The organism is Nocardia sp. NPDC058176 (assembly GCF_042883805.1).
Lineage (GTDB): Bacteria > Actinomycetota > Actinomycetes > Mycobacteriales > Mycobacteriaceae > Nocardia.
Map to the genome: position 1 here is coordinate 287,748 of NZ_JBHVVA010000004.1, position 57,671 is coordinate 345,418.

Sequence of the window (57,671 nt, forward strand, 5' to 3'; positions counted from 1 at the left end):
TGGCGTTCTGCGCGGTCATCGGCGGACACTTCCTGGCCGCCGATCACGAGGGCCGCACCCGCACCGAGGTGTTCGATCGGGCCACCGACCTGCTGTTCGACACCCGTGATCGCTAGTGCGCTCGTTTACCGCTACACTGGCCGACGGATCCCGCGCGGCGCGCATCCTGTGAACTCCCCCAGGGCCGGAAGGCAGCAAGGGTCAACGGGCTCTGCCGGGTGCGCGGGGTCCCCTTAAATCTCTCAGGGGCCCCGCCGGATCGATCCGCCTACGCACCTTCGCAGCGTGCGAGCCCGCTCCCGGTCCGGATACCCCAACGATTCCGAGCAACCGCCGGGTAACGTTGCTGCTACCCCCACCTTGCTGCTTCGAAAGGCTGCCCAGGATGCCCCGGCAAACGCAGATCGGTTTGATGAGCCACGCGGAACTCGTGTCAGAGCACGAGTCGCAGAACGCGAATTACGCGACGCTCAAGACTGAGAAGCTCACGCTGGATCTCACCCGAGGTAAGCCCTCGCCGGAGCAATTAGATCTGTCGACGCCGCTGCTGTCGCTGCCCGGCGACGGCGACTTCCGCGACGGCTCCGGCACCGACTGCCGCAACTACGGCGGCCTCACCGGTCTGCCCGAGCTACGCGCGATCTTCGGCGAACTGCTCGGCATCCCGGTCGAACAGCTGCTGGCGGGCAACAACGCCAGCCTCGAACTCATGCACGACATCATCGTGTTCTCGATGCTCTACGGCACCCCGGACTCTCCGCGCCGCTGGGCGGTGGACGAGCCGATCAAGTGGTTGTGTCCGGCGCCGGGTTACGACCGGCATTTCGCCATCACCGAGGCGCTCGGCATCGAGATGATCACCATCCCGATGGGCCACGACGGCCCCGACATCCGCGCCATCGCCAAACTGCTCGCCGAAGACCCGCAGATCAAGGGTCTGTGGGCGGTGCCGAACTACTCCAACCCCACCGGCGTCGTCTACTCCGAAGAGATTGTCCGCGAGCTGGTCTCGCTGCCCGCCGCGCCGGACTTCCGGCTGTTCTGGGACAACGCCTACGCGGTGCACCCGCTCACCGACACCGCCGCGCCGGTGCTCGACGTCCTCGGCATGGCCGCGGCGGCGGGCAACCCGAACCGGCCGCTGGTCTTCGCCTCGACGTCCAAGATCACCTTCGCCGGTGCGGGCGTGAGCTTCTTCGGTGCGTCCAAGGCCAACATCGACTGGTACCTCGGGCACGCCGCGAAGAAGAGCATCGGCCCCGACAAGCTCAACCAGCTGCGGCACCTGCGCTTCTTCACCGACGCCGAGGGCGTGCGCGAGCACATGCAGAAGCACCGCAGGCTCCTCGAGCCCAAGTTCGCGCTGGTTCGCCGGATCCTCGAGGACCGTCTCGGCGCCTCGAAGGTGGCCTCGTGGACCGAGCCCAAGGGCGGCTACTTCATCAGCCTCGACGTGCTCGAGGGCACAGCGGCCAGGGTGATCGCGCTGGCCAAGGACGCGGGCATCGCGCTGACGGCGGCCGGTTCGGCCTTCCCGTACAGCACCGATCCCGAGGACAAGAACATCCGCATCGCCCCCAGCTTCCCGCAGCTGCCGGAACTGGAGAAGGCGATGGACGGGCTCGCGACCTGCGTGCTGCTCGCGGCCACGGAGAAACTGCTCGACCAGCGCTGACCGTGCGGCCGGGCGCGCTCACCCGCGCCCGGCACCGGCTCAGCTCTTCTTGTGCACCAGCGCGCCGAACAGGGTGACCGAGATGTGGATGTCGCCACGGTCGGCGCCCGCTTGCAGGTCGGTGAGGAGCTGGTCGCGCTCGGCGGTGGTGATCACCCCGCGCAGGGCGGCCAGCCCGGCGATCCTGGTGACCAGCGCACCGGCCCCCACCGTGCGATCCTGCACCAGCGCGTGCGAGCCGATCTCGTCGACGACCAGACCGGCACCGCTGAGCAGTCCCGCGATCCGGCGGCCCGACAGCGGGTTCGTGGTCGAGGAGATCAGGGTGTCGATCACGGCGCCGACCACCCGCTGATCGCCCGGGTGCACGATCGCCGTCGCCCAGTCGGCATCGACCACCACCGCGCGACCACCGGGCCGCAGCACCCTGGCGATCTCGGCCGCCGCGCGCGCGGGCGCGGTGAGGTGCTGGAACACCCGCTCGCACAGCACCGCGTCGAAGCCCGCGGTGCCGAAGGGCAGACCGTAGGCGTCGCCGGAGACGAACGCCGCCGTCGAGCCGCGCTCGGCGCCGCGCCGTTCGGCCGAGGCGAGCAGGTTCGGATCGGGTTCGACCCCGACGGCGGTACCGGTCGGCCCGACGGCGTCGGCGAAGGCGAACACCTCCGAGCCGGTGCCGGAACCGATGTCGAGCGCGGTCTCGCCGGGGCGCAGCGCGAGCGCGTCGTGACTCCAGGTGCGTAGCGCGCTCATCCCCGGCTGGGTGACTTCCAGGTCGTGCGCGTCGATCAGCTGATCCTGGCCCGCTTGATCGAAGCGGTCGGGTCGTGGGCTGTAGTTGGTCATGCGTACCGCCATCGTCGAGATATCGAGACCGTGTTGGCGCGTTTCGGTGGGCGCCGTAGTCCTCGGGAGCATGGGACACGAGGGTACTAGTGAAATGTGTCACGATGAATGTATGACTCGTACGCTGTGTCTGGCTCAGGACCCCGAGGCCGACGAACTCCTCGGCACCGACGATTTCGCGTTGCTGCTGGGAATGCTGCTCGATCAGCAGTATCCGATGGAGCACGCGTTTCGCGGTCCCCGAAAACTCGCGGAACGAATGGGCGGATTCGACCTGCGCCGGATCGCCGAGGCCGATCCCGCCGAATTCGAGGAACTCGCCGCGACCCCGCCGGCCATCCACCGCTACGGCCGGTCGATGGCGCGTCGCGCGCAGGCACTCGCCCAATACGTGATCGAGCACTACGACGGCGTCCCCGCCGGGATCTGGACCGACGGCGATCCCGACGGCAAGGAGGTTCTGCGCAGGTTGCAGGCGCTGCCGGGGTTCGGCGCGCAGAAGGCCAAGATCTTCCTGGCGCTGCTCGGCAAGCAGCGTGACGTGCGTCCCACCGGCTGGCAGAAGGCCGCGGGCGCCTATGGTGACGAGGGCTCGCGACGCTCGGTCGCCGATGTCGTCGACGCCGAAACACTTGCCGAAGTAAGGGAATTCAAGAAGCAGGCCAAAGCGGCGGCGAAAGCCGCCGGATGAATTCTTAGTTACGATCTTGCTGCTTTAATCCCTCGTCACGCGCGGGGATCTGCTCGAAGCTTGCCTTTCGAACAGCTCCACAAACGATGAGGGATTGGCAGTTTTTATGAAGATGAGGAAGTTCGCCGTGGTAGCGGCGCTCGTGACCGTGGCGACCGGCGTGGCCGCAGGCACTGTGCACGCCGCTCCGGTCGCAGAGGCCGATGCGGTCAACTACACCGCCGAGGTCGTCGACGACGCGAAGGCCGTCATCTCCACCGACGCCGGCTCGCTGGTCGTCGAGGACGGCGTGTTCAAGGTCAAGGCCGCCAACGGCGCGACCGTCGCCGGTACTCCGCTCTCGTTCCGTCTCGATGAGTTCGAGCTCCCCATCGCGGCCGAGATCTCGGGTAACACCGCGACCCTGTCCCCGGTCCTCGATCCCGCCAAGGCCGTCTACAAGCCCGTCGCGCTCCCCTTCGAGAGCCAGGCGCCGTGGAAGACCGAGTACGAGCGTGAGCAGGCCGCCTGGTCCCGCCTGACCTCCACCATCTCCCTGGGTGCCGCCATCGGCACCCTCGTCGGTGGCCTCGGCGGCGCGGCTGTCGGTTGCATCGTCGGCGCCGGTGCGGGCCTGGTCGCGACCGGTGTCCTGCTGGCTCTGTTCGGTGCGGGCCCCCTCGCCGGCTGCGTCGTCGGTGCCACCACCATCGGTGCGCTCGGTGTGATCGCGGGTCAGATCCTGGTGACCGCCCCGGTCGCGATCGGTGCGGCGCTGCAGTACATCATCACCATCAACCAGCCGGCTCCTGTTCCGCCGGCCGCCGCCAAGTAACCGCGGCAGTAACAGCGTGGCGCCCCACCCGGATCACCGGGTGGGGCGCTTCGCGTCGGTCGGTCCAGCCGCATTGCGCTGCTCGACACACCCGACTGACCTGGGCTTATGGTGTGCCCCACGGCACAATCCGCCGATTCGGCTTGGATGGGCCGGGATTCGGTGTTAACTTGATTGTTATGTCCGGCAACCATCCCACCGCTCCGCGGGTCACCTACGTGACCGCCGCGCTGGGTCTGCGGTTGCCGTTGACTCGCGAACTGTGTCGCTCCTGCTGCTGCAGCTGAGCCCTCGGGGCTCGTGCGCTGCCACGCCCCACGTGTAGGCAATCCCGTTGCGACAACGGGATTTCAGCAAGGAACTTCATATGTCTACTCCCATCATCGAACGCCCCGCTTCTCGGGCGGGTGCCGGTCGTGCTCGTGTTTCCCGCCCCGTCGTCGCCCCTGAGCTGCGCCGCAGCGACAATCCGGCGGCCGCCGTGCTGCGCACCGCCGCCTCCGGCCCGGTCTCGCGCGACAATGCCGCGCGGGCAACGGGTTTGAGCATCGCCACGGTGAACCGTCAAGTGGCGTCGCTGCTTTCGGCCGGGCTGCTGCGTGAACGTCCCGACCTCACCGCCGCGGGAGCGGTCGGCCGCCCGCGCGTGCCCTTCGAGATCGACCACGACGCCTATCTCACCATCGGCATCCACATCGGCGCGGCCGCGACCAAGATCGTCGCCGCCGACCTGCGTGGGCGCATCCTCGGCGGTCTCGCCATCGCCACCCCGCAGACCGGCCAGGATTTCGCGGTGACCACCGTGGCGCGCAGCGCCAAGGCGTTCCTGCAGCGCTGGCACCGCCGCACCCCGCTGTGGGCGGGTGTGGCCATCGGTGGCCGCGTCGACCCGCACACCGGCGTGGTCGACCATCCCAAGCTGGAATGGAAGGGCGCGCCGATCGGGCAGGTGCTCGGCGATGTGCTCGAACTGCCGGTCTCGGTCGCGCCGCACGTCGAGGCCATGGCCGCCTCGGAACTGCTGCTGCCGACCTTCGACGCACGCCGTCCCGAGCCCGACACCGAGCTGCCCGCCACCCAGACCGGCAGCAGCCTGTACTTCTACGTCCGTGAGACCGCGGGTATCGCCGTCACCCTCGACGGCCGGGTGCACACCCCGAGCAACGGGCCGGGCTCCATCGCCCACCTGCCCACCGGCTCGGACGTGCAGTGCGGCTGCGGCCGGCGCGGCTGCTTGGAAGTGACCGTCGGGGACCGGGCCCTGCAGGCTCGTGCCGTCGGGCGCGGAATCATCCCGGCGCACAACGGAACCGCGGGCACCACCATCGCCGATCTGTACCGGGCCGCCGAGTCCGGCTCCGAGCCCGCGCGTGAACTGCTGGCCGAGCGGGCGACCATGCTCGGACAGACCGTCGCCCTGGTGCGCGACATGCTCAACCCGGATCGGGTCGTGCTCGGTGGGCAGGCGTTCACCGGCTACCGGCCCGCGCTGGCGCACGTGGCCAGGGCGTTCACGCAGAGTACTCAGTTGCCGCCCACCGATATTCGGATCAGTGGATTCGGTGGGAAGGTGCAGGAGTTCGCCGCTGTCGTGACTTCGCTGAGCGCGCTGTACGCCGATCCGCTGGCCGCTGTGCGCCGCGTCTAGCCACGGAATACCTTCACCGCGAACGGCATCCCTGATCTCAGGGATGCCGTTCGCGTTTCAGCGGGGGTTGAAGGCGCCTTCCAGGGCCGTGATGAAGAAGGGGAACTGGGAGGCGAAGCGATGGAGGTTGCGGTCCCGGTCGTAGCCGGCGAACCAGTACAGGCCCGGTTGGGAGTCGGCCGAGGGGTCCATGTCGCGGAAGGTGCGGATCCAGTTGTCGGCGCGGCCGCTGATGAGCGTGTAGGGCAGCGCCCGGGAGAAGACGGTTTCCTGATCGATCGGGGGGATCTGCTCGCGCGAGACCGTGTCGAGGCCGCGTTGCATGGCGCGGACCCGCCCGGCGATGGTGTCGCCGAAGGGGGTTCGGGTCGGCAGGTAGTTGGGGAGCAGGATCGCCGCGACACCCGCCAGGGCGATGGGCACACCGACCAGGGCGTGCCCGGAGGTCAGCGCCAGCACGACGGTGGTGATGGCGCCGATGGCGATCAAGGCGCCGCCGATCCAGCGGGGCAGCGCGCGTTGCTTGGGGTCGGCGAAGGCGCCGGTGGCGACCGCGTCGGCCTGCATGGCGGCGCGGATGGGGTCGAGTTGCACGCGGCCGGGGGCGCGCAGTTCGCGGACGGCGACGGTGTCGGTGCCCTCGGGCAGCAGCATGTCGTAGACGGCGCGTTCGTAGTCACGCAGCTGATCGTCGGGGGCGTTGACGCGGCTGATCCGCCAGTCGTCCTCGCCGCGCGCGTTCACCGGCGTGATCCACAGGTAGCGCCGCGCCGCGAGATCGACGACGGTGGCGGCGATGTCGACCGGATCGACGTGCTCGTCGATCAGCAGGCCCGCCTCGCCGGGCAGCACGCCGTCGGGGGAGGTGAAGTCCACCCGGCCGCCCTGCCCGACGAGCGGATCGAAGGCGTCGCTGCCCGCGGTCGCCGTGGCGGCGCGCTTTCGCGCGGTCAGCACGTAGGCGACCATGGCCGCCAGCGCGAGCAGCAGCGCGCCGAAGGCCGCGTAGACGGGGCCGGTCAGGGAGAACGCGCCGGCCGAACTGCTGTCGCGGATATCTGCATTGGCGGGCACGGTGCTGGGCGGCATCTGCAGGGTGAGGTCGATCGCGTCGCCCTTGCGCAGGTCGGTCTGGCTCAGATACAGCACGCCATCGGGTTCGACGTGGACATCCGCGCAGGGCCTGGTGTTGCCGGCGGGGCCGAGTTTGCAGTCGACGATGCCCATCTGGAAGCTCGGGCTGATCACCGAGACGTCCAGCGCGGCGATATCGGCGTTGAGCACGCCGAGCCAGTGGAACACCTGGGTGCCGGGCGCGTCGGAGACCGTGTTGTGAATGGAGTAGGTGAACTTCGATTCACCAGGGTTGGCCTCGACGACGAACTGATCGCTGACCGTCGTCGCGGTGCCCGCCCCGGTCGCGGTGACATCGGTGACCTTGAACACCCGCTCGACATCGTCGCCGATCTTCAGGCGCAACGGCAGCGACATCGTGAAGTTGCCGTCGGCGGGCACCCCGACGGTCTCGACGACCTCGAGCACGCCGTCGTCGGTGAGTGTGAGGTCGGCGGTGATCGTCACACCGGCCGGTGCGGGCTCCGTGTGGGCAACCGGGGCGGCCGCGAACAAGCCCACCGAAGCGAGCAGCAGCGCGCCTGCGGCGCCCCCCCGAAAAGTCAGCATGGCTGCTTACTCTAGACAGCTTGCTATTCTGCGTCAGCGGCTGTCGGCGACTCAGGAGACGAGGGGGTACGGGGGAGTGACCCAACCACCGTACGGTTATGGCCCGCGCGGGCCTGGTGGACGACAGGTTCCGCCGCCCCCTGGCTATGGGCCGCCCCCGGGATATCGCCCACCACCGGGATACGGTCCGCCCGGATACCAACAGCCGCAGGGTTATCCACAGGGCTACGGCCAGCGTCAACCGCCGGGATACCGGCCACCGCCGATGCCGTACGGGCCGCCCGGCCGCCCGACCCCGCCACCGCGCAAGAGCGGCGGCGGATTCTTCGCCTCGCTGATCGTGATCATCATCGTCGTGGTGGTCGGCGGTCTGGTGCGCTACGCCGTGAACACGGGTTTCGACGCGGCCATCGGACCGAAACCGTCCACGACCTACACCCCCGATCCGGGCAACGCCCCCGCGGCGACCGCCGACAACCCCCTGGTCACCGCTGCCGACGGCACTCTGGTTCCGGCCTCGTGCGACTACGCGCCGTGGGGCACCCAGGTGGAGCGGGCGCGCGCGTTCTTCGAATCGGCCGCGAGCTGCCTGGAGGCGGCGTGGAAACCGGTGATGGAGAAGAACGGCCTGCCGTTCGAGTCGCCGACGCTCAGCATCACCGCGACCACCGCGGGCATCACCACACCGTGCACCGGGTCGACGAGTAATTTCGCGGCCTTCTACTGCTCGGCGAACAAGACCATCTACATGCCGATCAGCCAGCTGCAGACCGATCAGTTCCGGGACAACTGGGTCATCTACCTGTCGGTGTTCGCGCACGAGTACGGCCACCACATCCAGGCACAGTCGGGCATTCTGCTCAAGGCCAACAGCGAACGCCGTACCGCGGGCGTGCAGTCGGACAAGGGGCTGGAGCTCTCGCGCCGAGTCGAGTTGCAGGCCAACTGCTTCGACGGAATGTTCATCTCCTCGACCAAGGACGGCGGCTCGCTGACCGACTCGCAGGTCACCCTCGCCGTGCGGGACTCCTACGGTCGCGGCGACCGGCCCGGCGACATGCGCGATCACGGCACCTCCGACAACGGCGGGCAGTGGTTCGAGAACGGTCTCGAGCACAACCTCACGTCACGCTGCAACACCTTCACGGCATCCGCGAGCGAAGTGAGCTGATTCGGTTTGTCCCAACCGCCCGGTTACGGCCCCTACGGACCTCCCGGGGTACCGCCGTACGGCCACCCGCAGCAGGGCCGACCGCCCTACGGATATCCCGCGCCGTACGGCAGGCCGATGCCGCCGCCCTATCCCCGGCCGTTGCCGCCGCCGTACGGCTATGCGCCGCAGGGGTATCGGCCGTATCCACCGCCGCGGCGTGGCGGGTCCGGCACGCTCGGCGCGGTGCTGTCGGTACTGGTGGTCTTCGGTGTGGTCGGGTCGCTGCTGGTCGCGGTGGGGATCTCCGATCGGTCTTCGCGTGATGTCGCCAGGACCACCCCGCCCAGCTTCACCTACACCCCGTATTCGACGGCGCCGCCCGCTCCGACGACGACTGCCGCGCCCAGCGTGACCACCGCGCGAACCACCGCCCGTACCACCGCACCGACCACGGTGAAACCCGTTGGCCCGCAACCGGTGCTCGCGCTCGGCCAGCATCCGCTGTTCCACGACAACACCGCGTTCCTGCCCAATATGGACTGCGACCTGCCGCGCTGGTCGACCGACGCCGCCACCGCGAAGGCGTTCTTCGCCGCGGCGCAGGTGTGCCTCGATCAGATGTGGCGCACCAACCTCGCCGCCGCGAACCTGCCGTTCAGCAGTCCGGGACTGGTCGTCGCCGAGACGCCGGGGGAACTGTCCTCACCGTGTGGTGGTGCCAGCAGCGACGCGTTCTACTGCAGCGCGTCGAGCACCATCTACATGTCGACGGCCGGGCTGGTCATCAACAACACCCCGTATCCGCCGATGGAGGCGCTGTCGATCTACGCCCACGAATACGGGCACCACGTGCAGGGCATCACCGGTCTGCTGCAGGCCTCGTCGAATCAGCGCCGTGGGCAGGGCACCATGTCCGACGGCGGGCTGGAGACCTCGCGGCGAATGGAGTTGCAGGCCAGCTGTTTCGGCGGCATGTACATCGGTTCCGCGGAAGCCGGCGGCTCGTGGACCTCGCAGGAGGGTTACGCCGCGGTCCGGCACAACTACGACCGCGGTGACCACAACGACGGCCGCATCCGCGATCACGGCACTCCCGAGCACAACGGCAACTGGTACAACCACGGCTATTCGAAGAATCGCAACTTCGAATGCAACACCTGGCTGGCCCCGGCCGACGAGGTCAGCTAGGCGGGCACCGAACCGGACTTGTCCTTCGCCACCGCGCGGGCGCCGCGCTTGCCGGGAACGGGCAGGTCATCGCTGTCGGCGAGCCACTCCGCGGTGGTGAGCCAGCGGCGCTGGGCATGCGCGTCGGCGACGTCGAAGAAGACCCGGCGGCCGCGGTCGTCGCGGGTGTCGCGGGCCAGGGCCGCCCAGCTCGGTGGCCTGCCGCGCTCGGCGGTGTGCTCGATGACGAAGCCCGCCACCAGTTTGCCGATCATGTTGACCGGCTTCTGTGAGACCCGGTTGCCGTACTTGGTGGTGTGCCAGCGCCGGGCCGGACACAGCGAACCCGGACTCGCGTTCGAGGCGATCCAGCCCGCGCGCTGCGCGCGTTCGATCAGCCACAGATGCTTGACCGCCGAGGGCGCGATCTCGCCGACCCGCTCGGCGATGAGTTCGGTGATCTCGGCGTCGGCGAGGATGTCGCGCCTGGTGGGGCCGATGCCGTGGTCGGTCCAGTGGGCCGCGGCGAGGCGAGCCAGGATGCGGCCGAACTCGTCGATGCTGCGCTGGGCGCGGCGGCCGAGGCGCTCGATCCGCTCGGCTTCGCGGCGCATCTCGTTCTGCGCGGTGAGGGTGCGGATCGCCGCCATCGTCGGCACCTGCCCGCGTTCGAGCAGTTGCAGGATGGCGGCCGCGGTCGCCGGGTCCGCCGCGGCGGCGACGGGTAGCGAATCGCGTTTGATGTCGTAATCCTGGGGGCTGATCGCCCGGCTCAGCAGTCCGACCGCGGCGTTGTCGCCGGCGAAATCGGTATGGGCCAGCCAGGCGGCTGCGATGTCATCACACGACAGCACGGTGAAACGTTCCTCCGGTCGGTGCGGTGGGGGAGCGATCGGTGCGCGAAGGTTGTGCCCCGGTCGGGATGAGGGACCGGCCGGGGTCACCAACCTGATGAAGGTTTGGCCACCGAAGTTGCCGAGATCCACGGTAGCCAGACGCTTGCGCCGCTGTCACGATGATTGACGCTTTCGTTACATCAGGAATGTGATCGTTAATCGGGGAGCAAGTCTGTATTTCCTCGATAACCAGGATTAACTTTCGACCTATGTCCGAAATAACTGCTCCAAGGGCAGTCGATAGCTCACCTGTTGCACCTGAAGAACCCGCTTTGCCCATACTCTCCAGACCGCCGCATTCAATGTGATTCACATCACACAACTGAACGGTCACAGGTTTTCGGCCGCCTCGCACCCGAAGGGCGAGACGGAACGCCGAAGGCGCAGTATCGCCCTTCGGGTGCGAGGCCTCCATGGCCGAAAACCCCGCGGCACCAGCCGCCAAAATTACTGTCGGATGTAGTCGGTAGCCTGTGGGCCGTGGCTCTGTACCGGAAGTATCGACCGGCGACGTTCGCTGAGGTAGTGGGTCAGGAGCACGTCACCGACCCGCTGAGTATCGCGCTGGACACCGGGCGGATCAGTCACGCGTATCTGTTCTCCGGGCCGCGTGGTTGCGGAAAGACTTCCTCCGCACGGATTCTCGCGCGCTCGCTGAACTGCGTGGACGGTCCGACCTCCACGCCGTGCGGCACCTGCGCGTCCTGTGTGGCGCTCGGGCCGGGCGGCTCGGGCAATCTCGACGTCATCGAGCTCGACGCGGCCAGCCACGGCGGCGTCGACGACACGCGTGAGCTGCGTGACCGGGCGTTCTACGCGCCCGCCGAGTCGCGCTATCGCGTGTTCATCGTCGACGAGGCGCACATGGTCACCACGGCCGGTTTCAACGCGCTGCTCAAGATCGTCGAGGAGCCACCGGCGCATCTGATCTTCATCTTCGCCACCACCGAGCCGGACAAGGTGCTGCCGACGATTCGGTCGCGCACCCACCACTACCCGTTCCGGCTGCTGCCACCTGCCACCATGCGCGGGCTGCTCGGCAAGATCTGCGAGCAGGAGAACGTGCCGGTGGAGGAGGCGGTGTATCCGCTGGTCATCCGGGCCGGTGGTGGTTCGCCGCGCGACAGCCTGAGCGTGCTCGACCAGCTGCTGGCCGGTGCCGGACCCGATGGCGTCACCTATCCGCGCGCGGTCGCGCTGCTCGGCGTCACCGATGTGGCGCTGATCGACAACGCCGTCGACGCGCTCGCCACCGACGACGGCGCCGCCCTGTTCGGCACGATCGACCAGGTGATGGAGGCGGGCCACGACCCCCGCCGATTCGCCGTCGACCTGCTCGAACGCCTGCGCGACCTGATCCTGATGCGCGCGGTCCCCGACGCCGCCGACCGCGGCCTGGTCGCCGGCCCCGGCGATGTCCTGGACCGGATGCGCGAGCAGGCCGCCCGCATCGGCCCCGCCACCCTCACCCGCTACGCCGAACTCCTGCACGAGGGCCTCGGCGAGATGCGCGGCGCCACCGCCCCCCGCCTCCTGCTCGAGGTCATCTGCGCCCGCATGCTCCTGCCCTCGATCTCCGACACCGAATCCGCCACCCTGCAGCGCCTCGAACGCCTGGAACGCGGATTCACCGGCGGCGCCGTCCCCCCCGCCCCCGCCCGCCCCGTCTCCGCCTCGAACGACACCCCCGCCGAACCCCCGGCCCCCCGATCCGCCCCGCCGACGAGCGGCGGCCGCCCCCGCGGCGCCGAACTCCTCGCCGCCGCCCTCGCGGAAAAGGAAGCTGCCACGGGCGGAAAGGAAGCACCCGCCCGCGGACCAGCGGCAAGCCCCGCCGCCCCGCCGGCGCCGCCGCGCGAGCCACAGTCGTCCACGGTCGCCCCGATCACCCAGTCGGCGCCGCCACCGCCCGGCGCTGCCCCGGCCCAGTCGACGTCGGCCCGGGCCACCCAGCCGCCAGCATCCGCTCCGGCCACCCAGTCGGCGCCGCCACCGCCCGGCGCTGCCCCGGCCCAGTCGACGTCGGCCCGGGCCACCCAGCCGGCAGCATCCGCTCCGGTCACCCAGCCGACAGCGTCGGCCTCGGCCGCCCAGCCGGCGCCGCCGGCACAGACCGGGCGATCTGCCGCCGCGCCCTCCCCTCAGGTCGCGCCACCCGATCCCGCTGCGCCCGCCGGCGAGCCGTCCGCGCATATCGTGCGACCAGATGACGCCGCGTCTGCCGCTGTCCCTCCGAACACTTCTTCTGGTGCTGAGTTGTCCGCGCACGGTGTGCCATCCGACGCTGTCGCGCCATCTGCGGCTGCGTCGCGGCAAGTCGCTGCCTCGTCGGCTGCGGCCACTCAGTCGGCGCCGCCGGTGGGCGAACCATCCGTGCGGGTCGTGCGACCCGAGACCGCCGGGCCTGCTGATGGTGGGCCGTTCGGTGCTGCTTCGTCGCCCGCGGTCGACCAGCCGGTGCCGTCCGGGCGGGATGCCGGGCCCGCTGTGCGGGTTGCCTCTCCTACCGCGGAATCGACTGCTCGAGCCGTGGTGCCCGAAGCCGCTGCAACGGTGCCGCCGTCGGCTCCGCGGAGCGGGGAGGGTGCGCCCGCGTCCTCGGAAAGCGCTGCTGCTCAGCCCTCTGCGGGCGGTGAGGTCGCTGCGTCGGCAGGTGGACCGGGTGCGTCCGCTGCGGAAACATCAGCGGCGCAGGGTGATTCCCGTCAGCAATTGGCATCGGACCGTCAGTCCGCTGTGCCGGTTGAGGCCACCGCAGCGCAGGTCGGCGCGCCGGCGGATGTGGCGCAGAATCCCGGTGCGTCGCCCGCGCAGTCGCAGGCCGACGCGTCGCAGGATCCGCGTGGGGCGGCTGCCCAGCCGTCGAGCGGAGGGGCGGTCGCGCCTGCTGAGGATCTGCTCGGTGTCGTCGATGCGGCGTGGCCGGAGATCAAGGGGAAGGTGCGGGAGTTCGGGGCTACTCTGCAGGCGCTGTTGTCGGGGGCGGCGGTGTCGCGGGTGGACGGGAACGTCATCGTTTTCGCGCATCAGAGTCCGCCGTTGGCGCAGCGGTTGTCGGATCCGCGCAATATCGACGCGGTGCGGTCGGCGGTGCGGGCGGTGCTCGGGCGCGAGCTGGATGTGCGCTGGGAGACGGGGGCACCGGCGCCCCGGCCCGCGGCGGCGGCCAAGAGCGCGGCACCGGCGCGCGGGCCGGAGGAGAGCAAGCCCGCCGCTCGGCCGCGGTTCTCCCGGCCGAGCCAGGCCAAGGGTGGCCAGGCGCGTCCATCAGGGCAGGGTGCCGGCGACGACGACATTCCGCCGCCGGACTTCCCCGACCTACCCGACGATCCCGGTCCCGAGGAGGGCTACGGAGCCGATTCGGGCCGGTCGGGCGGCGAATCGGGGCGCGGTGGCAAGCCGGGTGGCGGTGTTCCCGCGCCGCCCACGCCGGAGGAGGAGCAGGAGATGCTGGCCGCCGCCGCGGTGCCGGTGGCTCCCGGCGATCGGCAGGACCCGGACGAGGTCGCTCTGGCGTTGCTGCGCGACGAGCTCGGAGCGAAGAGTCTGGATGGTTGACAGCCACCCGTTCGACAACGTTAAGTTAACCGGAGTTCGCACACCACGGTAGTATGAACGGGTGGCCGGGAACACCGGATGGGCATGGTTCTATGCTCCGCTGGTGCTTGCCGGGATTTGTACGGCGTCGAGACGATCGGTCGTGGCGTTCGTGCGGCCACCGCACCCCAAGGAAGGAAACACTCCGATATGACCACAGAGGCCTACATCTACGAGGCCATCCGCACTCCGCGCGGCCGCGGCAAGAAGAACGGCTCGCTGCACTCGGTCAAGCCGATCGATCTGACTGTTGGTCTGATCCAGGAGCTGCGTGGCCGCTTCCCGAACCTCGACGAGGACCAGATCTCGGACCTGATCCTCGGCGTCGTGACCCCCGTCGGTGACCAGGGCATGGACATCGCCCGCACCGCGGTCACCATCGCGGGCCTGCCCGACACCGTCGGCGGCTTCCAGCTCAACCGCTTCTGTGCTTCCGGCCTCGAGGCCGTGAACCTGGCGGCGCAGAAGGTCCGCTCGGGCTTCGACGATCTGGTGATCGCCGGTGGCGTCGAGTCGATGTCGCGCGTGCCGATGGGCTCCGACGGCGGCCCGTGGGCGCTGGACCCGGCCACCAACTACGACGGCTACTTCGTGCCCCAGGGCATCTCGGCCGACCTGATCGCCACCATCGAGGGCTTCTCCCGCGACGATGTCGACGCCTACGCCGTGCGTTCGCAGGACCTGGCCGCCGCGGCGACCACCGGCGGCTACTTCGCCAAGTCGATCGTCCCGGTCAAGGACATCAACGGCCTGGTCGTGCTGGATCGTGACGAGCACATGCGCCCCGGCACCACCGCCGAGGACCTGTCCAAGCTGAACCCCTCCTTCGCCGGCATCGGCGAGCTGGGTGGCTTCGACGCGGTCGCGCTGCAGAAGTTCACCTACATCGAGAAGATCAACCACGTCCACCACGGCGGCAACAGCTCGGGCATCGTCGACGGCGCCGCCCTGGTGCTGATCGGCTCCGAGGAAGCGGGCAAGAACTCGGGTCTGACCCCGCGTGCCCGCGTCGTGGCGACCGCCACCTCCGGCGCCGACTCGACCATCATGCTCACCGGCCCCACCCCGGCCGCGCAGAAGGCGCTGGCCAAGGCCGGTCTGTCGATCGAGGACATCGACCTCGTCGAGATCAACGAGGCGTTCGCCTCCGTGGTGCTGAAGTTCCAGAAGGACCTGAACATCCCGGACGAGAAGCTGAACGTCAACGGTGGCGCGATCGCGATGGGCCACCCGCTGGGTGCCACCGGCGCGATGATCACCGGCACCATGGTCGACGAGCTCGAGCGTCGCAACGCCCGCTACGCGCTGATCACCCTGTGCATCGGTGGCGGCATGGGTGTTGCCACCATCATCGAGCGCGTCTGATCCCGGCCACACTTCTCATAGGAGAGAACGAAAAACTATGACTGACAACATCATCGGCTGGGAGAAGGACGCCGACGGCGTGGTCGTCCTCACCATCGACGACCCCAGCCAGGGTGCCAACACCATGAACGACGCGTACCTCGCGTCGATGAACGCGACCGTGGAGCGGCTCGAGGCGGAGAAGGACGACATCACCGGTGTCATCCTCACCTCGGGCAAGAAGACCTTCTTCGCCGGCGGCGATCTGAAGAACATGATGAAGGTCGGCCCGGACAACGCGGCCGAGGTCGTGCAGATGGTCACCGACGTCAAGGCTCCGCTGCGTCGCCTCGAGCAGCTCGGCAAGCCCGTCGTCGCCGCCATCAACGGCGCTGCCCTCGGTGGCGGCCTGGAGATCGCGCTGGCCACCCACTACCGCATCGCGGCCGACGTCAAGGGTTCGGCCATCGGCCTGCCCGAGGTCTCCCTGGGCCTGCTGCCCGGTGGTGGCGGCGTGACCCGCACCGTGCGCATGCTCGGCCTGCAGAACGCGCTGATGCAGGTGCTGCTGCAGGGCCAGCGTCACCGCGTCACCAAGGCCAAGGAAATCGGCCTGATCGACGAGGTCGTCGCCACCGTCGAGGAGCTCATCCCGGCCGCCAAGGCGTGGATCGCGGCCAACCCCGAAGCGGCCCAGCCGTGGGACAAGAAGGGCTACCGGATCCCCGGCGGCACCCCGTCCACCCCGGCCTTCGCGGCGAACCTGCCCGCGTTCCCGGCCAACCTGCGCAAGCAGATCAAGGGCACCAACATGCCCGCCCCGCGCGCCATCATGGCCGCGGCGGTCGAGGGTGCGCAGGTCGACATCGACAACGCGCTGGTCATCGAGGGTCGTTACTTCACGAGCCTGCTGACCGGTCCGGTCGCGAAGAACATGATCCAGGCGTTCTTCTTCGATCTGAACCACATCAACGGTGGCGGCTCGCGTCCGTCCGTCGCTGATGTGCCCAAGCGCGACATCAAGAAGATCGGTGTCATCGGCGCCGGCATGATGGGCGCAGGCATCGCGTATGTCTCCGCCAAGGCCGGTTACGAGGTCGTCCTCAAGGACGTCAAGCTCGAGGCCGCCGAGAAGGGCAAGGCGTACTCGGAGGCCATCGAGAAGAAGGCCCTCTCCCGTGGCAAGACCACCCAGGAGAAGTCCGACGCGCTGCTGGCTCGCATCACCCCGACCGCGGACGCCGCCGACTTCAAGGGCGTCGACTTCGTGATCGAGGCCGTGTTCGAGAACCCCGAGCTCAAGAACAAGGTCTTCCAGGAGATCGAGGACATCGTCGATCCCGATGCGCTGCTCGGCTCGAACACCTCGACCCTGCCGATCACCCTGCTCTCGGAGGGCGTCAAGCGCACCGAGGACTTCATCGGTATCCACTTCTTCTCCCCCGTGGACAAGATGCCGCTGGTGGAGATCATCAAGGGCGAGAACACCTCCGACGAGGCGCTGGCCCGGGTGTACGACTACACCCTCGCCATCAAGAAGACCCCGATCGTCGTCAACGACAGCCGTGGCTTCTTCACCTCGCGCGTGATCGGCACCTTCATCAACGAGGCCATCTCCATGGTCGCCGAGGGCATCGACCCCTCGACGGTCGAGCAGGCCGGTCTGCAGGCGGGCTACCCGGCCGCGCCGCTGAAGCTCAGCGACGAGCTGAACTTCACCACCATGCAGAAGATCTACAAGGAGACCCAGGCGGCGATCGTCGAGGCGGGTGGCGAGCTCAACGCCGCTTCCGCCAAGACGGCCGAGGTCATCGACACCCTGGTCAACGACAAGGGCCGTACCGGCAAGCTCGGCGGCGCCGGCTTCTACGACTACGTCGACGGCAAGGCCACCGGCCTGTGGGACGAGCTGCGTTCGCTGTTCAACTCCAGCCGTGAGCTCCCGGAGGGCGTCACCTTCCAGGACCTCAAGGACCGGATGATGTTCGCCGAGGCCATCGAGACCCAGAAGTGCTTCGACGAAGGCGTGCTCACCAGCACCGCCGACGCGAACATCGGCTCGATCTTCGGCATCGGCTTCCCGGCCTGGTCGGGCGGCTCGCACCAGTTCATCGTCGGCTACCCCGGTGGCCAGGAGGCCTTCGTGGCCCGCGCCGACGAACTGGCCAAGAAGTTCGGCCCGCGCTTCGAGGTCCCGGCCTCCCTGCGCAAGTAAGTCGCCGACAGCGCTTTTCGAAGCGCTGATCAGCACCGACAGCCCCGGTACGCTCTTGTGTACCGGGGCTGTTCGCGTTCCGCCGTCGAACTTCGTGCGGCTGCGGTGGTTTCGTTGCCGCCACAGCACCGAATCTCCACCCGATGGATGCCGAATCGCGCTAGCTTGGATATGTACGGACAAATCGGGTGCGTGCCCGATGGGTCTGTATGCCGACCGAGATACGCCGGTGACGCCGATTCGATTCGTGAGGTGGTCACGTGGATCCGCAGCAGACGGGCATTGCGAATACGCAGCGCCAGCAGGCTCCCGGCGAGGTCGATGAGACGGTGGTGGCCGAGCTCGAGGCGATGGGGCTGACCGGTGCCAAGGAGATCGGGCGCGGCGGGTTCGGGGTGGTGTACCGGTGCTTGCAGCCCGCGCTGGATCGCGTGGTGGCGGTGAAGGTGCTGTCCTCGGAGATCGATGTGGAGAGCCGGGAACGGTTCCTGCGCGAGGAACAGGCGATGGGCAGGCTGTCGGGGCATCCGAACATCGTCGACATCCTGCAGGTCGACGTGACCGCGACCGGCCTGCCGCTGATCGTGATGCCGTACTGCTCGCGCGGTTCCCTGGAACGCCTCATCCACGATCGCGGCCCGCTGACCTGGGCGGACACGTTGCGCGCCGGAGTGAAGCTGGCGGCGGCGATCGAATCGGCGCACCGGGCGGGCATCCTGCACCGCGACGTGAAACCGGCGAACGTGCTGATCAGCGGGTACGGCGAACCGCAGCTCACCGATTTCGGTATCGCCCGCATCCCGGGTGGTTTCCAGACCTCGAGCAGCCTGATCACCGGCTCACCCGCGTTCACCGCGCCGGAGGTGCTCACCGGTCATGAACCGACCGTTCAGTCTGATATCTACGGCCTCGGCGCGACCCTGTTCGCCCTGCTGACCGGCCATGCCGCCTTCGAGCGGCAGGCGGGGGAGAAGGTGGTCGCGCAGTTCCTGCGGATCACCACCCAGCCCGTGCCCGACCTGCGCGACCAGGACATCCCCGACGATGTGGCCGCCGTGATCGAGCGGGCCATGTCGCCCGAGCCTGCCGACCGCCCCGCCTCGGCCTACGAATTCGGCGAGCTGCTGCGCGAGGTCCAGCGCACGCACGGCCAGATGCCCGACGAGATGGCCCTGCTCGACACCGAGGAACAGACCGACGAGTCCGCTCCGGAGGCGTTGAAGGCCGTCACCGCCCGCCGCAGCTGGCCGCTGACCCTGCAGCCCGCGGGCGCCTCGGTCCCCATGCGCACCGCCACCACCGGCCCGACCGGCACCCTGCCACCGACCGCGGCCACCAAGTTCCGGCCGCCGACCCCGGCCCGCGAACCCTTCCCGCGCCAGCGCCTGCTCGATGTCCTGCGCGAGGGCGGCAATCGCAGGCTCGCCCTGATCCACGCGCCCGCCGGGTTCGGCAAGAGCACCGTCGCCGCGCAGTGGCGGGCCGACCTGGTCGCCCGCGACATCCCGGTGGCCTGGCTCGGCGTCGACCAGGACGACGACAGCGAGATCTGGTTCCTCGCCCACCTCATCGAGGCCATCCGCCGCGTGCGCCCCGATGTGGGCGCGGGCCTCGAACAGGTGCTCGAGGAACGGCCCGCCGACGCGGTCGCCTATGTCATCGCCACCTTGATCGACGAGGTCCACGCGAGCGGCAAGCCCGTGGTGGTCTTCGTCGACGACTGGCACCGCGTCCGCGACCCCGGCGTGCACCGCGCCATGGCGACGCTGCTCGACAACGGCTGCCACCACGTCCGTTTCGTGGTGACCAGCCGCGATCAGTCGGGCCTGCCGATCAGCAGGCTGCGGGTGCGCGACGAACTGGTCGAGCTCGGCGCGGCGGCGCTGCGGCTGACCGAGGCCGAGACCCGTCAGATCCTGGTGGAGCGCAACGGTTTCGCGCTCACCGACGAGCAGATCGAGCAGGTCCATCTGGCGACCGAGGGCTGGCCCGCCGCCATTCAGCTGGTGAGCCTGACCCTGCGCGGCAAGGCCGATCCGGTGCAGCTGCTGAGTTCGCTGGCCGAGGGCGGCCATGGCCTGCGCGAGTATTTGGCCGAGAACGTGCTCGACGCGCTGGATCCCGCGCAGCTCGAGTTCCTGATGGCGATCTCGGTGGTCGAACGCGTGAACGGTTCGCTGGCCGGGCTGCTCGCCGAGGTCGAGGACGGCGCGGCGCAGCTGGAACAGGCCGAGCAGCGCGAGCTGTTCGTGCACCGGATCGAGCACGATCCCGAGTGGTACCGGATGCAACCCCTGTTCGCCGAGCACCTGCGCGCCCGGCTCGAGCGCGCCCACCCCGGACGTTCGAAGGTCCTGCACCGCAAGGCAGCTCGCTGGTACGCCGAGCATCAGCTGCTGCGCAAGTCGGTCGACCACGCGCTCGCGGCGACCGATCTCAAGCTCGCCGCCGATCTGCTCGAGAGCGGCGGCATGGACCTGATCGACGGTTCCCGGCTGGCCACCCTGCTCGGCAGCGTCTCGAAACTGCCGGTGCAGCAGGTGACCTCACGGTCCAAGCTGCTGATGGCGGTCGCCAGGGCGAATATGAACCTGCAGCAGACCGGCACCGCGCGCACCGCCCTCGGCAGGCTGTCGAATCTGCTCGCCCGCGGCTCCGGTGGTGGCCCGGAGGACAACGAACAGCGCTGTGCGGCGACAGTTCTCGATGCCGCCGATCGAGTGGCGCACGACGATACCGCTGGCGTGACCGACAAGCTGGCCGCGTGCCTGGCGGCGCCTGACGACCTGCCCGCGTGGATCGTCTCGACCGCGGCCAACCTGACGTCGTTCGTGCGGCTGTGCGAGTTCGACTTCGCCGGGGTGATCGCGATGCAGGACTGGGCCACCGAGTTCCACGACCGGTCCAAGGACCCGCTCGGCCCGGTGTTCGGCCTGTGCGCGCGCGGTGACGCCGCCTACGAGCAGCTCGACATCGCCACCGCCACCGCCTGTTTCGAGGAGGCGTACGAGGTCGCCCGGACCAGGGCGGGCCCACGCTCGGACGCGGCGCGGGTCGCGGCGGCACTGCTGGGCGAAGTGGCCTATCGCCGGGGCGATCTGACCCTGGCCGACCGGCTGCTCGACGAGAGCCACGAGCTGCTCACCCGCGTCGGCCCGGTCGACTTCCTCGTCGCGACCTTCGTGACCGGGGCCAGGGTGAAGGCCGCGCTGGGCGACCAGTACACGGCGGCAGCGCGTTTGGACGAGGGCGCCAGGGTGGCCGAGGCGAACGGCCTGGCCCGGTTGGACGCCCACGTGCGCGCCGAACGGTCCCGGCTCGGCCTGCCCGTCGGCGACACCGATCGCTTCGCCGCCGATGTCACCGGCAACGGCGGACGCCGCAAGTCGGGCGCGGCCGCCCTCATCGCCGAAGCCCGCGAGTACGCCGACATCAGGGCGCTGATGACCGAGCAGCGGCTGCGCGCCGACGACCGCGCGGCCCGGCACGCGCGCGTGCTCTACTCCCGCGTGCTCGAACAGGACCGTCCCCGTGCGGAATTGGACGCCACCCTGCTGCTCGCGGAGTGTCTGGCCGCCGCGGGCTGGGTCGGCGAGGCGACCGGGCTGGTGCTGCCGGTCCTGCGCACCTGCGCCGAACTCGGCTGGACCCGGCCGCTGCTCGACGCCGGACCCGGTGTCGTCGGCCTGCTGCACGTGCTGCGCACCCAGGCCCACGACGGCCACCAGCACCCGATCCTCGACGACCTACCGGGCCACTTCCTCGACGAACTGCTCGTCTGACCAGGCTCGGGCGCACCGCGGCGCACCCGAGCCGAGGGTCACGACTACGGCTGCCACCACGGGCGCAGCGGCACGTCCCAGCGACCGTCGCGTCCCAGCTTCACACCGAGCACATGGTGCAGCTGCACCACATCGCGCTGGAAGCCGAGGCGACAACCGGCCATGTACAGCCCCCACACCTTCGCGGTGCCCTCGCCGACCTCGGCGACGCACGCGTCCCAGTTCTCGACCAGGTTCTTGCACCATTCGTGCAGGGTCAGCGCGTAGTGCTCGCGCAGGTTCTCCTCGTGCAGCACCTCGAGCCCGACGTTCTGCGCCTCGGAGACGATGCGGCCCGAGCCGATCAGCTCGCCGTCGGGGAACACGTAGCGGTCGATGAAATCGCCCGCCTTGGTGGTGCGCGTGTTGTCCGGCCGGGTGATGCAGTGATTGAGGAACAGGCCGCCGTCACGCAGCTTGTCCTTGATGTAGCCGAAGTAGAACGGGTAGTTGTGCACGCCGATGTGCTCGGTGAGCCCGATCGAGGACACCGCGTCGAATTCGCCCTCGGGAATGTCGCGGTAATCGCTGTACCTGACCTCGGCCAGTTCGCTCAGTCCTTCTTCGGCGATCTTCTGCTGCGCCCAGGCCGCCTGCTCGGCCGACAGCGTCGCACCGATCACGTTCACCCCGCGCTTGGCCGCGTAGCGGACCATGCCGCCCCAGCCGCAGCCGATGTCGAGCAGCCGGTCGCCTTCTTTCAGACGCAGCTTCTCGAAGATCAGCCGGTACTTGTTCTCCTGTGCCTGCTCGAGCGTCCAGTCCGGATCGGCGTAGACCGCGCAGGTGTAGGTCATCGACGGGCCGAGCACGTATTCGTAGAAGGCGTTGGAGACGTCGTAGTGGTGGTGGATCGCCTCGGCGTCGCGAGTCTTGGAGTGGCGCAGGCCCTCCAGGGCGATCCGGCGCCAGCGCGGCAGCGTCTCCTGCGGCGGCGGGGCGATCGGCTTGAGCCGCTCCCAGCCCAGCGAGCGCGCGATGGTGACCAGTGACAGGGCCGAAGGACGATGGAACTTCATGTCCTGCATGGCCTTCAAGATGTCGTACGGGTCGCCCGGGTGCACGCCCTCGGCGACCATGTCACCGGCGATGTAGGCGCGCGCCATGCCGAGGTCACCGGGCGCGGTGGCCAGGTAGTTGATGCCGCGCGGCGTCTTGATGTCGAGGGTGTAGGGCGCATCGGCCGGTCCGGTCGCGCTGCCGTCGTAGGCGGTCAGGCGGATCGGGATCTCGCCGTCGACGAGGGTTTCGAACACCTCGGCGATGCTGAGGCGGGCTCCCAGCTCGGGGAGCCCCACGGATTTGTCTGCACGGTCCTTGAATGTCGTCACTTGCGTTGCACCGCCTTCGAATACAGATTCAGCAGTCGTTGGTCCGGGTCGTAACGGTTCTTCAGTTCGGTATAGGTGTCGCCGCCGTAGAGCTGGGCGAATTCGGCTTCGCCGTAGTAGGAATCCGAGTACAGCGACTTGTGTCCGTCGAATTCGGACACGATCTTCTCGATCGCGCGGTTGGCCGCCCCTTCCGGTTTCCCCTGGCCGGACGGGACCGCCGACCAGAATCCGACATTGACATAGGTGCGCTGCGGTTCCAGCGGATACAGCGGCCACGGACGGTCCTCGTCCGTCGCCGGGGCACCGTCGACCGCGCGCAACCGCAATGGGCACAACCAGATCGGCTCGATCGGTATTTCCCGCAGGAACCATTCGACGAAGTCGGCGGTGTGCTGCACGGGCACCTCGATGTCCTGCACCACCCGTTCCTGCGGCGGATTGCCCTTGCGGGCCTCCAGCCGGTCACCGATGTGGTACTTGCGGTCGAGGGCGACGAGCTTCCAGTAGAAACTGCTGCGCCGGTAGGCCTTCGGCCAGAACCGGCGGATCTTCGGGTTCTGGGTGCCGAAGGCGCGTGAGCACCAGAACCAGTCGGTGTCCCAGCGCCACAGGTAGTCGTGGATGGTCAGCCTGTCCCGTTTCACCCCGTCGGCGTGCTGGAGCGAGCGGTAGTAGATGTCCATGCCGGTGTAGTCGCTGACCGGGCCGGGTTCGTCGGTCTGCCTGCCCAGGGTCAGGTAGGACTCGTCCGCGGTGAACACGACACCGTCGAGGTAGTCGACGCGTTCGCCGTCGTGACTGCGCTCGGTGACGATCCTGGCCAGTTCCGATTCCAGTTCGCGCAGGTCGTGGAAGCGCAGATGACGCAGCGCGACATAGGGCTGGACGGGTTCGAGCTCGATCTTCAGGCGAACGGAGTAGCCGAGGGTGCCGTAGGAGTTGGGGAAGCCGTGGAACAGGTCGGCGTGCGCGCCGTCCGGCGTCGCGGTGATGATCTCGCCGGAACCGGTCAGGATGTCCATCTCCAGCACGGATTCGTGCGGCAGGCCGTTGCGGAACGAGCTCGACTCGATGCCGAGACCGGTGACCGCGCCGCCGAGGGTGATGGTCTTGAGCTGGGGCACGACCAGCGGTGCCAGGCCGTAGGGGAGGGTGGCAGCCACCAGATCCTCATAGGTGGTCATGCCCGCGACATCCGCGGTTCTCGCGACCGGGTCCACCGCGATCACCTGCCCGAGGCCCGACACGTCGAGCCCGGGCGCGGTGGTGGCCGCCCTGGCCCGGAACAAGTTCGACGTCTTCTTCGCCAGGCGGACGACGGCACCGGGCGGAATGGCGCGATAGCTTTCCAGCAATCGCGCCACACCCGCTCGATGCGCGGCATAGCCGGACTCGCGCGCGGCCGGATCGTGACCGGCCCTACCCAAAAGACTCACTGCCACGGTTCGACGCTAGTACGACCCTGGTCGCCGGGCCACCCGATACTTCCGCGTCGCCACGAAATGTCACGCATATGTTTCCGTTACCGCCTCCCTGGTCGGGCGATCGGTTGGGGGACAGGGCAGGATGTAACCCGGTCGAGATATCGCACCCCGACAAGGAGTCAACAGTGGGACAGGTCAACGCCAGCAGTTCGATCGTCGTCGCCGCGGATCCGCAGCGCACGCTCGAAGCGATCGGCGACTACGAGACGATTCGGCCGCGCATTCTCTCCTCGCACTACCGCGATTACAAGGTCGTCGAAGGCGGCAAGGGCGCGGGCACCGTGGTGGAGTGGACCCTGCAGGCCACCGAGAAGCGTTCCCGCAACGTCCGCGCGAGCGTGACGGTGTCGGATTCCATCCTCACCGAGCGCGACGCCAACTCCTCCATGGTCAACACCTGGACCGTCACCCCGGAGGGCGCCGGTTCGCGGGTCACCGTCCGCACCACCTGGCAGGGCGCCGGCGGCGTCTCCGGCATCTTCGAGGGCATCTTCGCCCCGCTCGGCCTGAAGAAGATCCAGGCCGAGGTGCTGGGCAACCTGGCGCGCGAACTGGCCTGAGCTCAGTCCTTGCCGATGTCGAAGAGATTTCCTTCGGGGTCGGCAAGGGTGGCCCAGACCTTGCCGTATTCGTCGAAGTCGGCGATGTGCTTGGCGCCGAGTCCGACCGCTCGCTCGATGGACTCGAGCCATTCGTCGGTGTTGAAGTCCAGGTGGATCGCGTTCTTGCCGGGTGTCCGGTCCGGGACCTGGATGAACATCAGCACCGGTGACGCGCCCGCGGTCGAGCCGACGGTGGCGAAGAACTCGTTGGCGTTCGGGTCGACGGCGCGGCCGAGCAGTTGGGCGTAGAACTCCGCCAGCGCGGCGGCGTTGTGGCAGTCGAACGTGACATTGCCGAGGTCGAGGGTCATTCGTCGTCTCCTTCGGTGATGGGCCAGCACACTTCGGTGCGGTAGTCGGCCGGGTCGTCGGTGCGGTCGGGTCCGACGAGATAGCGCTCGCGGACCGGTTCGTCGGGCAGGGCGGTGTCGTGCTCGGCGACGTGGCTGCCGAGGGCGCCGTAGGTGCGGTCGAAGTCCTCGAACGCGCCGGTGTGCACGGTGACGGCGTAGCGGTGCGCCGGGAAGTCGGCGACGGTCAGGCCGGAGATCGGGACGAAGTCGACGCCGGGCGGCAGCGGCACATACGCGGTGACCGCCCCGCTGTCCTCGGTGAAGAACTCGGTCGAATAGGTCGCGCCCGCAACGCCTCCCGGGGTGATGCCCGCCTCCATCAGCGTCACGTAGAGCTGCTCGAACGCGGTGGCGCACCAGTCGGAGATGCCGGTCCGCTCCACCTTCTCGGTGACCGTGAGCGCGGTGAACGCCGGTTCCACGCGATAGTCGATCCTGGGTGGTGCGGCGGGCACGGTGAGCAGCGCGCGCAGCGACGCGACCACCTCACGGGTGCGCTGCAGCTCGGCTTCCATCCTGGTCAGGTGCTCGCGCAGCGCGGCATCGCGGCCGGCGGGATCGGTGGTGGCCAGCACCGTGCGGATCTGCGGCAGCGGCATGGCCAGATCGCGGAGCCTGCGGATCAGATGCGCCTGCTCCACCTGGTCGACCGAATAGCGGCGATAGCCGGTGCCCGCGTCCACCGCGACCGGCTCCAGTAACTCGATCGCGTGGTAGTGCCGCAGGGTCTTGACGCTCAGGAGGGTGAGGCGGGCGAACTCGCCGATCGCCACGGTGGCTGTCATGCAGACCAGACAACACCCTCCAACGAGGGGAGAGTCAACACCCCGATCAGGCGGGGGTCAGGACGAAGGCCGCGAGCAGGGGCCAGTCGCCTTCGCGCCACCAGGAGTAGCCGAACCAGACGCCCGGGCTGACCTCGCGGATCTCGTCGTAGACCTGCGGAGTGGGCGACGGGGCGTAGTTCAGTGCCCAGGTGGTTTCGGCGTCGAGGATCGACGGGGCGCGATAGACATCGGCGGGGAAGGCCTCGATCCCGGCGCCGGTGACCCGGTTGGTCAGCCAGCCGCCGTCGGGGCCGGTGTGGAACACCTTGCCGATCCACAGGGCGGGGGCGATGCCGGTGAGGTTCGTGGGGCGGGTGACCCAGCCGTTCACCACGCCGGTCGGCACGGCGCCCGCCTGCGAGTCGCGGTAGATCTGATCCTGCTGGGTGACGCTGCAGCGAAAGCGCAGCGAATCCACGGTCGCCGCCGGATTGCCGGGATCGAGGACGCAGCCCCCGCCGTAATCGGCTCCGGTCTGGGCGGTGGCGGTGACCGGGGCGAGAACGAGCAGACCGACGGCGGATACGCACAGGGTCGCGGTGGTGACCAGGCGCGCGCGGATGGCATTCATCGTGTTCTCCCTATGGTTGCTGAACCCGGGCCCGACCACGTTCGATCGTAGGCGGGCGGGGAATCCGTGGAACCGATGCGACAGTCCAGCAATCAACCTGTTATCTGCTCGACAGGTGACAACGGCCCGGTCGGTATGCGGGTGCGCGGGGCCGGATGTGGGACCATCCCCGCGACGCGTCAGTACTAGGCTGAAACGCGACGGACTTCTCAGAGAGGACTTGTTGTGCAACCCGGTGATGGTCAGTTCGACATGCAGGCACTGCTTGCCCAGGCCCAGCAGATGCAGCAGGCGGTGATGCAGGCACAGGCCGAGCTGGCCGAGTCCGAGGTGCAGGGACAGGCCGGTGGCGGTCTGGTCCAGGCCACCATCAAGGTGAGCGGCGAGATCACCGCGCTGACCATCGACCCGAAGGTCGTCGACCCCGAGGACATCGACGGTCTGCAGGACCTGGTGATCGGCGCGATCAACGACGCGATGGCCAACGCCCAGCAGCTCGCGGCCGAGCGTCTCGGCCCGCTCTCGGCCGGTCTCGGTGGCGGTTCGCTGCCCGGTCTGCCCGACTTCTGATGTATGAGGGTCCGGTTCAGGATCTGATCGACGAGCTGGGCAAACTGCCCGGCGTCGGTCCGAAGAGCGCGCAGCGCATCGCCTTCCATCTGCTCGGGGTGGAGCCGCCGGAGATCGACCGGCTGCAGGCCGCCCTGCAGAAGGTGCGCGACGGCGTGCAGTTCTGTGTCTCGTGCGGCACCGTCGCCGACGGCGAACTGTGCCGGATCTGTGCCGACCCGCGCCGCGACCGCACGATGATCTGTGTGGTCGAGGAACCCAAGGACGTGCAGGCGATCGAGCGCACCCGCGAGTTCCGTGGTCGCTACCACGTGCTCGGCGGTGCGCTCGATCCGCTCAGCGGCGTCGGTCCCGATCAGCTGCGGATCAGGGAACTGCTCACCCGCATCGGCAATCAGGTCGACGGCGTCGACGTGAGCGAGGTGATCATCGCGACCGACCCCAACACCGAGGGCGAGGCGACGGCCACCTATCTGGTGCGCATGCTGCGCGATTTCCCCGGCCTGTCGGTCACCCGGCTGGCCTCGGGCCTGCCGATGGGTGGCGATCTGGAATTCGCCGACGAGCTGACCCTCGGGCGTGCCCTGTCGGGTCGGCGGGCGCTCTAGAACTCGACGCGGGTCCAGCCGGCCGCGCTGCTCACGTCGGATTCGCCGATGGTCCAGTCCCAGATGATGCCCGCCACCTGCGCCGGGTCGTCGATGGTGGTGCCGAAGTGGCGCTCCGGCGACCCGTCGCGGTATTCGAGGGTGTAGGGGCCGTCGGGGTCGCGGTAGGTCTGGATGTAGCGCTGGTCGCCGCGTTCGACGATCAGGTACGGGTTGGGATCGGCCAGCCCGGCCACCCAGCGGTACGCGAGTTCCTCGGTGAGGTACGGGAATTCGCCCGCGCCGCCGTGGGTGACAGTGACCGGCACATGGCCGGCCGGGTCGATCAGCCAGGACAGCTGCGGGTCGTAGACGGCGTAGCCGCGCGGGGTGGCGAGGTCGAAGAGCAGGTTGCGGACGAAGCCGATGGCGTCGTAGGGCGAGGGGACGTAGAGCGTTTCCCCGGTCGGTCCGCCGACAGGATTGACGCTGAGGAACGCATCGTCCTCCGGCAGCTCGCTGTCGCGGGCGTTGAGTTCGATGGCGATCTCGGCGATCGCCTCGGACTCGGGCCGACCTTCCTGGGCAGCCAGGTACGCGTCCACCTCGTCGAGGGAGCTGGCGACGCCGGACGGCAGAAGAATGTGGTCGTAGCTCACGGGCCCCACCCTACGGGGCGGTCGGTTCCTGGCAGGCCGCCAGGCTTTGGTGCGGCTGTGTTGCCTGCGGGTTTCGGGTTGGTGCCCGTCGGGAAACTCCGGTTTCGTCGGCCCGCGTGGCGCGGGTGGTCTGTGGTGAACTGGGTCATGGGTATCAAGGTGTCACTCGAGCACCGGACCGCGTACTCCTTCGATCGGCTCGTCGAGGTGCATCCGCACGAGGTCCGGCTGCGGCCCGCGCCACACTCGCGGACACCGATCGAGGCGTACTCGCTCCAGGTGTCACCGGCCGAGCACTATGTGAACTGGCAGCAGGACGCGTTCGGCAATTTCGTTGCGCGCCTGGTGTTCCCGGAGCCGACGCGGGAGCTGTCGATCACCGTGGGGTTGATCGCCGATCTCGAGGTGGTCAACCCGTTCGACTTCTTCGTCGAGGACTACGCCGAGTACTTCCCGTTCGGCTACCCCGACGCGCTGGCCGACGACCTCGAGCCCTATCTGCGTCCGATCGACGAGGGCGAGCCGGGTTCGGGGCCGGGGGATCTGCTGCTGGACTGGGTGCGGGTGCACCGCGCGCAGGGGCGCATCCGTTCCATCGACTACCTGGTGGAACTCAACTACGCCCTGCGCAACACCGTCGACTACACGGTGCGGATGGAGCCGGGCGTGCAGTCGCCCGACCACACGCTGCGCGCCGCGCTCGGCTCGTGCCGTGATTCGGCGTGGCTGCTCGTCGGCATCCTGCGGGAGCTGGGGCTGGCCGCGCGCTTCGTCTCCGGCTATCTGGTGCAGCTGACCTCGGACACCCCCGCCCTGGACGGGCCGTCCGGGCCGAGTGCCGACTTCACCGATCTGCACGCCTGGACCGAGGTGTACCTGCCCGGCGCCGGGTGGATCGGCATGGACCCCACCTCCGGCCTGTTCGCCGGTGAGGGCCACATCCCGCTCGCCGCGACCCCGCACCCCGGCGCGGCCGCGCCGATCACCGGCGCGACCGGAATCACCGAGGCCACCCTGGATTTCAGCAATGTGGTGCGCCGGGTGCACGAGGACCCGCGAGTCACGCTGCCCTACACCGAATCCCAGTGGGACCGCATCACCGCCTCCGGCGCCGCCATCGACGCGCGCATGGCCGCCGCCGATGTCGGCCTCACCATGGGCGGCGAACCCACCTTCGTCTCCATCGACGACCAGATGAGCGCCCAGTGGACCACCGATGCCGACGGCCCCCACAAACGTGAACGCGCCGTCGACCTGGCCGACCGCTTGCGCTCGATCTACGCCCCCACCGGCCTCGTGCAGTACCGGCAGGGCAAGTGGTATCCAGGAGAGCCGTTGCCGCGCTGGGAGATCGCAATCGCCTGGCGGGCGGATGGGGAGCCGGTGTGGAAACGCCAGGATCTGCTGGCCGACCCGTGGACCCCGGTCACCCGGTTGCCACAGGGGCCGACGGATGCACCGTCGGCCGACTCCATGACTGCGCCGAATCCCGATGCCGCACAGGTGAACGGAAGTGCAGCGGAGTCGTCCGGCCCGGTCGACGGTCTCGAGCCGACCGCGACCGAGTCGGTCGATGACGTCCCGGCCACGCGCGGGCCCGCTGTCCAGGATGGCGCGGCAAGCCCGTTGCCGCGGTCCCGGGCCACCTCCTCGGCCGACCTGGACACGGCGACGGCCGGTCGACCCGTCGACGGCAAGCAGGTCGCAGCATCCCAACCGCTCAACGCCGCTCCTGCTCAGCCCGTCCGCGCGACCGAGTCGCAGCCGCTCAACGCCTCGACCGGCCTGCTGACGCACCAGCATTCGCCCGCCGACGTCGATGCGGCGAAGTCCCTGATCTCCCACATCGCGGGCACCCTCGGCCTCCCCGCCGGGCAGGTCCGCCCGGCCTTCGAAGACCCTCTGGCCCGGCTGGCCGCCACCGTCACCGCACCCTACGGAGAACCGCCGGAGGCCGATCTCGATCCGGTCGAGGATTCTCCCGAGGCGCGCCGCACCCTGCTCGGCCGCCTCGACGAGTCCGTCAACGAGCCGACCGCCTTCGTCCTGCCCATTCATCGCAGGGCCGACGGCGCGGGCTGGGCGAGTGCCGACTGGCAGTTGCGGCGGGGCCGCGATGACGAGGGTGGTCCGGGGCGGATCGTGCTCGCCGATGGTGATTCCCCTGCGGGGCTTCGTCTTCCGCTGAACTCGGTGTCCTGGCACACCGCGCCGGTGCTGCCGGAGGCCGATCCGCTCTTCCAGGGCCCCCTGCGCCTGCCGCGCGAAGAACCACCGGCCGTGCTCGAATCGGCGGACTTCACCCCGACCACCGCGCTGGTCGCCGAGGTCAGGGCGGGGCGCCTGCACGTGTTCCTGCCGCCGGTCACCGAACTCGACGACTTCCTCGACCTGATCGCCAAGGTGGAGGAGGCCGCGGCGGCGATCGGGCAGCCGGTGGTGCTGGAGGGTTACGCACCGCCGAGTGACGCACGCCTGCACACCTTCTCGGTGACTCCCGATCCCGGCGTGATCGAGGTGAACATCATGCCGACCAGCTCCTTCGCCGAGCAGGCCGACGTGCTGAGCACCCTGTACGAGCAGGCCAGGCTGGCCCGGCTGAGTACGGAATCGTTCGACGTCGACGGCACCCACGGCGGTACCGGCGGCGGCAATCACATCACCCTCGGCGGGATCAGTCCCGCGCGGTCACCGCTGCTGCGCCGCCCCGATCTGCTGGTCTCGATGCTCACCTACTGGCAGCGTCATCCGGCGCTGTCGTACCTGTTCGCCGGTCGCTTCATCGGCCCGACCTCGCAGGCGCCCCGGGCCGACGAGGGACGCGAGGGCGCGCTCTACGAACTCGAGATCGCCTTCGCCGAGATCGCCCGCCTCACCGCCGAACAGGCTGTCGGCGCGGCAACGCCCGCCGAAATCCAGTCCGCACCTTGGCACATCGACCGCGCCCTGCGGCACCTGCTCACCGACCTGACCGGCAACACCCACCGCGCCGAGTTCTGCATCGACAAGCTCTACAGCCCCGACTCCGCGCGCGGCCGCCTCGGCCTGCTCGAACTGCGCGGCTTCGAGATGCCACCCCATTTCCAGATGGCGATGGTGCAGTCCCTGCTGGTCCGCGGCCTGGTCGCCATGTTCTGGGACCAGCCCTACCGCGCCCCTCTGCTGCGCCACGGCGACAACCTGCACGGCCGCTACCTGCTCCCGCACTTCCTGATGAGCGATATCGCCGAGGTCGCCGCCGACCTGCGCGCCAACGGCATCGACTTCGACACCAGTTGGCTGGACCCGTTCACCGAATTCCGCTTCCCGAGAATCGGCACCGCCATGATCGGCGACGTAGAACTGGAACTGCGCGGCGCCATCGAACCCTGGCTGACCCTCGGCGAACAGACCACCGGCCAGGGCACCGCCCGCTACGTCGACTCCTCGGTCGAGCGCCTCCAGATCCGCGTCGTCGGCGCCGACCGCGGCCGCTACGTCGTGACCTGCAACGGCATGCCGATCCCCCTGCTCGCCACCGACAAGACCGACGTCCAGGTGGCCGGAGTCCGCTACCGCGCCTGGCAACCCCCGAACTCCCTGCACCCCTCGATCACCGTCGACGCCCCCCTGGTCTTCGACCTGGTCGACGCCGCGACGGGCTTGTCCCACGGCGGCTGCACCTACCACGTGGTCCACCCCGGCGGCCGAGCCTTCGACGACGCCCCGGTCAACGCGGTAGCAGCCCAATCCCGCCGGAATCGCCGTTTCGAAGCCGCCGGACATACGGTGAACCCGATGGACCCCGCCGAACTCCGTGCGAAAATCGCCGCACAGTCGACCGACCTGGCAGCACCAGGCATCCTGGACCTACGCCGCGCGAGAACAGTATGGAACTGGAAAACAAACCGCTGACAACCACTTAGAGGAACCCGATCCACCCCAACCCAGCCCCGCACATCCCGACCCCGAGGAGGGATCGCCGACGAAGTCGGCGGTTCGCGCCCGTCCCGACGATCAGGCGCCGTGGCGTACGCGACGAAGGAGCAAGCCACGGTGCCTGATCGTCGGGACCTCCGGGGGCGCGAACTCGAGCGCGCCAGCGCTCCAAAAACACAGGAGGCTCTTCGGTGAACCAGCGCGACGAGGCGCTACGGGACGGGAACCGGCAGCCACCGGGCGTACGCGCCCAGGTGGCCGAGCAGTTCGCCCGGTATCGAGCCGAGAGCAGGACGGGGTCGCGTTTCGACGAGTGCGGCAGGCCGACCGAGACCTACTACGACGAGCTCGTCGACGGCCGCGGCCGGGTCCGGTCGATGTGGTCGGAACTGTCGGCCGATTTCGTCGACCAGGGGACCGGCGGAATCAGCCGGATCGACCACCGGGTGCGCAGGCAGATCGAGGACGACGGAGTCACCTACACCGAGGTCGGCCTCGGCGACGACACCGCCACCCCGCGCCCGTGGCGCCTCGACCCCATCCCACTGCTGGTCTCCGCCGACGACTGGACCCGCCTGGAAACCGGCCTCGTCCAGCGCTCACTGGTCCTCGACGAGGTGCTCACCGATGTCTACGGTCCGCGCAGGCTGCTGAGTTCGGGCCTGCTGCCGCCGCAGGTGGTGTTCGGCAGCACCGGCTATGTCCGTGCCGCGCACGGCATCATGATTCCCGGCACCCACCAGCTGTTCCTGCACGCCTGCGACATCAGCCGCTGGAGCGACGGCCAGTTCCGGGTGCTGGCCGATTGGGCGCAGGCGCCTTCGGGCGCGGGTTACGCGCTGGCCGACCGGCGTGTGGTGGCCGAGGCGATTCCCGAGGCGTTCGAGCACGCGGGCCCGCGTCCGCTCACCCCGTTCGCCCGGGCCATGCGGTTGATGCTCGAGGAAGCCGCGCCCGAACTGGCCGACGGCGAGGAGCCCGTGGTCGTGGTGCTGAGCCCGGGCTCGCATTCCGAAACCGCGTTCGATCAGGCCTATCTCGCGCAGATGCTGGGTTTCCCGCTGGTCGAGAGCGCGGATCTGGTGGTGCGCGACGGCGCGCTGTGGATGCGCTCGCTGGGCAGTCTGGAACGGGTCGACGTGGTGCTGCGGCGCGTGGACGCCGAGTTCTCCGATCCGCTGGACCTGCGTCCCGATTCGCGCCTCGGTGTGGTCGGGCTGGTCGAGGTGTTGCGTCGCGGCGCGGTCACGGTGGTGAACACGCTAGGCAGCGGACTGCTGGAATCGCCTGCGCTGAGCGCGTTCCTGCCGCGCATCGCCCGCTCGATCCTCGGCGAGGACCTGCAGCTCGACGGCACGCCCGCCTACTGGGGCGGCGACGACACCGAGCGCGCGCACCTGGTGTCGAACGTCGGTGACCTGGTCATCCGGTCCGCCGTCGACGGGTCGACGATCTTCGGTCCCAGCCTGGCCGCGGCCGAACGGGAAGAGCTCGCCGCCCGGATCGAGGCCGAGCAGTGGAAGTGGGTGGGCCAGGAACCCGCCGAGTTCTCCGTCGCCCCCGCTGTCGAGGGGGAGGCCGGGATCGCCCCGGTGCCGGTCGGGATGCGGTTGTTCTCGCTGGCTCGCCGTGGCGGCTACACCGCGATGTCGGGCGGGCTGGGTCAGCAGCGGATGCGGCTGGAACCGGCCCGCAGCGTGATCAAGGTGGCGGCCAAGGACATCTGGGTGCGCGCCGCCCCCGCCACCGCGCCCGCCGTCGGCGCCGAGGCCCCGCACGAGGAGCGGTTGCGTCGGGCCGTGCCGGTCGTCGAGGCGATCAGCTCCCCGCGCGTGCTCAACGACCTGTTCTGGATGGGCCGCTACAGCGAACGCGCCGAATCGGTCGTCCGCCTGCTCGCCGCCACCCACGACGTCTACCAGGACTACCGCTACCGCCCCTGGCTCGACGGCGCCGAAGCCCTGCCCATCCTCATGCGCGCCCTCTCGGTCACCACCGGAACCGTCGCCCCGGAATCGGTCCTCCCGAGTGCCCGTACCGGTGCCTTGGTCCGAGTCCAACCGCCGGTCGAGACCAGCAACGCGGAATCGGCTGCGGCAGCCAAGACTTCGCCGGAATCCTCAGCGACCGCACAAGGCGGCGCCACAGCTGACCAGGAGACGGCCGCACGGGATGAAGCCGACGCGGCGGCTGCACGAGACGGCGTCGCCGTGAACTCGGGGCCGACCGCGCGAGACCGCACCACCCCGGACTCGGAGATAACCGGAGGCCGTGGCGTCGACCCGGATGCCGGAAAGGCCGACCGGGCCGGCGGTGACGCGGAAGATGCCGCGGCCGAGGCGGATATCGTCGATCCGGAGGCCGAGGCCCCGTGGGAGCGTGCTGGGACCAGCGCTTTGGCACGTGCGCTGCGCACCACCGGCACGGCGGCTGAGCGCGGTGTCGAGCCGGAGGAGAACGAACCGCCCGTCGCACGCACCAGACAGACACAAGGCCAGTTCACCCATCGGGCAATGGATTCCAGTGGTGAAGGTGGGTCCGCTCGGCGGGCCGTCGCCGGTGCGTCGGCCGAAGGGTTCCACTATCTGGCCGCGCTCACCGGAAACCGGGAGCTGCCGGGATCGCTGTCGCATGCCGTCGACCGCTACGGTGCGGCCGCGCGTGCGGTGCGCGATCAGCTCTCCGGTGACACCTGGATGATCGTCGGCGCGGTCGATCGCGCGCTGGCCGAATTCCGTGGTGCCAGTAGCGAACAGGAGAACGCGCTCTCGGCGGTGCACTCGCTGACGCTGGCCGCGCTGCTGTCCCTGTCGGGGATCGGCGCGGAATCGCTGGTGCGGGACACCGGCTGGTACGTCATGGATATCGGCAAGCGGGTCGAGCGCGGGCTCGCGCTGACCTCCCTGCTCAATTCGGCACTGGCGCAGGCGAAATCGGGGGAGGTGGATCGCGTGGTCGCCGAGTCGGTGCTCACCGCCACCGAATCCGCCGTGAGCTACCGCCGCCGCCACCGCGGTTCGGCGCATGTCGCCGCATTGGCGGGACTGCTGCTGTTCGACGCGGGCAATCCGCGCTCGCTGGTGTACCAGCTCGACCGCCTCGAAGCCGACTTCCAGGCGCTGCCAGGCGGTTCCGGCGCGTCCAGGTCCCAGCGGCTGCTGGCCGACGCCCAGCGCATGCTGCGCCGCGTCGACCCGGCCGATCTGGAACAGACCGACGACAACGGCGTGCGCACCGAACTGGTGGAGCTGCTGGAAGGGGTGCACTTGCGGTTGCGCAAGCTGTCCGAATCGTTCGAGACCACCAAACTCGCTGTCCCCGCCGGCATCCAGCCGCTGTGGGGCAACACCAGGATGGTCGGATGAGCAGGCGCTACCGGGTGGTCCACCGGACCACCTACAGCTACTCCGACGAGGTCACCAGCTCCTACGGCCGCGCCTATCTCACCCCGCGCGAGTTCGGCGGCCAGCGCTCGCTCGAGCACGACATCTACATCGACCCGGTGCCCTCGGACCGCTCCGTCGGCACCGATGTCTACGGCAACACCACCACGTATTTCCATGTGACAGCCGAACATCGGACGCTGGAGGTCACCGGCGAATCGCTCGTCGACGTCGACGGTGACCATCCGGCGACGATCGAGGGCGCCGACATCCCCTGGGAATCGGCCCGGCCGAGCACCACCACCGGCCCGCTCGCCGTCGAATTCACCCTCGACCTGCTGCCACCGGAGATCACCCCGGAGGTCGTGGCCTACGCCGCGCAGAGTTTCCCGCCCGGTCGCCCGCTGCTCGAGGCGGTCACCGAGCTCAACACCCGCATCCACGACGATTTCCGCTACCGCTCCGGCTCGACGACGGTGAGTACCAGCGTCGCCGACGTGTTCGCCGCGCGCGAGGGCGTCTGCCAGGACTTCGCCCGGATCGGCGCGGCCTGCCTGCGCGCACAGGGCCTCGCCGCCCGCTACGTCTCGGGGTACCTGGCCACCGATCCGCCCCCGGGCAAGGAGCGCATGGTCGGTGTGGACGCCACCCACGCGTGGGCCGCGGTCTGGCTGCCCGGCACCGACGAGACCGACCGCACCGGCCGCTGGATCGCCTTCGACCCCACCAACGACCAGTTCGCCGACGAGCGGTACGTGACGGTGGCGTGGGGTCGTGATTATCAGGATGTTCCGCCCCTGCGTGGCATCATCTACACCGACGCCAAACAGTCCACAATCACGGTTTCGGTCGATGTAGCCCCGGTGGAGGTGTAGGTCCTTGCGTGATTTCGTGTGCCCGAACTGCGGTCAGCAGCTGGCTTTCGAGAATTCGGTCTGCCTGTCGTGCTCGAGCCGGCTCGGTTTCAGCCTGCACGAGCGCGCCCTCGTGGTGATCGGCGATCCACCCGGTGACGCGGCCGTGGATCACGCGGGCGGTGTCGTCGACAGCGACCGTTTCCGGCTGTGCGACAACCTGCATGTGGCGCAATGCAATTGGCTGGTCTCGGAGGGCAACGCGCCGGGCCCGAAGCTGTGCGCCTCCTGCAAGCTCACCCGCACGCGGCCCAATGATTCCGACGCGGCCGGGCTCGCCGCCTTCGCCGAGGCCGAAGCGGCCAAGCGGCGGTTGATCTTCGAACTGGCCGAACTCGGCCTGCCGATCGTCGGCCGCGACACCGACCCGCACGGCCTGGCCTTCGACCTGCTCTCCAGCCGCACCGACGGCGTCATGACCGGCCACGTCGACGGCGTGATCACCCTCGACCTGGCTGAGGCCGACGACCCGCACCGCGAACAGCTGCGCATCGAGATGGCCGAGCCCTACCGCACCCTGCTCGGCCACTTCCGCCACGAGATCGGGCACTACTACTTCCCGGTCCTGGTCACCGCCGACGACGAGCTGCAACGGTTCCGCGACCTGTTCGGCGACCCCTTCGCCGACTACCAGGCGGCACTGGACCGCCACTACTCCCAGGGCGCCCCCGCGGGCTGGGAGCGCGACTACGTCTCCTCCTACGCCACCATGCACGCCGCCGAGGACTGGGCCGAGACCTTCGCCCACTACCTGCACGTCCGCGACACTCTCGACACCGCGGCCGCCTTCGGCCTCGCCCCCGCGGGCGCCACGCTCGACCGGCCCCAGGTCGGGCGCGCCGGCTTCGACAAGATCATCGAGCTGTGGCTGCCGCTGGCCTGGTCGCTGAACATGGTCAACCGCTCGATGGGGCGCGACGATCTGTACCCCTTCGTCCTGCCGGAGCGGGTGCTGGAGAAGATGCGTTTCGTGCACGATCTGTGCACCGCGACCGCGCCGGACGCGCTGGCCACGGCCTAGCGCGGACAAACCGGGCGTTTCGGGTGCGACGCGGGTCACACTCGGCTATTCTCCGACTTTGAGACGACTGCGTCTCAAGAACTCGCCCGGGTCCCGCCCCGGGCTGCTCGATGAGGATGGCAATGGACTCTCCCCTGGTCTCCGTCGGACTACCGCTCGCACTGGCGGTGATCATGTTCGGCCTCGGACTCTCGCTCACCGTCGGCGACTTCACCCGGATCGCGAAGACCCCGCGCATCGTCGCCATCGCCCTCGTCTGCCAGGTGCTGCTGCTCCCGGCCATCGCGTTCGGGCTGGTACTGGCGTTCGGGCTCTCGCCGATCCTCGCGGTCGGCATGATGCTGCTCGCCGCCTCACCGGGCGGGACCACCGCGAATCTGTACAGCCACCTGTTCCGGGGTGATGTGGCGCTGAACGTGTCGCTGACCGCGGTCAACTCGGTGATCGCCGTGGTCACCGTGCCGGTGGTGACCAACTTCGCCATCGGCTACTTCGAGCCAGACGGTGCCGGGTCGCTCGGCCTGCAACTGGGCAAGGTGGTGCAGGTGTTCGCCATCGTGCTGGTGCCGGTCGCGATCGGCATGCTGGTGCGGCACCTGTCGCCCGCGTTCGCCGACCGGATGGACCGGCCGGTGCGCATCGGTTCGGCGCTGGTCCTGCTGCTGGTGATCGTGGGAACCGTCGTCGCCGAACGCGACACCCTCGGTTCCTCGCTGGCCGACGTCGGCGCCATCGCCGTGGCGTTCTGCCTGTTCAGCCTGGCCATCGGCTACTTCGTGCCGCGGCTGCTCGGCGCGGCCGAACGGCAGTCCATCGCCTGCTCGATGGAGATCGGCATCCACAACAGCACCATCGCCATCACCATCGCGATCAGCGTGCTCGACAGCACCGAGATGGCGATCCCCGCGGCCGTGTACGGCGTGCTGATGTTCCCGCTCGCGGCGATCTTCGGCTGGCTGATCACCCGGCGGCGCGCGCCCGCCACGGTGGCCGCCGAGTGATCAGGCGTGCGCCGCGTAGATGTGGCGCGCCAGTTCGTCACGCAGGGCGCTGAATTCGGGGTCGGCGCGCACGGCGGCGAAGTCGGTGCCGGTCTTGAAGGTGGGTGTCACGTCGTGCACGATGCGGCCCGGTTTGGTGCCCATCACCAGGATGCGGGTGCCGAGCAGGATGGCTTCCTCGATGCCGTGGGTGACGAACAGGACCGTCTTGCGGCGGTCGCGCCACAGGCCGAGCAGTTCGCGCTGCAGGCGTTCCCTGGTGAGGGCGTCGAGGGCGCCGAACGGCTCGTCCATCAGCACGATGCCGGGATCGTTGATCAGCACCCGGGCGATCTGGGCGCGCTGCTGCTGCCCGCCGGACAGTTCGTAGGGCTTGCGGTCGCCGAGCTGGTCGAGCCCGACCAGCTCGAGCAGCCGCTGGGCCTCGGCGCGCCGCGTATCCTTCGGCACGCCACGCACTTTCGGTCCGAACTCGACATTGCCGCGCACGCTCAGCCACGGGTACAGGTTCGCCTGCTGGAACACCACCCCGCGGTCGGGATCGGGACCGTCCACCACGCGGCCACCGACCCGGATCTCGCCCGAGGTCGGTGGCAGGAAACCGGCGAGGATGTTGAGCAGCGTCGACTTGCCGCAACCGGAAGGGCCGACGACACAGACGAATTCGCCGGGCTCGACGGTGAGGTCCGTCGGTGCGAGCACCTGCACGTCACCGTCGGGGCCGGGGTAGCTCTTGGCCACCCCGGTCAGCGTCACCCGCTCGGCGTCGCCGGTCGTCGGCCCGGCGGTCACGAGGACGCGCCCGCCGCGGGAGCGACCGCGATCCCGTCGCGGTACTGCTGCTCGCTGCCGACCGCGGCGATTCCGCCCTGGCTCAACAGGAATCGCGCGGTGCCCTCGAGGTCCGCGCCGAAACCGCCACCGAGATAGCGGGAACCGGCCTGCTCGGCGGCGGGCAGGTACTCGTAGCCCGCCAGCTGCGGGATCACCTGGTCGGGCGCGATGCCCAGCTGCGCGCCGATCGACACCGCGGCCTCGGCCTGCTGGTCGTTGATCTGCGCCACGGCGTAGTCCTGCACCTTCGCCCAGGCGATCGCGAAGGCGGCGTTGTCGGCGAGGAACTTGCGGTCGGCCAGGGCGACGTCGTAGGTCGGCGCGCCGTCCGCCGCGGTCTCGGCGCTGCTGGTGAGCACCGTGCCGCCTGCCGCGGTGAGCTTGGACAGCGTCGGATCCCAGACCCAGGCCGCGTCGATCTGATTGCCCTGCCACGCACCGGGAATCGCCTCGGGCTGCAGATTGATCAGCTCCACCTGATCGGTGAGCCCGGCCTTGTCCAGGGCGGCGAGCAGGCTGTAGTGCGCGGTGGAACCGAACGGCGTCGCGACCCTCTTGCCGCGCAGCCCGGTCAGCTCGGTCACCGAAGAGTCCTTCACGACAAGCGATTCCGAGGTGCCGATCACGTCGTGGATCCACACCACCTGCACGGGCAGGTTCAGCGGGGCCGAGAGCGCCTTGGTCGCCGGGCTGGACCCGAGCGTGCCGATGTCGAGACTGCCCGCGCCGAAGGCCTGCACCACATCGGCGCCGGAGGCGAACTGGCTCCAGGTGATCGTCGCGTTCGGCAGGCACGCCTGCAGCAGATTGCGATCCTTCACCAGCAGATCGCCGTTCGGGATCGCCTGGAACCCGAGCCGGACGGTGCTGGTGACACTCTCGTCGACCGCGAACGGGCAGGCCGCTCCGCTCGCCCCCGCGTCCTCCCGCCCGGACTCGACACAGCCCGCGGTGACCGCGAGGACAGCGGACAGAGCAGCCGAGGTCGCGACGACCTTACGCAATGCGGATTTCATGCTTTGCCTTTCCAGGGAACAGCTTTGGTGCCGATGAACGAGATGACCGCGTCCAGCAGCAGGGCCGCCACGCCGATCACGATGATGCAGGCGATGGTGAGGGGCGTATTCAGTTGTGTGCCCGCGATATACGCGAGCCCGCCGATGCCGGGGATGCCGTTGTTGAGTTCGGCGGCGACCACGGTGGTCCAGGCGAAGGCGGTGGCGATGCGGATGCCGCTGATGACGTTGGGCAGGGTCGCGGGCAGGACGACCAGTGCCACGACCTGCGCGCGTTTGGCGCCGAGTGAGCGGGCGGCGTTGAGGTAGTCCTGTTTGACGCCGAGCACGCCGTCGAGGGTCGCGATGGCGATGGGCGGGAAGGCGGCCAGGAACAGCAGCCAGATCTTGGAGGTGTCACCGATGCCGAACCACACGATCAGCAGGCCGATGTAGCCCAGTGGCGGGAGCGCGCGCAGGAAGTTCAGGATCGGCTCGGTCACCCAACGCACCGGCGCGACCATCCCCATCACGAACCCGACCAGCGGCCCGATCACGATCGCCGCGCCCACCCCCACCGCGATCCGCTGGATACTCGCCAGCAGATGCTCCCAGAGGTAGTAGTTCTGCTCGCCGACCACCCACCGGTCCACCCCGTCCGCGATCCGATGCGTGGTGTTGGCCCGCACGAACGCGTCCCACACCGCCTTCGGCGACGGCAGATACAGCGGATCCACCAGCCCCGCCGCCGTCACCACGGTCCACCCGAGCAGCACGATCCCGAGCGCCACCACCCCCGCCAGCGCCGACCGCCCCCGCCGCACCCGCCGTCGCGCCCCACCCGGCGGCCTCGCCCCGGGCGCCCGCGCCACGGCTGCCTCGACCACTCCGGTCACCCGACACTCCTCAGCCTCCGGTGCCCCGGCGGTCGCGGCACATGCGAAGCCCGACGCTATCGGCGCAGGTAGTCGTCGAGGGAGGTTAAAAGTCGCAGTGAGCGGAATTCGCGAAGTGGCCCGTGGACAGCAGGCGGCCCGCCTCCCGGCGATCCACCGCGACCCCTTCGACCGAATCCTGGTCGCCCAGGCCCGCTGCGAAGACCTGACGCTGGTCACCCACGACCCCTACTGCCTCCAATACCCGGTCGACACCCTGCCCTGCTGACTCAGGCGCGGAGGCGTTCCTTGCGGAGGCGGGTGACCTCGGGGAGGTCGAGGGGGGTGAGGTCGGTGGCGGGGATGCCGAGGGCCTTGGCGATGAGGTGGTCGGCCAGTTCGGGGTTGCGGGCCAGGGCGGGGCCGTGGAGGTAGGTGCCGATGACAGAGCCCTGGACGACGCCCTCGGTGCCGTCGCCGACGCCGTTGCCGACGCCGCGGGTGACCCGAGCCAGTGGCTTGGCGTCGGGGCCGAGGGTGGTGCCGCCGCGGTGGTTCTCGAAGCCGGTGAGGGGGGCGGACAGGCCGGCGAGCAGGGGGGTGGTGGTGACCTCGCCGATGGCGCGGATGTCCTGGGGGGAGGTGGTGACGTCGAACAGGCTCACGCCGTCGACCTTCTCGCCCGCGGAGGTCTCGTACCAGTTACCGAGCACCTGGATGGCGGCGCAGATGGCCAGCACCGGCGCGCCCTTGGCGGCGGCCTGCTGGAGGCCGGGGTACTTCTGCAGGTGCCGGGTGGCCAGGCGCTGGGCCGAGTCCTCGGCGCCGCCGAGGGTGTAGATGTCGAAGGAGTCGGGGACGGGGTCGGCCAGGGTGATGTCGATGATCTCGGCGTCGTAGCCGCGCATGCGCAGCCGCTGCCGCAGGACCAGGGCATTGCCGCCGTCGCCGTAGGTGCCCATCACATCGGGCAGCACCAGACCGATACGGATGGTCGAGCTCATGCGCGTGCCTCCAGATCGCGGTTGAGGTCGCGGAACGCGGTGTAGTTGGCCAGCACCTCGACGTGCCCGGGCGGGCAGGACTCGATCGCGCGCACCGGATCGGGGATCAGCGTGTGCTCGACACCGGCGTAGGTCAGGCGCACGGCCAGATCGGTGCCGCGCTCACCCGAGGCCACCACCTGCACCCCTTCGAAGTGCTCGAACCGCACGTCCCACAGCCAGGACAGATCCTCGCCGTCGGGCACCTGCCCGTTGACCGCGATCACCAGACCGGCCGAGGTCGGCTCGATCATCGACAGCGCCTCCTGCCAACCCGCGGGGTTCTTGGCCAGCAGCAGTCGCGCGTCGTGCTCGCCGACGGTCACCGTGCGGTAGCGGCCCGCGATCTCGCGGACGGTGCCGGTCGCGTCGGTCGCCTTGACCGCATCGGCGCCCAGCGCCACCGCGGCGGCAACGGCCTGGGCCGCGTTGCCGCGGTTCGCCCGGCCGGGCAGGGACAGGTGCAGCGTCGAACGGAACCCCTCGGGGCCGTGCAGCTCCTCGCCTTCCAGCCACCACTCCGGTTCCGGCCGATGGAAATCCGCGCCCGTCGAGCGCCAGTTCTCGCCCTCCCAGACGATCGGCTCGCCACTGCGCGGACAACTCGTCGCGTCGACGGCCCAGCCGCTGCCCGCCGCGACCCACACGACCTTCGGATGGTCGTAGGCGATGGAGGTGATCAGCACGTCGTCACAGTTGGCGATGACGACGGCGTCGGGATGACGCGCCAGCCCGGCGCGGAGCTTGCGCTCGATCATGTTGATCTCGCCGACCCGGTCGAGCTGATCGCGGCTCAGATTCAGCAGCACGATGGCGGCCGGGTCGAGCGCGTCGCTGACGTGCGGCAGATGCAGCTCGTCGACCTCGATCGCGGCCAGCGCCACCCCGGGGTGCAGGCTCAGCGCCGCGACGATGCCCGCGTCCATGTTGGCGCCGTCGGCCTGCGTGGCGACCGCACCCAGCGTGCCGAGCGCGGCCGTGGTCATGCGGGTGGTGGTCGACTTGCCGTTGGTGCCGGTGATCAGCACCGTGCGCCTGCCGCGCCCGAGCTGCGTCATGATCGTCGGATCGATCTTCAGGGCGATCAGGCCGCCGATCATCGAACCCTTGCCGCGGCCCGCCTTCTGCGAAGCCCACGACGCTGCCGCCGCCGCTCGCAAAGCCAGGCGCCCACGCACCGAGATGTCTGCCACGCCGCGAGTCTATGTGCGCGGTGTCGCGGTCCGCGTGCGGGAGCGGTGTGAGCTGCGTCAGACGGGCTCGTCGAACATGTTGGGCAGGCCCTTGGCATAGCGGTCGGCGTCGATGACCCGCAGCGGTTCCAGCTCCGGGGTGCGGCGCAGCTTGACGATGTTGCAGCGCGGCGCCGATGATCCCGACACGTCGAGCAGCGCGTTCACCGCGGCGCGCGCCGATTCGTTGGCGCCCTCCATCGTCGCCAGGTCGACGTCGGTGCGCACGTAATCACCGGCCAGGAACAGGTTTTCGATCGGGCCGTGCGCGTCGGGCCGCGCGTCCCACGAACCGGCGGTGTTGATCAGCAGCGGATCGGCGTTGGCATTGCGCGCGCCCTGCCAGGTGATCCCGGGATCGAGGAACCACGAGTGCACGTCGGCCGGGCGCAGCAGTTGTTCGCGATCGTTGAGATGGGCGGTGAGCTGGGCCCAGACCTCGCGGTAGATCTCCTCGTGCGTGCAGGCCACGGCGGGTTTGCCGTAGAGCACGCCGGGGGTGTTCCAGTCGGAGATGTCGATCGAGAGGCAGTCGGCGACCGTGCCGTCGCCGAAGGAGCTCAGCCGGCGGGTCCACAGCTGGTTCTGGCTGATCGAGGTGAGCGACCACGGCGAGTCCACATAGGCCGTGTGCCCGCGCGAAATGTGCAGTGGGGTGCGGAAATAGATCTGGATGCCGTTCATCCAGTCGACGAAAAGCCGGTCCATCGCCGCGTACTCCGGCGCGAGCGCGAGTACCTGCGGCGACCACAGTTTGCGCGCCTGCTCGACCGGCATAGCCACCACGTAGTAGTCCGCCTCGACCGTGCCGACGCCGTTGATCCGCGCGCCGCCGATGCGCTTGTCGCGCACCACCAGTTCCTCGACCCGCGCGCCGAGTTCGAAACGAACGCCCAATCCGCGCAGGTGCTCGACCCACGGATCGATCCAGGCGATATTGGTCGCGTTGTTCAGCACCCGGTCCAGACCACCGTCGTTGCCGATGCCGAGCGGATTGCCGAGGAACTGCTCACCCATGCCGCCGATGGTGCGGGTGCTGGCCAGGTTCTCCTTGGCCGCGACCATGATGCTGGTCAGCGAGCGGGAAACGATCGCCCGGAACTCGTGCGACCGCGCGTGCCCCTGCACGAAGTCCTGCCAGGAGGTGTGCTCCCACTGGCCGAAGCGGCGCGCCTCGCAGCTGCTGTTGAACACCAGCAACCGGTTGGCGAAGTACGCGCTCTCCTCGGGCGGCATCCTGGTCAGCGTCGTGATGGTGCCCGCGAGGGTCTCCCGGATCACCTCCGGTGTGGTCGCGCCGGGGAAGCCGTCACCGGGCAGGGCGAGGGTGATGTCGTCGCCGTCGCGGCGGGAGAAACGCGCCTCGGGAACCGTGACGAGGTTGTTCCACACGCCATCGGCATTGCCCGCGACCGGAATTCGGCGCATGGTGTGGGGCAGGTTCTGATAGAAGCCGGGAAAGAAGCGGAACCCGTGCTCACCGGGCAGATCTGGCCTGCCGTCGCGGCCGGTGCCCGGCACGCCGACGCTGCGCGCCTTGCCGCCGAACGCGCGCGCCTCGTAGACGGTCACCTCGAAACCGCGCTCGATGAGTTCGTGCGCCGCGCTCAGCCCGGCGACGCCACCGCCGAGGACGGCGACGGAGCGTCCGGGCGGCGCGCCGAGCGCGACACCGGGCGCTCCCGCCACGGCCCCCGCCGATGCCACCCCCGCTGCGACCGTGCCACGAAGAAAGGATCTTCGCGAAACGGGCCACCGCTGTTCCGCCATATGCTGTTCAGCTGCCTTGCTCGAGTATTGCCTGCGATTTGCTACCACTCTAGAGCGCGGCGAAGACCTGGCTGTTGCGACCTGTGCGTCGTTCGCCCGCGCCTGATACCGACCGGTCGCGCGGATAACGCAGCGCGCGATCGGTCACATGCTAGCCATAAGGTGCCCGATCGTGCGTCGAATTGGACGTTAGACCTGGACGGGCCGCGGGCTCGGCGCGGGTTCGATGGTCGGCCGGGCACGGCGGGTGGTCGTCGCCGCGAACGCGCCCGCGATGACGATCACGCCGCCGAGGAGCGCGGCCACCGTCGGCTGCTCGCCGAACGCCACCCACGCCGCGGCGAAGCCGACCACCGGGACGAGCAGCGTCAACGGCGCCACCGTGCCCGCCGGATAGCGGCTCATCAGATAGGTCCACAGGCCCGAACCGCACACGGTCGCGAGGATCGCGATGTAGGCCAGCGCGCCCAGAGCGGGCAGACCCGCCGTGGAGAACGACGCGCCGAGCGCGCGGAAACCGGTGTCAGGGCCCTCGACAAGCATCGACAGCGCCAGCATCGGCACGACCGGCACCACCGACATCCACAGCGTCAGGTGCAGCGGATCGACACCGGGGGAGTCGGCGCTCGCCTTGCGCGCGCCGATGTTGCCGAACGCCCAGCCCAGTCCCGCGGCCAGCGTCAGCAGGACCGGTAGCAGCGTGGCGTGCGCCATCCGGTCCGCGCCGATGACGACCATCCCGAGCACGGCCACCATCAGCCCCGCGATCTGCACCGGCCGCGGGCGCTCGCGCAGCAGCACCGCGCCGAGCAGCACGGTGAACGGCGCCGAGGACTGCAGCACCAGCGAGGCCAGCCCGGTCGGCATGCCGACGCGCATCGCGGTGAACAGGAACGCGAACTGCAGGATGCCGAACCCGGTCCCGTAGAGCAGCAACCACCGGGTGCGCACGGCCGGGCGCGGAATGAACACCAGCACGGGGATCGCGATGACGGCGAAGCGCAGCGCGCCGAAGAAGAAGGGCGGGAAGTGATCGAGGCCGATCCGGATGGCGAGGAAGTTCAGGCCCCAGAGCACGACGACGGTCAGTCCGAGCAGGCGATCGCGGGTGGTCACGCCCTTCATCGTGCGGTTCGCTAACCATCAGGACAATCGAATAAAAGTGGACTGATAACGTAGATTTACTTCATGTTCTCGATCGAGCGCCTGCGGATCCTGCGCGAACTCGCCGATCGCGGCACGGTCGCCGCCGTCGCCGCGGCGCTGTCGATGACGCCCTCGGCCGTCTCGCAGCAGCTGAAGGTGCTCGGCAGGGAGGCGGGAGTGGCACTGCTGGAACCCGATGGCCGCCGGGTGCGGCTCACCGATGCGGGCCACGCGCTGGTCCTGCGCGCCGACGACGTCCTCGCGGCGATGGAACGCGCCGCCGCCGAGATGGCCACCTACCGGGGCTCCCCGCGCGGCCAGGTGCGGGTGGCGTTCTTCCCGTCCGGTGCCGCGCTGCTGCTCCCGCCGGTGCTCGCCGCCCTGGCCGGCAGCGGCGTCGAGATCATCGCCGGAGACGAGGACCTGCCGCCCACCGAGGCGCCGAAACTGCTGGCCGACTACGACATCGTCCTCACCCATCGCGATGAACGCGCGCCCTCGGTGACCGGGCCGCGGCTCGCGGCACGGGTGTTGATGCGCGAACCCATCGATGTCGTCGTGGCGCCGACCCATCCGCTGGCGGGCCGGGGATCGGTGCGGCCGGAGGAACTGGCCGAGGAGAGCTGGGTGAGCGTGCGCGGTGGCTTCCCGGTGGACGACGTGCTCGAATCGATCGCCACCGTCACCGGGGTGCGGCCCCGGATCGCGCAGCGGCTCAACGACTTCCGGGTGATCGAGACGGTGGTCGCGTCGGGCTACGGCGTCGCGCTCATGCCGCGTTTCGCCGTCGCCCATCCCGGGCTGTCGGTGCTGCGGCTGGCCGGCGTGCGCGCGGCGCGGATGTACGAGATCGTCACCCGGCCACGTGCCGCCGAGCGCCCGGCCATCGCCACGGTGCTCGCGGCATTCGACGCCGCGGCCCGCGATGTACAGGAGCGTTCCGGCGTCAGCGTGCAGGAGCTCGATGCCCGCTGACGCCGGGATCCGTCAGAACTGACCCGGCTGGTACTGCTGGCCCTGGTAGGGCTGACCCGGCTGGAACGACTGCTGCGGCGGCTGCCCGTGGTAGCCGAAATCGTCGGCGACCATCGCGGCCAGCTCCAGCAGGGCCCGGCGGGTCGGCTTGCTGACCAGCTCGAGGTCGATCTCGGCACCCTCGGCCAGGTGATCGTCGAACGGGACGATCTGCACCGCGCGGGTGCGGTCGAGGAACAGCTTGCGCAGCTGGTCCAGGTCGACCGTCGAGGCGCCGCGGCGCGAGGCGTTCACCACCACGACCGTGCGCTCGACCAGCTTGCTGTAGCCGTGGTGATCGAGCCAGTCCAGCGTCGCCGAGGCGCTGCGGGCGCCGTCGATGGCGGGGGAGGTGACCAGCACCAGCGAGCTCGCCATGTCCAGCACACCCGACATCGCCGAGTGCATCAGACCGGTGCCGCAGTCGGTGAGGATGATGTTGTAGAACGACTGCAGGATGCCGATGGCCTTGCGGTAATCGGCCTCGCTGAAGGCCTCCGACACCGCCGGATCCTGTTCGGAGGCGAGCACTTCCAGCCGGCTCGGGGCCTGCGAGGTGTGCGCGCGAACATCGGAGTAGCGGGTGATGTTCTGGTCTTCGAGCAGGTTGCGCACCGTGGAGCGGGTCTGGCGCGGTACCCGGTGGGCCAGCGTGCCGAGGTCGGGGTTGGCGTCGATGGCGATCACCCGGTCACCGCGCTGGGTGGCGAAGGTGGAACCGAGACCCACGGTGGTCGTGGTCTTGCCGACACCGCCCTTGAGCGAGAGGATCGCGATCCGGTAGTCACCGCGAACCGGCTGGTTGACCCGCTCGCCCAGATCGCGATGGACGACATCGGCCGCCGACTCGCCCGGGTTGATCACGCCGCCCGAGGCCTTGTGCACGGCCCGGCGCCACCCGCTGCGCGGTGCCTTGCGGGCCCGCTTGAGCAGGTTCAGATCGTTGACCGAGTGGCCGGGCTGACCCGGTGCGGGCACGTGCTGAGGCTGGAACGGCTGATGCTGCTGGGCCGGTCCGCCCTGCCACTGCTGACCGGGCGGGGGGACCAGGGGCGCGGGCTGACCCGGCTGTCCGGGCTGACCGGGTAGCTGGCCGGGTGGCATACCGCCCTGCATCGGCGGCTGGTACATCGGCGGTGGCGGCGGCGCCCAGCTGTAGATGGCGTCGGACTGCGGCGGTTGCGCCTGCTGCTCCTGGCCAGGGAACTGCGGCTGCTCCTGACCCGGGAACTGCGGCTGCTCGGCGCCAGGATATTGCGGCTGCTCGGCACCTGGGTACTGCGGCTGCTCGCCGTATTGCGGCGGCGGACCCGGGTACGGCTGCTCACCGGTCGCGTGCGGGCCGGGATAGGGCTGCTCACCGGGCCCCGGCTGGCCCTGCCACTGTTGCTCCGGCGCGTTCACCAGGGGATGCGCGCCACCGCTCTGATACGGATCGGGCACCGAATAGGTGTTCTGCGCGAACGGTCCGGGCGCGAAGGTACCGGGCTGGAACACATTGGTCTGCTCGGCGATCCCGGCCTGCGGCTCGGACTCGGCGCTCGCCTGCTCCGGCGACGGCTGCTCGGCGGCGGCGTCAGCGGTCGGCTCGGCGAGCCCGTTGTCGCCCTCGGTCGCCGTCTGCACACCGGTGGGACCGGACGCAGCGTCGGCCGTATCAGCCGACGGACTCTGCAGCCAGGGCGGAGAGGTCGGATTATGGTCGTTGTTGGTCACAATTCCCCCACTTGCTCGCTGAACGAGCAGGAAGCTCGGCGCTGAATGTGCACTGAAAAGTTAGCACGGTGCAAAAGATCCCGTGTCGGCGGCAGCGGGCTCGTACTCGGCAGTATCTGAGCATCCACGCAGGTCAGCGAATGGATCACGGCGAACCCGACCGGTCGGGCCAGAGTTGTCCACAGGCATGGAAGGCCGGGTTCCCACGGGGGAACCCGGCCTTCGGTGTCGAGAACTAGCGGTCGGCCGCCCGGTTGACGGCGGAGACGACCGCGCGCAGCGAGGCGGTGGTGATCGAGGTGGCGATGCCGACGCCCCAGACGACCTTGTCGCCGATGGCGACCTCGACGTAGGCGGCGGCCTGGGCGTCGTCGCCCGCCGACATCGCGTGCTCGCTGTAGTCGAGGACGCGCACGTCGAAGCCGACGGTGGCGATCGCGTCGACGAAGGCGGCGAGCGGGCCGTTGCCGGAGCCGGTGATCTCCTGCTCGACGCCGTCGACCTTGACGGTGGCGACGATGGCGTCGACGCCGCCGTCGGTCTCCGAGGCGGTCACCTTCTGGCGCATCCGCTCGAGCGGCAGGACCGGGTTCAGGTACTCGGTGGCGAAGACGTCCCACATCTCCTTGGGCGTCACCTCGCCGCCCTCACCGTCGGTGATGGCCTGGATCGCCTGGGAGAACTCGATCTGCAGGCGACGCGGCAGCACCAGTCCGTGATCGGTCTTCATGATGTAGGCGACGCCGCCCTTGCCGGACTGCGAGTTCACCCGGATGACGGCCTCGTAGGTGCGGCCGACGTCCTTGGGATCGATCGGCAGGTACGGGACCTCCCACACGATGTCGGCCACGTCGGCGTTCTGCGCGTCGGCGACCGCCTTCATCGCGTCCAGGCCCTTGTTGATGGCGTCCTGGTGGCTGCCGGAGAACGCGGTGTAGACCAGGTCGCCGCCGTAGGGGTGACGCTCGGCCACGGCCAGCTGGTTGCAGTACTCGACCGTGCGGCGGATCTCGTCGATGTCGGAGAAGTTGATCTGCGGGTCGATGCCGCGGGAGAACATGTTCATGCCCAGCGTCACCAGGCAGACGTTGCCGGTGCGCTCGCCGTTGCCGAACAGGCAGCCCTCGATGCGATCGGCGCCGGCCTGATAACCCAGCTCGGCGGCCGCGACGGCGGTGCCACGGTCGTTGTGCGGGTGCAGCGACAGCACGATCGAATCGCGGCGGGCCAGGTTGCGGTGCATCCACTCGATCGAGTCGGCGTACACGTTCGGCGTGGCCATCTCGACGGTGGCGGGCAGGTTGATGATCAGCGGCTTCTGCGGGGTCGGCGCGATGATCTCGGAGACCGCGTCGCAGACCTCACGGGCGTAGTCCAGCTCGGTGCCGGTGTAGGACTCCGGGCTGTACTCGTAGCGCCACTCGGTGTCCGGGTACTTCTTCTCGATCTCCAGGCACAGCGACGCGGCGTCGGTGGCGATCTTCTTCACCGCGTCGCGCTCGGCGCGGAACACCACGCGACGCTGCAGGATGGAGGTGGAGTTGTAGAAGTGCACGATCACGTTCGGCGCGCCGTTGCAGGCCTCGAAGGTGCGCTCGATCAGCTCGGCGCGACACTGGGTGAGGACCTGGATGGTGACGTCGTCGGGGACGGCGCCGTCTTCGATGATCTCGCGGACGAAGTCGAAATCGGTCTGGCTCGCGGCCGGGAAGCCGACCTCGATCTCCTTGTAACCCATCCGCACCAGCAGGTCGAACATGCGGCGCTTGCGGGCGGGGCTCATCGGGTCGATGAGGGCCTGGTTGCCGTCGCGCAGGTCGACGGCGCACCACGCGGGCGCGCGATCGATGATCTTGTCGGGCCAGGTGCGGTCGGGCACCGAGATGGGTTCGACCTCTTCGGCGAAGGGGCGATACCGGAACGCGGGCATCGACGAGTTCTTCTGCTGGTTCCAGGCGGGCTGGTCGGCCGGTGCGGGTTTGCCGGGGGCCGAGATGGTGCGCGATGCGGATACGAATGCGTCAGCCGAGGACATGCAAGTTTCTCCGTGGGTGTGGTGGATTCCCTGATGGGAGCGGGTCGACCGGCGCGTTGGAACCCCGCGACGGGAGCCGGTCCGAATCAGGACCCGTCGCGGCGGCCGAGAAGAAGTGCCCGCTGCATGATGCTCCGAGCTTACCGCGTGCCCACCCCCGCAGGTAAGCGGCCTGGGAAATATGGTCGCCGCGGGGATGCCACCGGATGACCGGTACGGTTTTCAGCGAAACGCACGCTTGTACGGACCATCGCGTCCGACGAGACGTCACAAAGGAATTCGGATGACTTGGCTGGAACAGCTGCTCGTCCTGGCCGCGGGGATCGCGGCGGGCGGCATCAACACGATCGTCGGATCGGGCACCCTGATCACCTTCCCCACCCTGCTTGCCTTCGGTTTGCCGCCGGTCACGGCGAACGTCTCCAACACGATCGGTCTGGTCCCCGGCTCGGTCAGCGGCGTGATCGGCTACCGCAGGGAGCTCGCGGGCCAGCGTTCCCGGCTGCTGCAATTGGGCACGGCGTCGCTGCTCGGCGGCATCACCGGCGCGATCCTGCTGCTGATCATGCCCGCGGAGGCCTTCAAGGCGATCGTGCCGGTGCTCATCATCGCCGCGCTGATCCTGGTGGTGGTGCAGCCGCGGCTGGCCGCCTGGGTGAAGCGGCGCCGCGCCGACGGCGACGCCGCGCCGCCCCTGCACGGTGGGCCGATCCTGCTGGTCGCGGTGTTCGGCACCGGCATCTACGGCGGCTACTTCGGCGCGGCCCAGGGCGTGCTGCTGCTCGGGCTGCTCGGGGTGTTCGTGCACGAGGACATCCAGCGGCTCAACGCGGTGAAGAACGTGCTGGCGCTGATCGTGAACGCGGTCTCGGCCTCGATCTTCATCGTGATCGCGGAGGTGAACTGGCAGGCGGTCGCGTTGATCGCGGTGGGCTCGATCATCGGTGGTCAGCTGGGTGCCCGTGTCGGCCGCAAGTTGCCGCCGAATGTGTTGCGAGCGGTGATCGTGGTGGTGGGGACCATCGCGGTGATCCGGTTGTTGACGACCTGACCGTCGCCGTCGCCTGCCCCCGGTCGTGAGCTGTGACAAATTGTCCGCGCTACCGGGGGAGTTCGGTAGTTACGCGGTATTCTGCGCTCGGCCATGCGTGATGAGGGAGGTGGCCTGGTGCACAGACGTGCCTTCTTCAAGGCGGCGGGACTGGCGACGATCGCCGGTGCCGTGGGAACGACGCTGATCAGCGGTTCGGCTTCGGCCGATCCGAGAGAGGCGATGTTCCGGTCCTGGGTGCCGGAGATCTTCGAACCGATTCCCGACGCGCCGGAGCATTCGCCCGCCATCGTCATCGGCTCCGGGTTCGGGGCTGCGGTGACCGCGCTGCGGCTGGCGCAGGCCGGGATCGGCAACACCGTGCTCGAGCGTGGTTCGCGCTGGCCCAACGATCCGTGGCGCGAGATCTTCACCGGGGACGATCTGCCCGACGGGCGCGGGTTCTGGCATCGCACCAGCTTCACCGGCGTGACCAAGGTGCCGATGAGTTTCGGCCGGTTCGGCGGCGTTCTCGATGTCACCGAGTACCCGGGCATCGATGTGTGGCGCGCGGCGGCGGTCGGCGGCGGCTCGGTGATCTTCACGGGCGCGATGGTGGCGCCCGAACGCAGGCTCTTCGACCAGGTCTTCGGGGGTGTCGTCGACTTCGGCGAGCTGGAGCGGGTCTACTACCCGCGGGTGCGCCAGATGCTGCGCCTCGACCCCATGCCCGTCGACATCTACCACTCCGCGCCGTTCGCGCACTCGCGCGCCTGGGACGACCAGGTGCGCGCCGCGGGCTACCAGCCGGTGCCCAACGATTCGATCTTCACCTGGGACGTGCTGCGCGGCGAGCTGTCCGGCGCCACCCGCCCCTCGGCCACCGTCGCCCGCTCCAACCTGGGCAATTCCAACGGCGCCAAGTTCGACCTGAACCAGAACTACCTGCGCTTCGCCGCCGAGACCGGCAGGTCGCAGGTGTATCCGGGCCATCGGGTCGACAGCATCGCCCAGGAATCGGGCGGCAGGTTCGTGGTCACCGTGACGAAACTGGCCCCGACCGGTCAGGTCCTCGGCACCCGCACGCTCACCTGCGACAAACTGTTCCTCGGCGCCGGTTCCGTCGGTACCTCCGAGCTGCTGGTCCGGGCCCAGGCCACCGGCACCCTGCCCGATCTCAACGAGCACATCGGCGACGGCTTCGGCACCAACGGCGACGTGGTGCTGGCCCGCGGCGCCAGCTCACTGTCGGGCAGCGGCCAGGGCGTGCCCAGTGCCAGCCGCATCTACGACGAGTCCGGCACCCCGCTCACCCTGGAGAACTGGTACATCCCGGGCATCCCGTTCGAGACCGGCGCGCTCGCCTCGCTCGGCATGGTGCTCGACCCGACCAGGGCCCGCTTCGACTACCACCGGGCCGCCGACAGCGTCGGGCTGAACTGGTCGTCCGGTGCCCAGAATGCCGTCGTCGACGCGGCCCGCGCGGTCGACCGCCGGATCGCCGAGCGGGCAGGCGCGCTCGCCGAGTACGGCGCGCTCGGCTACGACGCGAACGCCAAGTTCACCGCGCATCCGCTCGGCGGCGCGGTCCTCGGCAAGGCCACCGACGGCTACGGTCGCGTGCACGGGCATCGCGGTCTGTACGTGATGGACGGCGCCGCGATCCCCGGCAGCACCGCGACGGTCAACCCGTCGCTGACCATCACCGCGCTGGCCGAACGCAATATCGAGGCGATCCTGCGCGACTGAGGTCGCGAACACGCCCCCGACCGGCACCCGCAACTTCCCGCGCGGCGACGGTGAACCAATTAGCGTGGGCAACAGCGCAAGCCGGGCCACCACCGGCCGACCTCACGGGCAGTGCGGCCCGGACACCGCGGCCCCGGCCGCCAGACGCAGCAGGAGAACGGGTGGTCTCACCGGGTATCGAGCGGGTCGAGGCATTGCCGGACGTGCGGTCCAAGACCCCCTCCCTGCGCACCGACATCCTGATGCTGATCCTGGCGATCATCTCCGTGGTGCTGGTCGTCTGGATCACCTTCTTCCCCGTCTCCGGTTCGACCTATCAGACGATCGTGGTGATCGACTGGACGATCTGCGGGATCTTCCTGCTGGAATTCCTGTGGCGGTGGCGCCGGGCGGGCTGGCCGTGGACCTTCCCGTTCGTCTACTGGTACGAGGTCCTCGGCATGATCCCGGTGACCAGCCCGCTGTTCCGCGGGTTCCGGTTGCTGCGGATCGTGGTGATCCTGATCCGGCTCGGCCGGGTGGCCGACCGGGCGCTGGGGGAGCGGGTCACCGCGACGATCGTGAGCCGGTTCGTCGGCACCATCGTCGACATCATCAAGCGCCCGATGACCGTCGCGATCCTCGACGAGGTCTCCAACGTCCTGCGCGCCGGGCACTACACCAAGAACATCGCCGCGGCGCTGGAGGAGAACCACGCCGAGGTCGACCAGATGATCGTCGACCTGATCAAGAACGACCCGCAGACCGGCAAGCTGCGCTACGTCCCGTTCCACGACGACATCATCCGGCTCGTCGCCGACACGGTCTACCGCATGCTGAACCAGCTGCTCCAGGATCCGCGCACCGACGAACTCGTCGCCGACATGCTGCGGGAGAACCTGGATCAGATCAACGACGCGGTCCGCGCCGGGATCAAGGTCCCGCCGTCACAGCGCGGCGCGACGCCCGCCGAGCACGGCGTGCGACACCACATCGGCTCTGTGCGGCGCTAGCTGACCGCGAAGCCCTCGACGTGGGGAAACCGCTCGGCGAAGTCGATGAAGTTCGCGACCGTCTCGTCGTTCATCTTGCGCAGGGTGCGGTTGAACAGGATGCCGGGGATGGGCAGCGGCAATTGCAGTTCCACATGGAAGTCGACCTCGGTGCCCTCGGGGCTCTCCAGCAGGTCGAACCAGCCCCCGCCCTTGGAACCGCGACTGCTGTCGACGACATCCCAGGTCACGCGGTGTTTTTCCCAGCTGTACTCCAGCACCTGGTCGTCGGCGTAGTTCATGAAGTGGGACGTGACGAAGACCCGCCGCGGCCTGCGGTCGCCGTCGCGTGGCCCGACCCGGACATTGCTGTAGGCGGCGGACCAGTCCGCCAATAGTTCGACGGCCAGCAGCGCGTCCATCACCTGATCGATATCGGCGTCAACGGTGAAGCGGATGTCGGTTTTCGAGCGCATCTTTGTCTATCCTCCGAACCCCCGCTGTCTTCCGCGCCCGATTGTGCACAGCAGTACCAGTGATCGTCAACACGTCTATGGTCTGGACAAACGACCGGTCAACTGGCTATGACTCGCGCCACTGCGGCGTCGATGAGTGCCGTGCTCTGTTCTTCGGTGAAGATGCCGGGCAGCGTGAGGTGTTCGAGGATGAGCCAGTTCAGGGCCAGGTAGAGCAGCAGCACCGAGGTCTCGTCGCCGGGTTGGCCCGATGCCAGGTGGTTGCTGACGTTGAAGTCGAGGTCGGCGCGCACCCGTTCGGTGAGCACCTCGCGCAGTTCGGGCCGCCGGGTGGCCTCCAGCCGGAGTTCGAGCAGGGCCAGGTAGGCGGTGCGATGCGCTTCCAGGCGACCGACCACCTCCTTCATCAGCATGGTGATGTTCTCCACCGACTTCGGCCCGTCGGTGACCAGGGCCATCGTCTCCTCGGTCGGCTGGACCACCTCGTAGAACCGGATTCCGGCCTGAGTGAGCAGCTCATCGCGGTTGGCGAAGTAGTTCGAGGCGGTGCCCGCGGGTACCGCCGCCTGTTTGTCCACGGCGCGGAAGGTGAGTCCGCGGGCACCTTCGGCGGCCAGCACCTCGATGGCCGCGTCGAGCAGGGCTTGCCGTCGTTCGGGATTAGTTCGCATCTTGACACCACTCCGGTTGTAGTACTACGTTTGAAATCACTACAGACAGAGTACTACAAATTAGGCGGTAACCATGCGAAAGCTTGTCTACTACATCGGCGTCTCCCTCGACGGCTACATCGCTGGTCCCGGCGGGGAGGTGGAGTTCTATCCGACGCCGCCGAGCTACGTCGAGTGGATGACGTCCGAGTTCCCCGACGCCATGCCGACCCATCTGCGACCCCATGTCGGCCTCGATCCCGAGCTGCCCGCCAAGAACTGGGACACCGTGCTGATGGGCCGCGGCACCTACATCCTCCCGGGCGAGCACGTCGAGAGCCCTTTCCAGCACATGAAGCAGTACGTCGTCTCGTCCTCGCTCGACCAGGCCGAACACCCCGGCGTCGAGATCTTCGCCGGCGATCCGGTCGAGCTGGTGCGCGAGCTCAAGCAGCAGGACGGTCTCGACATCTGGCTGTGTGGCGGCGGCAACCTGGCCGGGCAGCTCATCGACGAGATCGACACGATGATCCTCAAGAGCTATCCGGTCATCGCGGGCGCGGGCATCTCGGTCCTTGGCGGCGTCTTCAAACCGACACAGTTCACTCCGGTGCGCCGCAAGGAATTCGACAACGGCGCGCAGGTCACCTGGTTCGAACGGGGCTGATTGCGGCAGTTGTCCACAAGGTGACAAGCCTGTGTCGTTTCCGCAGGCCGGGGAGGTGGCGGGGAATCCGGTGGACGGCGGCCGGTACTCTTGGTCGCTGATAGCAGCTCGATTCCCGATCGTGAAGGACCATTGCCGTGGCTCTCGTTGTTCAGAAGTACGGAGGATCCTCGGTGGCCACCGCCGAGCGGATCCGGCGCGTCGCTGAACGGATCGTGGAGACCAAGAAGCAGGGGCACGACGTGGTCGTGGTGTGCTCGGCGATGGGCGACACCACCGACGAGCTGCTCGACCTCGCCGAGCAGGTGGCCCCGGCCCCGCCCGCCCGTGAAATGGACATGCTGCTGACCTCCGGTGAGCGCATCTCGAACGCCCTGGTGGCCATGGCCATTCACACCCTCGGCGCCGAGGCGCGCTCGTTCACCGGCTCGCAGGCCGGCGTGATCACCACCGGTGCGCACGGCAACGCCAAGATCATCGACGTCACCCCCGGCCGCCTGCAGGAGGCGCTGGCCGAGGGCCAGATCGTGCTGGTGGCGGGCTTCCAGGGCGTCAGCCAGGACAGCAAGGACGTCACCACGCTGGGCCGCGGCGGTTCCGACACCACCGCCGTCGCCCTGGCCGCGGCGCTGAAAGCCGATGTCTGCGAGATCTACACCGATGTCGACGGCATCTTCAGCGCCGACCCCCGCAT

Annotated in this window: 46 protein-coding genes and 1 other RNA gene (2 of these 47 cut by a window edge); 27 read left to right on the forward strand and 20 right to left on the reverse strand. The window is 69.1% G+C overall.

The annotated features are described in order from the left end of the window. The 3 genes from ACFVVM_RS22695 to ACFVVM_RS22705 all read left to right on the forward strand — a co-directional run. Positions 1–116 carry the 3' end of a TetR/AcrR family transcriptional regulator gene (locus ACFVVM_RS22695; protein ID WP_387621558.1) on the forward strand. The gene continues 457 nt to the left of window position 1, outside the view, so 116 of the gene's 573 nt are visible here — the last part of the coding sequence; its start codon lies beyond the left edge, outside the window; it ends in the stop codon at positions 114–116. A gap of 26 nt (positions 117–142) precedes the next feature. Beyond that, an RNA gene (gene ffs, locus ACFVVM_RS22700) (signal recognition particle sRNA small type) lies at positions 143–237 on the forward strand. Positions 238–385: 148 nt separating this feature from the next. After that, positions 386–1,675 (forward strand): aminotransferase class I/II-fold pyridoxal phosphate-dependent enzyme, encoded by a 1,290-nt coding sequence (locus ACFVVM_RS22705; RefSeq protein ID WP_387621560.1) that lies wholly within the window; start codon positions 386–388, stop codon positions 1,673–1,675. Between the two features lie 39 nt (positions 1,676–1,714). Here the strand turns inward: ACFVVM_RS22705 and ACFVVM_RS22710 are convergent, their stop codons facing one another. After that, the gene (locus tag ACFVVM_RS22710) at positions 1,715–2,521 is read right to left on the reverse strand and encodes a methyltransferase domain-containing protein (protein ID WP_387621563.1); all 807 of its coding nucleotides are present in this window, start codon (positions 2,519–2,521) and stop codon (positions 1,715–1,717) included. A gap of 112 nt (positions 2,522–2,633) precedes the next feature. Between ACFVVM_RS22710 and ACFVVM_RS22715 the strand changes: the two genes are divergently transcribed. From ACFVVM_RS22715 to ACFVVM_RS22725, 3 genes are all read left to right on the forward strand, one after another. Then, positions 2,634–3,212 (forward strand): HhH-GPD-type base excision DNA repair protein, encoded by a 579-nt coding sequence (locus ACFVVM_RS22715; RefSeq protein WP_387621565.1) that lies wholly within the window; start codon positions 2,634–2,636, stop codon positions 3,210–3,212. A gap of 106 nt (positions 3,213–3,318) precedes the next feature. Beyond that, a complete protein-coding gene (locus ACFVVM_RS22720; RefSeq protein WP_387621568.1) occupies positions 3,319–4,026 on the forward strand; it encodes a hypothetical protein in 708 nt (235 codons plus the stop codon). A 367-nt stretch (positions 4,027–4,393) separates the two neighbouring features. Then, positions 4,394–5,674 (forward strand): ROK family protein, encoded by a 1,281-nt coding sequence (locus ACFVVM_RS22725; RefSeq protein WP_387621571.1) that lies wholly within the window; start codon positions 4,394–4,396, stop codon positions 5,672–5,674. Between the two features lie 57 nt (positions 5,675–5,731). Here ACFVVM_RS22725 and ACFVVM_RS22730 read toward each other — a convergent pair whose 3' ends face one another. Continuing rightward, positions 5,732–7,357: a DUF2207 family protein gene (locus ACFVVM_RS22730; RefSeq protein WP_387621573.1), complete on the reverse strand. Its 1,626-nt coding sequence runs from the start codon at positions 7,355–7,357 to the stop codon at positions 5,732–5,734. A gap of 265 nt (positions 7,358–7,622) precedes the next feature. On the opposite strand from ACFVVM_RS22730, the gene ACFVVM_RS22735 reads away from it, so the two are divergent. Both ACFVVM_RS22735 and ACFVVM_RS22740 read left to right on the forward strand, forming a co-directional pair. Then, entirely contained in the window at positions 7,623–8,528 is a 906-nt protein-coding gene (locus ACFVVM_RS22735) for a neutral zinc metallopeptidase (protein ID WP_387621576.1), read from the forward strand. A 6-nt stretch (positions 8,529–8,534) separates the two neighbouring features. Next, positions 8,535–9,698 carry a neutral zinc metallopeptidase gene (locus tag ACFVVM_RS22740; protein WP_387621578.1) on the forward strand — a complete coding sequence of 388 codons (1,164 nt, stop codon included), beginning with the start codon at positions 8,535–8,537 and terminating at the stop codon, positions 9,696–9,698. On the opposite strand, the gene ACFVVM_RS22745 is transcribed toward ACFVVM_RS22740, so the two are convergent. After that, the gene (locus ACFVVM_RS22745; protein WP_387621580.1) at positions 9,695–10,531 is read right to left on the reverse strand and encodes a hypothetical protein; all 837 of its coding nucleotides are present in this window, start codon (positions 10,529–10,531) and stop codon (positions 9,695–9,697) included. The genes ACFVVM_RS22740 and ACFVVM_RS22745 overlap by 4 nt on opposite strands. A 522-nt stretch (positions 10,532–11,053) precedes the next feature. Here ACFVVM_RS22745 and ACFVVM_RS22750 point away from each other — a divergent pair. From ACFVVM_RS22750 to ACFVVM_RS22765, 4 genes are all read left to right on the forward strand, one after another. After that, entirely contained in the window at positions 11,054–14,131 is a 3,078-nt protein-coding gene (locus tag ACFVVM_RS22750; protein ID WP_387621582.1) for a DNA polymerase III subunit gamma and tau, read from the forward strand. A 189-nt stretch (positions 14,132–14,320) separates the two neighbouring features. Beyond that, positions 14,321–15,535, forward strand: a complete 1,215-nt coding sequence (locus ACFVVM_RS22755) for an acetyl-CoA C-acetyltransferase (protein ID WP_387621585.1) — start codon at positions 14,321–14,323, stop codon at positions 15,533–15,535. Positions 15,536–15,572: 37 nt separating this feature from the next. Continuing rightward, the gene (locus ACFVVM_RS22760; protein WP_387621588.1) at positions 15,573–17,729 is read left to right on the forward strand and encodes a 3-hydroxyacyl-CoA dehydrogenase NAD-binding domain-containing protein; all 2,157 of its coding nucleotides are present in this window, start codon (positions 15,573–15,575) and stop codon (positions 17,727–17,729) included. Between the two features lie 260 nt (positions 17,730–17,989). Then, positions 17,990–21,511: a protein kinase gene (locus ACFVVM_RS22765; protein ID WP_387621591.1), complete on the forward strand. Its 3,522-nt coding sequence runs from the start codon at positions 17,990–17,992 to the stop codon at positions 21,509–21,511. 44 nt (positions 21,512–21,555) lie between these two features. Here the strand turns inward: ACFVVM_RS22765 and ACFVVM_RS22770 are convergent, their stop codons facing one another. Together ACFVVM_RS22770 and ACFVVM_RS22775 are read right to left on the reverse strand one after the other, a co-directional pair. Then, positions 21,556–22,881, reverse strand: a complete 1,326-nt coding sequence (locus tag ACFVVM_RS22770; protein ID WP_387621594.1) for a class I SAM-dependent methyltransferase — start codon at positions 22,879–22,881, stop codon at positions 21,556–21,558. Continuing rightward, positions 22,878–24,320 carry an FAD-binding oxidoreductase gene (locus tag ACFVVM_RS22775; protein ID WP_387622327.1) on the reverse strand — a complete coding sequence of 481 codons (1,443 nt, stop codon included), beginning with the start codon at positions 24,318–24,320 and terminating at the stop codon, positions 22,878–22,880. The genes ACFVVM_RS22770 and ACFVVM_RS22775 overlap by 4 nt, the downstream gene beginning before the upstream one ends. A 173-nt stretch (positions 24,321–24,493) precedes the next feature. Between ACFVVM_RS22775 and ACFVVM_RS22780 the strand changes: the two genes are divergently transcribed. Next, the gene (locus tag ACFVVM_RS22780; protein WP_387621597.1) at positions 24,494–24,928 is read left to right on the forward strand and encodes an SRPBCC family protein; all 435 of its coding nucleotides are present in this window, start codon (positions 24,494–24,496) and stop codon (positions 24,926–24,928) included. Positions 24,929–24,930: 2 nt separating this feature from the next. On the opposite strand, the gene ACFVVM_RS22785 is transcribed toward ACFVVM_RS22780, so the two are convergent. The 3 genes from ACFVVM_RS22785 to ACFVVM_RS22795 are packed head-to-tail and all read right to left on the reverse strand — an operon-like array spanning position 24,931 to position 26,721. Beyond that, a complete protein-coding gene (locus tag ACFVVM_RS22785) occupies positions 24,931–25,281 on the reverse strand; it encodes a VOC family protein (RefSeq protein WP_387621600.1) in 351 nt (116 codons plus the stop codon). Continuing rightward, positions 25,278–26,108, reverse strand: coding sequence for a MerR family transcriptional regulator (locus ACFVVM_RS22790; protein WP_387621602.1), 831 nt, complete (start codon positions 26,106–26,108; stop codon positions 25,278–25,280). The genes ACFVVM_RS22785 and ACFVVM_RS22790 overlap by 4 nt, the downstream gene beginning before the upstream one ends. A gap of 46 nt (positions 26,109–26,154) precedes the next feature. Then, positions 26,155–26,721 carry a hypothetical protein gene (locus tag ACFVVM_RS22795; RefSeq protein WP_387621605.1) on the reverse strand — a complete coding sequence of 189 codons (567 nt, stop codon included), beginning with the start codon at positions 26,719–26,721 and terminating at the stop codon, positions 26,155–26,157. A gap of 252 nt (positions 26,722–26,973) precedes the next feature. On the opposite strand from ACFVVM_RS22795, the gene ACFVVM_RS22800 reads away from it, so the two are divergent. Together ACFVVM_RS22800 and recR are read left to right on the forward strand one after the other, a co-directional pair. Continuing rightward, positions 26,974–27,291: a YbaB/EbfC family nucleoid-associated protein gene (locus ACFVVM_RS22800; protein ID WP_387622330.1), complete on the forward strand. Its 318-nt coding sequence runs from the start codon at positions 26,974–26,976 to the stop codon at positions 27,289–27,291. Next, positions 27,291–27,899 carry a recombination mediator RecR gene (gene recR, locus ACFVVM_RS22805; protein WP_387621607.1) on the forward strand — a complete coding sequence of 203 codons (609 nt, stop codon included), beginning with the start codon at positions 27,291–27,293 and terminating at the stop codon, positions 27,897–27,899. The genes ACFVVM_RS22800 and recR overlap by 1 nt, the downstream gene beginning before the upstream one ends. Here the strand turns inward: recR and ACFVVM_RS22810 are convergent. Further along, positions 27,896–28,537, reverse strand: coding sequence for a hypothetical protein (locus ACFVVM_RS22810; protein ID WP_387621610.1), 642 nt, complete (start codon positions 28,535–28,537; stop codon positions 27,896–27,898). The two genes, recR and ACFVVM_RS22810, sit on opposite strands and share 4 nt — an antisense overlap. A gap of 147 nt (positions 28,538–28,684) precedes the next feature. Between ACFVVM_RS22810 and ACFVVM_RS22815 the strand changes: the two genes are divergently transcribed. The 5 genes from ACFVVM_RS22815 to ACFVVM_RS22835 all read left to right on the forward strand — a co-directional run bounded on the left by ACFVVM_RS22815 (position 28,685) and on the right by ACFVVM_RS22835 (position 38,774). Next, complete coding sequence (locus ACFVVM_RS22815; RefSeq protein ID WP_387621612.1) at positions 28,685–32,431, forward strand: transglutaminase family protein; 3,747 nt, start codon at positions 28,685–28,687, stop codon at positions 32,429–32,431. A gap of 215 nt (positions 32,432–32,646) precedes the next feature. Continuing rightward, positions 32,647–35,820, forward strand: a complete 3,174-nt coding sequence (locus ACFVVM_RS22820; RefSeq protein ID WP_387621615.1) for a circularly permuted type 2 ATP-grasp protein — start codon at positions 32,647–32,649, stop codon at positions 35,818–35,820. After that, positions 35,817–36,713 carry a transglutaminase N-terminal domain-containing protein gene (locus tag ACFVVM_RS22825; RefSeq protein ID WP_387621617.1) on the forward strand — a complete coding sequence of 299 codons (897 nt, stop codon included), beginning with the start codon at positions 35,817–35,819 and terminating at the stop codon, positions 36,711–36,713. The genes ACFVVM_RS22820 and ACFVVM_RS22825 overlap by 4 nt, the downstream gene beginning before the upstream one ends. Before the next feature lie 4 nt (positions 36,714–36,717). Next, a complete protein-coding gene (locus tag ACFVVM_RS22830) occupies positions 36,718–37,773 on the forward strand; it encodes a putative zinc-binding metallopeptidase (protein WP_387621620.1) in 1,056 nt (351 codons plus the stop codon). Positions 37,774–37,895: 122 nt separating this feature from the next. After that, positions 37,896–38,774 (forward strand): bile acid:sodium symporter family protein, encoded by an 879-nt coding sequence (locus ACFVVM_RS22835; protein ID WP_387621623.1) that lies wholly within the window; start codon positions 37,896–37,898, stop codon positions 38,772–38,774. Here the strand turns inward: ACFVVM_RS22835 and ACFVVM_RS22840 are convergent, their stop codons facing one another. The 3 genes from ACFVVM_RS22840 to ACFVVM_RS22850 are packed head-to-tail and all read right to left on the reverse strand — an operon-like array spanning position 38,775 to position 41,490. Beyond that, the gene (locus tag ACFVVM_RS22840) at positions 38,775–39,566 is read right to left on the reverse strand and encodes an ABC transporter ATP-binding protein (protein ID WP_387621626.1); all 792 of its coding nucleotides are present in this window, start codon (positions 39,564–39,566) and stop codon (positions 38,775–38,777) included. After that, positions 39,563–40,624, reverse strand: a complete 1,062-nt coding sequence (locus tag ACFVVM_RS22845) for a glycine betaine ABC transporter substrate-binding protein (protein ID WP_387621629.1) — start codon at positions 40,622–40,624, stop codon at positions 39,563–39,565. Before ACFVVM_RS22845 ends, ACFVVM_RS22840 begins: the two co-directional genes overlap by 4 nt. Continuing rightward, on the reverse strand, positions 40,621–41,490 hold the full coding sequence (locus ACFVVM_RS22850; RefSeq protein WP_387622333.1) for an ABC transporter permease: 870 nt from the start codon (positions 41,488–41,490) through the stop codon (positions 40,621–40,623). The genes ACFVVM_RS22845 and ACFVVM_RS22850 overlap by 4 nt, the downstream gene beginning before the upstream one ends. 106 nt (positions 41,491–41,596) lie before the next feature. On the opposite strand from ACFVVM_RS22850, the gene ACFVVM_RS22855 reads away from it, so the two are divergent. Beyond that, positions 41,597–41,767, forward strand: coding sequence for a hypothetical protein (locus ACFVVM_RS22855; RefSeq protein ID WP_387621632.1), 171 nt, complete (start codon positions 41,597–41,599; stop codon positions 41,765–41,767). A 1-nt stretch (position 41,768) separates the two neighbouring features. Here the strand turns inward: ACFVVM_RS22855 and ACFVVM_RS22860 are convergent, their stop codons facing one another. The 4 genes from ACFVVM_RS22860 to ACFVVM_RS22875 form a co-directional block, all read right to left on the reverse strand. Further along, positions 41,769–42,482, reverse strand: a complete 714-nt coding sequence (locus tag ACFVVM_RS22860; protein WP_387621635.1) for a type 1 glutamine amidotransferase — start codon at positions 42,480–42,482, stop codon at positions 41,769–41,771. Next, positions 42,479–43,714: a MurT ligase domain-containing protein gene (locus ACFVVM_RS22865; RefSeq protein ID WP_387621638.1), complete on the reverse strand. Its 1,236-nt coding sequence runs from the start codon at positions 43,712–43,714 to the stop codon at positions 42,479–42,481. Before ACFVVM_RS22865 ends, ACFVVM_RS22860 begins: the two co-directional genes overlap by 4 nt. 57 nt (positions 43,715–43,771) lie before the next feature. Beyond that, positions 43,772–45,523: an FAD-dependent oxidoreductase gene (locus ACFVVM_RS22870; protein WP_387621641.1), complete on the reverse strand. Its 1,752-nt coding sequence runs from the start codon at positions 45,521–45,523 to the stop codon at positions 43,772–43,774. 189 nt (positions 45,524–45,712) lie between these two features. After that, on the reverse strand, positions 45,713–46,639 hold the full coding sequence (locus ACFVVM_RS22875) for an EamA family transporter (RefSeq protein WP_387621643.1): 927 nt from the start codon (positions 46,637–46,639) through the stop codon (positions 45,713–45,715). 72 nt (positions 46,640–46,711) lie between these two features. On the opposite strand from ACFVVM_RS22875, the gene ACFVVM_RS22880 reads away from it, so the two are divergent. Next, on the forward strand, positions 46,712–47,644 hold the full coding sequence (locus ACFVVM_RS22880; RefSeq protein ID WP_387621646.1) for a LysR family transcriptional regulator: 933 nt from the start codon (positions 46,712–46,714) through the stop codon (positions 47,642–47,644). Between the two features lie 12 nt (positions 47,645–47,656). Here ACFVVM_RS22880 and ACFVVM_RS22885 read toward each other — a convergent pair whose 3' ends face one another. Further along, entirely contained in the window at positions 47,657–49,309 is a 1,653-nt protein-coding gene (locus tag ACFVVM_RS22885) for an AAA family ATPase (RefSeq protein ID WP_387621649.1), read from the reverse strand. A 325-nt stretch (positions 49,310–49,634) separates the two neighbouring features. Then, positions 49,635–51,434 (reverse strand): 2-isopropylmalate synthase, encoded by a 1,800-nt coding sequence (gene leuA / locus ACFVVM_RS22890; RefSeq protein WP_387621651.1) that lies wholly within the window; start codon positions 51,432–51,434, stop codon positions 49,635–49,637. 283 nt (positions 51,435–51,717) lie between these two features. On the opposite strand from leuA, the gene ACFVVM_RS22895 reads away from it, so the two are divergent. The 3 genes from ACFVVM_RS22895 (at position 51,718) to ACFVVM_RS22905 (ending at position 55,205) form a co-directional block, all read left to right on the forward strand. Continuing rightward, positions 51,718–52,485, forward strand: coding sequence for a sulfite exporter TauE/SafE family protein (locus ACFVVM_RS22895; RefSeq protein ID WP_387621654.1), 768 nt, complete (start codon positions 51,718–51,720; stop codon positions 52,483–52,485). Positions 52,486–52,602: 117 nt separating this feature from the next. Next, on the forward strand, positions 52,603–54,213 hold the full coding sequence (locus tag ACFVVM_RS22900; RefSeq protein WP_387621657.1) for a GMC oxidoreductase: 1,611 nt from the start codon (positions 52,603–52,605) through the stop codon (positions 54,211–54,213). A gap of 161 nt (positions 54,214–54,374) precedes the next feature. Beyond that, positions 54,375–55,205, forward strand: coding sequence for an ion transporter (locus ACFVVM_RS22905; protein ID WP_387621659.1), 831 nt, complete (start codon positions 54,375–54,377; stop codon positions 55,203–55,205). Here the strand turns inward: ACFVVM_RS22905 and ACFVVM_RS22910 are convergent. Together ACFVVM_RS22910 and ACFVVM_RS22915 are read right to left on the reverse strand one after the other, a co-directional pair. Next, the gene (locus ACFVVM_RS22910) at positions 55,202–55,660 is read right to left on the reverse strand and encodes an SRPBCC family protein (RefSeq protein WP_387621661.1); all 459 of its coding nucleotides are present in this window, start codon (positions 55,658–55,660) and stop codon (positions 55,202–55,204) included. The genes ACFVVM_RS22905 and ACFVVM_RS22910 overlap by 4 nt on opposite strands. Before the next feature lie 98 nt (positions 55,661–55,758). Next, on the reverse strand, positions 55,759–56,331 hold the full coding sequence (locus ACFVVM_RS22915; RefSeq protein WP_387621663.1) for a TetR/AcrR family transcriptional regulator: 573 nt from the start codon (positions 56,329–56,331) through the stop codon (positions 55,759–55,761). Positions 56,332–56,404: 73 nt separating this feature from the next. On the opposite strand from ACFVVM_RS22915, the gene ACFVVM_RS22920 reads away from it, so the two are divergent. Beyond that, a complete protein-coding gene (locus tag ACFVVM_RS22920) occupies positions 56,405–56,977 on the forward strand; it encodes a dihydrofolate reductase family protein (protein ID WP_387621666.1) in 573 nt (190 codons plus the stop codon). 137 nt (positions 56,978–57,114) lie between these two features. Beyond that, positions 57,115–57,671 carry the 5' end (the start) of an aspartate kinase gene (locus tag ACFVVM_RS22925; RefSeq protein ID WP_387621669.1) on the forward strand. The gene runs 709 nt beyond the window's last position, so the window shows 557 of its 1,266 coding nt (coding positions 1–557); it begins with the start codon at positions 57,115–57,117; its stop codon lies beyond the right edge, outside the window.

What these genes read in the sequence shown, in the direction of transcription:
- ACFVVM_RS22910 (WP_387621661.1), bottom strand. Translation starts at nt 55,660, where the DNA reads ATGCGCTCGAAAACCGACATCCGCTTCACCGTTGACGCCGATATCGAT.
- ACFVVM_RS22720 (WP_387621568.1), top strand. Translation starts at nt 3,319, where the DNA reads ATGAAGATGAGGAAGTTCGCCGTGGTAGCGGCGCTCGTGACCGTGGCG.
- ACFVVM_RS22860 (WP_387621635.1), bottom strand. Translation starts at nt 42,482, where the DNA reads ATGAGCTCGACCATCCGTATCGGTCTGGTGCTGCCCGATGTGATGGGC.
- ACFVVM_RS22715 (WP_387621565.1), top strand. Translation starts at nt 2,634, where the DNA reads ATGACTCGTACGCTGTGTCTGGCTCAGGACCCCGAGGCCGACGAACTC.
- ACFVVM_RS22760 (WP_387621588.1), top strand. Translation starts at nt 15,573, where the DNA reads ATGACTGACAACATCATCGGCTGGGAGAAGGACGCCGACGGCGTGGTC.
- ACFVVM_RS22795 (WP_387621605.1), bottom strand. Translation starts at nt 26,721, where the DNA reads ATGAATGCCATCCGCGCGCGCCTGGTCACCACCGCGACCCTGTGCGTA.
- ACFVVM_RS22835 (WP_387621623.1), top strand. Translation starts at nt 37,896, where the DNA reads ATGGACTCTCCCCTGGTCTCCGTCGGACTACCGCTCGCACTGGCGGTG.
- ACFVVM_RS22790 (WP_387621602.1), bottom strand. Translation starts at nt 26,108, where the DNA reads ATGACAGCCACCGTGGCGATCGGCGAGTTCGCCCGCCTCACCCTCCTG.
- ACFVVM_RS22825 (WP_387621617.1), top strand. Translation starts at nt 35,817, where the DNA reads ATGAGCAGGCGCTACCGGGTGGTCCACCGGACCACCTACAGCTACTCC.
- ACFVVM_RS22880 (WP_387621646.1), top strand. Translation starts at nt 46,712, where the DNA reads ATGTTCTCGATCGAGCGCCTGCGGATCCTGCGCGAACTCGCCGATCGC.
- ACFVVM_RS22800 (WP_387622330.1), top strand. Translation starts at nt 26,974, where the DNA reads ATGCAGGCACTGCTTGCCCAGGCCCAGCAGATGCAGCAGGCGGTGATG.
- ACFVVM_RS22920 (WP_387621666.1), top strand. Translation starts at nt 56,405, where the DNA reads ATGCGAAAGCTTGTCTACTACATCGGCGTCTCCCTCGACGGCTACATC.
- ACFVVM_RS22895 (WP_387621654.1), top strand. Translation starts at nt 51,718, where the DNA reads ATGACTTGGCTGGAACAGCTGCTCGTCCTGGCCGCGGGGATCGCGGCG.
- recR (WP_387621607.1), top strand. Translation starts at nt 27,291, where the DNA reads ATGTATGAGGGTCCGGTTCAGGATCTGATCGACGAGCTGGGCAAACTG.
- ACFVVM_RS22755 (WP_387621585.1), top strand. Translation starts at nt 14,321, where the DNA reads ATGACCACAGAGGCCTACATCTACGAGGCCATCCGCACTCCGCGCGGC.
- ACFVVM_RS22710 (WP_387621563.1), bottom strand. Translation starts at nt 2,521, where the DNA reads ATGACCAACTACAGCCCACGACCCGACCGCTTCGATCAAGCGGGCCAG.
- ACFVVM_RS22915 (WP_387621663.1), bottom strand. Translation starts at nt 56,331, where the DNA reads ATGCGAACTAATCCCGAACGACGGCAAGCCCTGCTCGACGCGGCCATC.
- ACFVVM_RS22815 (WP_387621612.1), top strand. Translation starts at nt 28,685, where the DNA reads ATGGGTATCAAGGTGTCACTCGAGCACCGGACCGCGTACTCCTTCGAT.
- ACFVVM_RS22730 (WP_387621573.1), bottom strand. Translation starts at nt 7,357, where the DNA reads ATGCTGACTTTTCGGGGGGGCGCCGCAGGCGCGCTGCTGCTCGCTTCG.
- ACFVVM_RS22705 (WP_387621560.1), top strand. Translation starts at nt 386, where the DNA reads ATGCCCCGGCAAACGCAGATCGGTTTGATGAGCCACGCGGAACTCGTG.
- ACFVVM_RS22870 (WP_387621641.1), bottom strand. Translation starts at nt 45,523, where the DNA reads ATGGCGGAACAGCGGTGGCCCGTTTCGCGAAGATCCTTTCTTCGTGGC.
- leuA (WP_387621651.1), bottom strand. Translation starts at nt 51,434, where the DNA reads ATGTCCTCGGCTGACGCATTCGTATCCGCATCGCGCACCATCTCGGCC.
- ACFVVM_RS22725 (WP_387621571.1), top strand. Translation starts at nt 4,394, where the DNA reads ATGTCTACTCCCATCATCGAACGCCCCGCTTCTCGGGCGGGTGCCGGT.
- ACFVVM_RS22845 (WP_387621629.1), bottom strand. Translation starts at nt 40,624, where the DNA reads ATGAAATCCGCATTGCGTAAGGTCGTCGCGACCTCGGCTGCTCTGTCC.
- ACFVVM_RS22735 (WP_387621576.1), top strand. Translation starts at nt 7,623, where the DNA reads ATGCCGTACGGGCCGCCCGGCCGCCCGACCCCGCCACCGCGCAAGAGC.
- ACFVVM_RS22785 (WP_387621600.1), bottom strand. Translation starts at nt 25,281, where the DNA reads ATGACCCTCGACCTCGGCAATGTCACGTTCGACTGCCACAACGCCGCC.